Source organism: Ruegeria arenilitoris (assembly GCF_013030985.1).
Lineage (GTDB): Bacteria > Pseudomonadota > Alphaproteobacteria > Rhodobacterales > Rhodobacteraceae > Ruegeria > Ruegeria arenilitoris_B.
Genome location: NZ_WPYP01000002.1, coordinates 340,259 through 395,183, shown reverse-complemented (window position 1 = coordinate 395,183; position 54,925 = coordinate 340,259). Strand labels below are relative to the sequence as shown.

61 protein-coding genes (2 of these 61 cut by a window edge) are annotated in these 54,925 nt (G+C 59.8%); 32 read left to right on the top strand and 29 right to left on the bottom strand.

Going from position 1 to position 54,925, the window contains the following annotated elements; genetic code table 11:
- Positions 1–34, top strand: partial view of an SDR family oxidoreductase gene (locus GOX88_RS07825; protein WP_170400611.1) — the 3' portion only. 791 nt of this gene lie to the left of the window's left edge; 34 of the gene's 825 nt are visible here — the last part of the coding sequence; the start codon falls outside the window, past its left edge; it ends in the stop codon at positions 32–34.
- A 3-nt stretch (positions 35–37) separates the two neighbouring features.
- On the opposite strand, the gene GOX88_RS07820 is transcribed toward GOX88_RS07825, so the two are convergent.
- Positions 38–499 carry an Lrp/AsnC family transcriptional regulator gene (locus tag GOX88_RS07820; protein WP_170400610.1) on the bottom strand — a complete coding sequence of 154 codons (462 nt, stop codon included), beginning with the start codon at positions 497–499 and terminating at the stop codon, positions 38–40.
- 102 nt (positions 500–601) lie between these two features.
- On the opposite strand from GOX88_RS07820, the gene GOX88_RS07815 reads away from it, so the two are divergent.
- From GOX88_RS07815 to GOX88_RS07800, 4 genes are all read left to right on the top strand, one after another.
- The gene (locus tag GOX88_RS07815) at positions 602–2,017 is read left to right on the top strand and encodes an aminotransferase class V-fold PLP-dependent enzyme (protein WP_170400609.1); all 1,416 of its coding nucleotides are present in this window, start codon (positions 602–604) and stop codon (positions 2,015–2,017) included.
- 65 nt (positions 2,018–2,082) lie between these two features.
- On the top strand, positions 2,083–3,168 hold the full coding sequence (hisC, locus tag GOX88_RS07810; RefSeq protein ID WP_170400608.1) for a histidinol-phosphate transaminase: 1,086 nt from the start codon (positions 2,083–2,085) through the stop codon (positions 3,166–3,168).
- Entirely contained in the window at positions 3,165–4,085 is a 921-nt protein-coding gene (locus GOX88_RS07805) for a prephenate/arogenate dehydrogenase family protein (RefSeq protein ID WP_170400607.1), read from the top strand. Before hisC ends, GOX88_RS07805 begins: the two co-directional genes overlap by 4 nt.
- Positions 4,086–4,105: 20 nt before the next feature.
- Entirely contained in the window at positions 4,106–4,909 is an 804-nt protein-coding gene (locus GOX88_RS07800; protein ID WP_254436170.1) for an extensin-like domain-containing protein, read from the top strand.
- Here the strand turns inward: GOX88_RS07800 and GOX88_RS07795 are convergent.
- Positions 4,906–5,907 carry a DUF2125 domain-containing protein gene (locus tag GOX88_RS07795; protein WP_170400605.1) on the bottom strand — a complete coding sequence of 334 codons (1,002 nt, stop codon included), beginning with the start codon at positions 5,905–5,907 and terminating at the stop codon, positions 4,906–4,908. The genes GOX88_RS07800 and GOX88_RS07795 overlap by 4 nt on opposite strands.
- A gap of 67 nt (positions 5,908–5,974) precedes the next feature.
- On the opposite strand from GOX88_RS07795, the gene GOX88_RS07790 reads away from it, so the two are divergent.
- The 3 genes from GOX88_RS07790 to GOX88_RS07780 all read left to right on the top strand — a co-directional run bounded on the left by GOX88_RS07790 (position 5,975) and on the right by GOX88_RS07780 (position 9,395).
- A complete protein-coding gene (locus GOX88_RS07790; protein ID WP_170400604.1) occupies positions 5,975–6,505 on the top strand; it encodes a gamma-glutamylcyclotransferase in 531 nt (176 codons plus the stop codon).
- Between the two features lie 70 nt (positions 6,506–6,575).
- Entirely contained in the window at positions 6,576–7,754 is a 1,179-nt protein-coding gene (locus GOX88_RS07785) for a biopolymer transporter ExbB (protein ID WP_170400603.1), read from the top strand.
- Positions 7,755–7,757: 3 nt separating this feature from the next.
- Positions 7,758–9,395: a peptidoglycan -binding protein gene (locus GOX88_RS07780; RefSeq protein ID WP_170400602.1), complete on the top strand. Its 1,638-nt coding sequence runs from the start codon at positions 7,758–7,760 to the stop codon at positions 9,393–9,395.
- Positions 9,396–9,406: 11 nt separating this feature from the next.
- Here GOX88_RS07780 and GOX88_RS07775 read toward each other — a convergent pair whose 3' ends face one another.
- The 3 genes from GOX88_RS07775 to gloB all read right to left on the bottom strand — a co-directional run bounded on the left by GOX88_RS07775 (position 9,407) and on the right by gloB (position 13,364).
- Entirely contained in the window at positions 9,407–10,015 is a 609-nt protein-coding gene (locus GOX88_RS07775) for a DJ-1/PfpI family protein (protein ID WP_170400601.1), read from the bottom strand.
- 90 nt (positions 10,016–10,105) lie between these two features.
- Positions 10,106–12,430, bottom strand: a complete 2,325-nt coding sequence (gene clpA, locus GOX88_RS07770) for an ATP-dependent Clp protease ATP-binding subunit ClpA (RefSeq protein WP_170400600.1) — start codon at positions 12,428–12,430, stop codon at positions 10,106–10,108.
- A 166-nt stretch (positions 12,431–12,596) separates the two neighbouring features.
- Positions 12,597–13,364, bottom strand: a complete 768-nt coding sequence (gene gloB, locus GOX88_RS07765) for a hydroxyacylglutathione hydrolase (protein WP_170400599.1) — start codon at positions 13,362–13,364, stop codon at positions 12,597–12,599.
- 61 nt (positions 13,365–13,425) lie between these two features.
- Between gloB and GOX88_RS07760 the strand changes: the two genes are divergently transcribed.
- The 7 genes from GOX88_RS07760 to GOX88_RS07730 all read left to right on the top strand — a co-directional run bounded on the left by GOX88_RS07760 (position 13,426) and on the right by GOX88_RS07730 (position 19,790).
- A complete protein-coding gene (locus GOX88_RS07760) occupies positions 13,426–14,160 on the top strand; it encodes a class I SAM-dependent methyltransferase (RefSeq protein ID WP_170400598.1) in 735 nt (244 codons plus the stop codon).
- A 303-nt stretch (positions 14,161–14,463) separates the two neighbouring features.
- Complete coding sequence (locus tag GOX88_RS07755) at positions 14,464–15,024, top strand: F0F1 ATP synthase subunit delta (protein ID WP_170400597.1); 561 nt, start codon at positions 14,464–14,466, stop codon at positions 15,022–15,024.
- Positions 15,025–16,563: a F0F1 ATP synthase subunit alpha gene (gene atpA / locus GOX88_RS07750; RefSeq protein WP_152459013.1), complete on the top strand. Its 1,539-nt coding sequence runs from the start codon at positions 15,025–15,027 to the stop codon at positions 16,561–16,563.
- Between the two features lie 15 nt (positions 16,564–16,578).
- Positions 16,579–17,457, top strand: coding sequence for a F0F1 ATP synthase subunit gamma (locus GOX88_RS07745; protein WP_170400596.1), 879 nt, complete (start codon positions 16,579–16,581; stop codon positions 17,455–17,457).
- 18 nt (positions 17,458–17,475) lie between these two features.
- Positions 17,476–18,900, top strand: a complete 1,425-nt coding sequence (gene atpD, locus GOX88_RS07740) for a F0F1 ATP synthase subunit beta (protein ID WP_170400595.1) — start codon at positions 17,476–17,478, stop codon at positions 18,898–18,900.
- 12 nt (positions 18,901–18,912) lie between these two features.
- Positions 18,913–19,323 carry a F0F1 ATP synthase subunit epsilon gene (locus GOX88_RS07735; protein WP_170325954.1) on the top strand — a complete coding sequence of 137 codons (411 nt, stop codon included), beginning with the start codon at positions 18,913–18,915 and terminating at the stop codon, positions 19,321–19,323.
- A gap of 116 nt (positions 19,324–19,439) precedes the next feature.
- Complete coding sequence (locus GOX88_RS07730; RefSeq protein WP_170400594.1) at positions 19,440–19,790, top strand: H-type lectin domain-containing protein; 351 nt, start codon at positions 19,440–19,442, stop codon at positions 19,788–19,790.
- A gap of 708 nt (positions 19,791–20,498) precedes the next feature.
- Here GOX88_RS07730 and rpiB read toward each other — a convergent pair.
- Positions 20,499–20,948, bottom strand: coding sequence for a ribose 5-phosphate isomerase B (gene rpiB, locus GOX88_RS07725; protein WP_170400593.1), 450 nt, complete (start codon positions 20,946–20,948; stop codon positions 20,499–20,501).
- 60 nt (positions 20,949–21,008) lie between these two features.
- The gene (locus GOX88_RS07720) at positions 21,009–22,028 is read right to left on the bottom strand and encodes a ribose-phosphate pyrophosphokinase (protein WP_170400592.1); all 1,020 of its coding nucleotides are present in this window, start codon (positions 22,026–22,028) and stop codon (positions 21,009–21,011) included.
- Positions 22,029–22,136: 108 nt separating this feature from the next.
- Between GOX88_RS07720 and GOX88_RS07715 the strand changes: the two genes are divergently transcribed.
- Together GOX88_RS07715 and GOX88_RS07710 are read left to right on the top strand one after the other, a co-directional pair.
- Complete coding sequence (locus GOX88_RS07715) at positions 22,137–22,739, top strand: 2-hydroxychromene-2-carboxylate isomerase (protein WP_170400591.1); 603 nt, start codon at positions 22,137–22,139, stop codon at positions 22,737–22,739.
- Entirely contained in the window at positions 22,736–23,545 is an 810-nt protein-coding gene (locus tag GOX88_RS07710) for an alpha/beta fold hydrolase (protein WP_170400590.1), read from the top strand. Before GOX88_RS07715 ends, GOX88_RS07710 begins: the two co-directional genes overlap by 4 nt.
- Here GOX88_RS07710 and GOX88_RS07705 read toward each other — a convergent pair.
- The 6 genes from GOX88_RS07705 to GOX88_RS07680 form a co-directional block, all read right to left on the bottom strand.
- Positions 23,542–24,576 (bottom strand): threonine aldolase family protein, encoded by a 1,035-nt coding sequence (locus GOX88_RS07705; RefSeq protein WP_170400589.1) that lies wholly within the window; start codon positions 24,574–24,576, stop codon positions 23,542–23,544. The two genes, GOX88_RS07710 and GOX88_RS07705, sit on opposite strands and share 4 nt — an antisense overlap.
- Positions 24,576–25,049, bottom strand: coding sequence for a YcgN family cysteine cluster protein (locus tag GOX88_RS07700; RefSeq protein WP_170400588.1), 474 nt, complete (start codon positions 25,047–25,049; stop codon positions 24,576–24,578). Before GOX88_RS07700 ends, GOX88_RS07705 begins: the two co-directional genes overlap by 1 nt.
- Positions 25,046–25,978 (bottom strand): bifunctional riboflavin kinase/FAD synthetase, encoded by a 933-nt coding sequence (locus tag GOX88_RS07695; protein ID WP_170400587.1) that lies wholly within the window; start codon positions 25,976–25,978, stop codon positions 25,046–25,048. Before GOX88_RS07695 ends, GOX88_RS07700 begins: the two co-directional genes overlap by 4 nt.
- Before the next feature lie 94 nt (positions 25,979–26,072).
- Positions 26,073–26,564: a ClbS/DfsB family four-helix bundle protein gene (locus GOX88_RS07690; protein ID WP_170400586.1), complete on the bottom strand. Its 492-nt coding sequence runs from the start codon at positions 26,562–26,564 to the stop codon at positions 26,073–26,075.
- Between the two features lie 96 nt (positions 26,565–26,660).
- Entirely contained in the window at positions 26,661–27,104 is a 444-nt protein-coding gene (locus GOX88_RS07685; protein ID WP_170325944.1) for a MaoC family dehydratase, read from the bottom strand.
- A 100-nt stretch (positions 27,105–27,204) separates the two neighbouring features.
- The gene (locus GOX88_RS07680) at positions 27,205–28,080 is read right to left on the bottom strand and encodes an HAD family hydrolase (protein WP_170400585.1); all 876 of its coding nucleotides are present in this window, start codon (positions 28,078–28,080) and stop codon (positions 27,205–27,207) included.
- Between the two features lie 55 nt (positions 28,081–28,135).
- Between GOX88_RS07680 and GOX88_RS07675 the strand changes: the two genes are divergently transcribed.
- Complete coding sequence (locus tag GOX88_RS07675; protein WP_170400584.1) at positions 28,136–29,038, top strand: hypothetical protein; 903 nt, start codon at positions 28,136–28,138, stop codon at positions 29,036–29,038.
- A gap of 51 nt (positions 29,039–29,089) precedes the next feature.
- On the opposite strand, the gene GOX88_RS07670 is transcribed toward GOX88_RS07675, so the two are convergent.
- Both GOX88_RS07670 and GOX88_RS07665 read right to left on the bottom strand, forming a co-directional pair.
- Positions 29,090–30,010: a manganese-dependent inorganic pyrophosphatase gene (locus GOX88_RS07670; protein ID WP_170400583.1), complete on the bottom strand. Its 921-nt coding sequence runs from the start codon at positions 30,008–30,010 to the stop codon at positions 29,090–29,092.
- 111 nt (positions 30,011–30,121) lie between these two features.
- Entirely contained in the window at positions 30,122–31,102 is a 981-nt protein-coding gene (locus GOX88_RS07665) for a TraB/GumN family protein (RefSeq protein WP_170400582.1), read from the bottom strand.
- Between the two features lie 122 nt (positions 31,103–31,224).
- Here GOX88_RS07665 and GOX88_RS07660 point away from each other — a divergent pair, with 122 nt between their 5' ends.
- The 6 genes from GOX88_RS07660 to GOX88_RS07635 all read left to right on the top strand — a co-directional run bounded on the left by GOX88_RS07660 (position 31,225) and on the right by GOX88_RS07635 (position 36,957).
- On the top strand, positions 31,225–31,899 hold the full coding sequence (locus GOX88_RS07660; RefSeq protein WP_170400581.1) for a DUF2161 domain-containing phosphodiesterase: 675 nt from the start codon (positions 31,225–31,227) through the stop codon (positions 31,897–31,899).
- 152 nt (positions 31,900–32,051) lie between these two features.
- Positions 32,052–32,339: a co-chaperone GroES gene (groES, locus tag GOX88_RS07655; RefSeq protein WP_039523824.1), complete on the top strand. Its 288-nt coding sequence runs from the start codon at positions 32,052–32,054 to the stop codon at positions 32,337–32,339.
- A 54-nt stretch (positions 32,340–32,393) separates the two neighbouring features.
- On the top strand, positions 32,394–34,034 hold the full coding sequence (groL, locus tag GOX88_RS07650) for a chaperonin GroEL (RefSeq protein ID WP_170400580.1): 1,641 nt from the start codon (positions 32,394–32,396) through the stop codon (positions 34,032–34,034).
- A gap of 120 nt (positions 34,035–34,154) precedes the next feature.
- Entirely contained in the window at positions 34,155–34,997 is an 843-nt protein-coding gene (locus GOX88_RS07645; RefSeq protein ID WP_170400579.1) for a DMT family transporter, read from the top strand.
- Positions 34,998–35,035: 38 nt separating this feature from the next.
- The gene (locus GOX88_RS07640) at positions 35,036–35,809 is read left to right on the top strand and encodes an alpha/beta fold hydrolase (protein WP_170400578.1); all 774 of its coding nucleotides are present in this window, start codon (positions 35,036–35,038) and stop codon (positions 35,807–35,809) included.
- Positions 35,806–36,957: an alpha-D-ribose 1-methylphosphonate 5-triphosphate diphosphatase gene (locus tag GOX88_RS07635; RefSeq protein WP_170400577.1), complete on the top strand. Its 1,152-nt coding sequence runs from the start codon at positions 35,806–35,808 to the stop codon at positions 36,955–36,957. Before GOX88_RS07640 ends, GOX88_RS07635 begins: the two co-directional genes overlap by 4 nt.
- Before the next feature lie 54 nt (positions 36,958–37,011).
- Here GOX88_RS07635 and GOX88_RS07630 read toward each other — a convergent pair whose 3' ends face one another.
- From GOX88_RS07630 to GOX88_RS07615, 4 genes are all read right to left on the bottom strand, one after another.
- On the bottom strand, positions 37,012–38,079 hold the full coding sequence (locus GOX88_RS07630; protein ID WP_170400576.1) for a 5-(carboxyamino)imidazole ribonucleotide synthase: 1,068 nt from the start codon (positions 38,077–38,079) through the stop codon (positions 37,012–37,014).
- 3 nt (positions 38,080–38,082) lie between these two features.
- Positions 38,083–38,838: an NAD(P)-binding domain-containing protein gene (locus GOX88_RS07625; protein ID WP_170400575.1), complete on the bottom strand. Its 756-nt coding sequence runs from the start codon at positions 38,836–38,838 to the stop codon at positions 38,083–38,085.
- A complete protein-coding gene (purE, locus tag GOX88_RS07620; protein ID WP_170325932.1) occupies positions 38,835–39,320 on the bottom strand; it encodes a 5-(carboxyamino)imidazole ribonucleotide mutase in 486 nt (161 codons plus the stop codon). The genes GOX88_RS07625 and purE overlap by 4 nt, the downstream gene beginning before the upstream one ends.
- A gap of 65 nt (positions 39,321–39,385) precedes the next feature.
- Positions 39,386–39,610 carry a YdcH family protein gene (locus GOX88_RS07615; protein ID WP_170325931.1) on the bottom strand — a complete coding sequence of 75 codons (225 nt, stop codon included), beginning with the start codon at positions 39,608–39,610 and terminating at the stop codon, positions 39,386–39,388.
- A 164-nt stretch (positions 39,611–39,774) separates the two neighbouring features.
- Between GOX88_RS07615 and GOX88_RS07610 the strand changes: the two genes are divergently transcribed.
- From GOX88_RS07610 to GOX88_RS07595, 4 genes are all read left to right on the top strand, one after another.
- Positions 39,775–40,188, top strand: coding sequence for an Hsp20 family protein (locus GOX88_RS07610; protein WP_058275530.1), 414 nt, complete (start codon positions 39,775–39,777; stop codon positions 40,186–40,188).
- Positions 40,189–40,193: 5 nt separating this feature from the next.
- A complete protein-coding gene (locus GOX88_RS07605) occupies positions 40,194–40,418 on the top strand; it encodes a DUF1150 family protein (protein WP_170325930.1) in 225 nt (74 codons plus the stop codon).
- Between the two features lie 85 nt (positions 40,419–40,503).
- Entirely contained in the window at positions 40,504–41,391 is an 888-nt protein-coding gene (locus tag GOX88_RS07600; RefSeq protein ID WP_170400574.1) for a PhzF family phenazine biosynthesis protein, read from the top strand.
- Positions 41,388–42,263 (top strand): glycosyltransferase family 10, encoded by an 876-nt coding sequence (locus tag GOX88_RS07595; protein ID WP_170400573.1) that lies wholly within the window; start codon positions 41,388–41,390, stop codon positions 42,261–42,263. Before GOX88_RS07600 ends, GOX88_RS07595 begins: the two co-directional genes overlap by 4 nt.
- Here GOX88_RS07595 and GOX88_RS07590 read toward each other — a convergent pair.
- From GOX88_RS07590 to trxB, 5 genes are all read right to left on the bottom strand, one after another.
- Complete coding sequence (locus GOX88_RS07590; RefSeq protein WP_170400631.1) at positions 42,260–43,117, bottom strand: hypothetical protein; 858 nt, start codon at positions 43,115–43,117, stop codon at positions 42,260–42,262. The genes GOX88_RS07595 and GOX88_RS07590 overlap by 4 nt on opposite strands.
- A 115-nt stretch (positions 43,118–43,232) precedes the next feature.
- The gene (locus tag GOX88_RS07585; protein WP_170400572.1) at positions 43,233–44,951 is read right to left on the bottom strand and encodes a bifunctional sulfate adenylyltransferase/adenylylsulfate kinase; all 1,719 of its coding nucleotides are present in this window, start codon (positions 44,949–44,951) and stop codon (positions 43,233–43,235) included.
- Between the two features lie 216 nt (positions 44,952–45,167).
- The gene (locus tag GOX88_RS07580) at positions 45,168–46,835 is read right to left on the bottom strand and encodes an adenylate/guanylate cyclase domain-containing protein (protein ID WP_170400571.1); all 1,668 of its coding nucleotides are present in this window, start codon (positions 46,833–46,835) and stop codon (positions 45,168–45,170) included.
- A gap of 58 nt (positions 46,836–46,893) precedes the next feature.
- Entirely contained in the window at positions 46,894–47,142 is a 249-nt protein-coding gene (locus GOX88_RS23400) for an RES family NAD+ phosphorylase (protein WP_254443296.1), read from the bottom strand.
- Between the two features lie 212 nt (positions 47,143–47,354).
- The gene (gene trxB, locus GOX88_RS07570; protein WP_170400570.1) at positions 47,355–48,296 is read right to left on the bottom strand and encodes a thioredoxin-disulfide reductase; all 942 of its coding nucleotides are present in this window, start codon (positions 48,294–48,296) and stop codon (positions 47,355–47,357) included.
- A gap of 228 nt (positions 48,297–48,524) precedes the next feature.
- Between trxB and GOX88_RS07565 the strand changes: the two genes are divergently transcribed.
- Complete coding sequence (locus GOX88_RS07565) at positions 48,525–49,025, top strand: Lrp/AsnC family transcriptional regulator (protein ID WP_058280045.1); 501 nt, start codon at positions 48,525–48,527, stop codon at positions 49,023–49,025.
- A 113-nt stretch (positions 49,026–49,138) separates the two neighbouring features.
- On the opposite strand, the gene GOX88_RS07560 is transcribed toward GOX88_RS07565, so the two are convergent.
- From GOX88_RS07560 to lgt, 5 genes are all read right to left on the bottom strand, one after another.
- Positions 49,139–49,921, bottom strand: a complete 783-nt coding sequence (locus tag GOX88_RS07560; protein ID WP_170400569.1) for a Hint domain-containing protein — start codon at positions 49,919–49,921, stop codon at positions 49,139–49,141.
- Between the two features lie 336 nt (positions 49,922–50,257).
- Positions 50,258–50,386 (bottom strand): hypothetical protein, encoded by a 129-nt coding sequence (locus GOX88_RS23645; protein WP_302478180.1) that lies wholly within the window; start codon positions 50,384–50,386, stop codon positions 50,258–50,260.
- A gap of 270 nt (positions 50,387–50,656) precedes the next feature.
- Entirely contained in the window at positions 50,657–51,415 is a 759-nt protein-coding gene (gene pgeF, locus GOX88_RS07555; RefSeq protein ID WP_170400568.1) for a peptidoglycan editing factor PgeF, read from the bottom strand.
- Positions 51,412–52,479, bottom strand: coding sequence for a class I SAM-dependent methyltransferase (locus GOX88_RS07550; RefSeq protein WP_170400567.1), 1,068 nt, complete (start codon positions 52,477–52,479; stop codon positions 51,412–51,414). Before GOX88_RS07550 ends, pgeF begins: the two co-directional genes overlap by 4 nt.
- Positions 52,476–53,363 carry a prolipoprotein diacylglyceryl transferase gene (gene lgt / locus GOX88_RS07545; RefSeq protein WP_170400566.1) on the bottom strand — a complete coding sequence of 296 codons (888 nt, stop codon included), beginning with the start codon at positions 53,361–53,363 and terminating at the stop codon, positions 52,476–52,478. Before lgt ends, GOX88_RS07550 begins: the two co-directional genes overlap by 4 nt.
- Positions 53,364–53,460: 97 nt before the next feature.
- On the opposite strand from lgt, the gene GOX88_RS07540 reads away from it, so the two are divergent.
- From GOX88_RS07540 to proC, 3 genes are all read left to right on the top strand, one after another.
- The gene (locus GOX88_RS07540) at positions 53,461–53,709 is read left to right on the top strand and encodes an accessory factor UbiK family protein (RefSeq protein ID WP_050604795.1); all 249 of its coding nucleotides are present in this window, start codon (positions 53,461–53,463) and stop codon (positions 53,707–53,709) included.
- 310 nt (positions 53,710–54,019) lie between these two features.
- Positions 54,020–54,520 carry a YbjN domain-containing protein gene (locus GOX88_RS07535; protein WP_170400565.1) on the top strand — a complete coding sequence of 167 codons (501 nt, stop codon included), beginning with the start codon at positions 54,020–54,022 and terminating at the stop codon, positions 54,518–54,520.
- Between the two features lie 36 nt (positions 54,521–54,556).
- Positions 54,557–54,925, top strand: partial view of a pyrroline-5-carboxylate reductase gene (gene proC, locus GOX88_RS07530; protein WP_170400564.1) — the beginning only. 447 nt of this gene lie beyond the right edge of the window; the window shows 369 of its 816 coding nt (coding positions 1–369); it begins with the start codon at positions 54,557–54,559; its stop codon lies beyond the right edge, outside the window.

Below are 54,925 nucleotides of genomic sequence, written 5' to 3'. Positions count from 1 at the left end.
CGGTGGTATGAAAACGATGCTTGGGCTGGCCTGACACTCAGATCGGTAGCGGTCGCCCCTCGGCGATCGCTTCCATCGCGAAATACGAGGTCACGCTGTCCAGCTCGACCTTCTCGATCAGGCGCTGATAGACCTTGTCATACGAGGCCATATCTTCGGTCACGACTTTCAACTGATAGTCATAGTCGCCGCCGATGCGGTGGAAATCGACCACCTCGGGGATCGTCAGGACGTGGCTGCGAAAGGCCTGCAGCCATTCGGACGAATGGTGCCGTGTGCGCAGCATGACGAAGACCACAAGGCTCAGCCCCAGTTTCTCGCGCGCGATCCGGGCGGTCGAGCCGGTGATTACGCCTTCCTCGTTTAGTGCCTTCAGACGCCGCCAACAGGCGTTCTGTGACAACCCGACCCGATCCGCCAATTCGCGTTGGGACAGTGTGGCGTTGGTTTGCAATTCACGTAGGATGCGTTTGTCGATTTGATCTATTTTTTCCGCCATATCTGATCATATGACACAAAGAATGACAAATCTATCAAAAGAAAGGTGAAGTTTTCTCAGAAGGGATCAATCATATTGGAAAGGCAATACGGAGCCTTTGCCATGACCCTGTCCAAATTTCGCTCAGAAATCCAAACCGCCACTCACGATTCCTCTCTGCGCGACGGACTGATCGGAGAGAACGTTCTGATCCCGGGTCTGCATGGGGACGTACCGCTGGTTTATGCGGATTACGTCGCCTCGGGCCGTGCGCTGCGGCAGGTTGAGGATTTTGTCGCCCATGAGGTGCTGCCCTTCTATGCCAACAGCCATACTGAGGCCTCCTATTGCGGGTCTCATATGACCCGTCTGCGTCGTGAGGCACGCGCAGAGATTGCCCGCATCGTTGGTGCGAGGGGAGAGGACGCGGTGATCTTCACCGGGTCCGGCGCCACTGCGGGTCTCAACCGGTTGGTCAGTTTGTTGGGTGTGGATGCGGCTGACCGGCCGGTTGTTTTGATCGGGCCGTATGAACACCACTCGAACATCCTGCCCTGGCGGGAAAGCAAAGCGCGGGTGATTGAAATCCCCGAAGCCGCCGAGGGGGGCGTTGACCTGGCTGCGTTGGAACAGGCCCTGGTCGACAATGCCTGTTCCGATCTGATCATCGGGTCCTTTTCGGCCGCATCGAACGTCACCGGCATCATCACTGACCCGGACCCGATCACCCGGGTGCTCAAGGCGCACGGGGCCGTGTCGGTTTGGGATTACGCAGGCGGCGGACCTTACCTGCCGATGGATATGGGCCCTGAGGACGCGCGTAAAGATGCCATCGTCGTTTCACCGCACAAGTTCCCGGGCGGGCCGGGCGCCTCGGGCGTGCTGATCCTCAACCAGAACGCTGTGAAACGCACATGTCCCAGTTGGCCCGGTGGCGGCACGGTCAGTTTCGTCTCACCGTGGCGGCATGATTACAGCGAGGATCTGGCCACCCGCGAAGAGGCCGGAACACCCAACGTGATAGGTGACATCCGCGCGGCGCTGGCCTTCATGGTCAAAGACGTGGTTGGCACCGATGAGATTGCCCGCCGTGAGGCAAAGTACAATCGCATGGCGCTGGAAGGCTGGGGCGACAACCCGAACCTGACCCTGCTGGGCACGGAAAACCCGCATCGCCTGCCGATCTATTCATTCCTGGTGCGTGACAACGCTGGGCACCCTGTTCATCAGCAACTGTTCACCCGGATGCTCAGCGATATCTACGGCATTCAGGCCCGTGGCGGCTGTGCCTGTGCCGGGCCTTATGCGCACCGCCTGTTGGGGATCGACCGTGAGACGTCGGAAGAACTGCACGCGGCATTGTCTGCCGGGGAAGAGATGAAAAAACCCGGTTGGGTGCGCCTGAACTTCTCGTATCTGATGAGCGAAGAGACGGTTCAGTTCATCATCGACAGCGTCAACGACCTGTCCCACCGGACCGAAGAATTCGCGCCCTATTACAGTGCCGACCCGGCAACGGCCCGCTTCAAAGCGGCGTGACGGAATTGCCGCTTTTCTCAACGCGTTGAGACAGGTATGAGAGGCTCCAATAAACGGAGCCTCTTATGAACAAGATCACCCCTCAACCCGGCATTATGGACATCGCGCTCTATCAGGGCGGCCAGTCGCATGTGGCCGGGGTCGAGCATGTGATCAAGCTGAGTTCAAACGAAAACCCGTTTGGCCCCAGCCCCAAGGCGATTGAGGCGGTGCGCGACAGTGCCGCAACCCTGCATCGCTATCCCAGCACTGACCACGCCAGCCTGCGCGCGGCGATTGGTGCGCGGCACGGCTTGGACCCGGCGCGGATCATCTGCGGTGTGGGCAGTGACGAGGTGTTGCAATTCATCGCTCAGGCCTATGCGGGGCCGGGGGATGAAGTCATCTATACCGAGCACGGGTTTTCCATGTACCCGATCATCGCCCGCATGGCTGGTGCGACGCCGGTGATGGTGTCCGAGCGGGACCGCCATGTGGATGTGGACAACATCCTTGCCGCTGTCACCGAACAGACACGGATCGTGTTCGTGACCAATCCGGGCAACCCGACCTCGACCATGATCCCCGAGGCGGAGCTGGTGCGGCTGGCAGAGGCGCTGCCGCAGACCTGTCTCATGGTAATCGACGGGGCCTATGCCGAGTTCGTTGACGGTTTTGACGGTGGTGCATCGCTGGTGGATCGGTTCGAGAACGTGATCATGACCCGGACCTTCTCGAAGGTTTTTGGTCTGGGTGGCATGCGGGTCGGCTGGGGTTATGCCGCGCAGTCGATCATCGATGTGCTGAACCGGGTGCGCCAGCCGTTCAACCTGTCCTTGACGGCCTTGGCGGCGGCTGAGGCTGCGGTTAAGGATGTGGAGTTCCTGTCGTTCTGTCAGGCCGAAAATGCCCGTCTGCGGGTGTGGCTGTCGGCGGAGTTGGACAAGATCGGCGTGCCGTCGGACGCGTCCTGCACCAACTTCATCCTCGCCCGGTTTGCGGATCAGGCCGAGGCTGAGGCGTGCGACGATTACTTCAAGACCCAAGGCCTGATCGTGCGCCGCGTGGCGGGCTACAACCTGCCCAACGCCTTACGGATCACCGTAGGTGACGAAGACGCCTGCCGCCGCGTCGTTGCGGCCATCGCCGCGTTCAAAGGGGGTGCCGCATGAGCCAGGTTTACGACCGTATTGCGCTGATCGGGCTGGGTCTGATTGCATCGTCCATGTTCTGGGCCATCAAACGTTCAGGCCTTGCGGGTGAAGTCACCGGCTATGCCAGGTCCGAGGCAACCCGTGATACGGCACGCCGGATCGGTCTGTGTGACCGTGTGTGCGATACAGCGCGCGAAGCGGTTGAGGGCGCGGACCTCGTGGTTCTGTGCGTCCCCGTCGGCGCGATGGAGGCTGTGGCCGCAGATATCGCCCCGGTTCTGAAACCGGGTGCGACGGTGACGGATGTGGGCTCGGTCAAACGGCACGTGATTCAGGCCGTGTCTCCACATATCCCTGAAGGTGTTCATTTCGTCCCTGCGCACCCGCTTGCCGGGACCGAACATTCCGGCCCCGAGGCTGGTTTTGCCGAGCTTTATGACAATCGCTGGTGCCTGCTGGTGCCGGTCGAAGGCTCGGACCCGGACGCCATCGCCCGTCTGCGGGCACTGTGGGAAGGCATGGGCGCGAATGTCGATGAGATGGATGCAGACCACCACGATCTGGTTCTGGCGGTCACGTCTCATGCGCCACACCTGATTGCCTATACGATGGTGGGTGTCGCCGATGACCTGCGTCGGGTGACCGATAGCGAAGTTATCAAATACTCCGCCGCCGGTTTCCGGGACTTCACGCGGATCGCTGCCTCGGACCCGACAATGTGGCGCGATGTGTTCCTGACCAACAAGGACGCAACGCTGGAAATCCTCGGGCGCTTTACCGAGGAGCTTTTCGCCCTGCAACGCGCCATCCGCACCGGCGATGGGGAGCACCTGTTTGACTATTTCACCCGCACGCGCGCGATCCGGCGCGGGATCATCGACGCCGGGCAGGATACGGACGCGCCGGACTTTGGACGAGGCAAAGCAAGCTCATGAGACGCAGCTGGAGGTTTCTGATGATTGGATGCGTGGCGGTCAGCGCCACATGGTCCAACGCGGCGCCTCTGGAACAGTCACTGGTTCCTGTCACGCGCCCTTCTGAGGCATCGGTACTGGCCTTCGCCGACCCTGTCCCTGCTGAAATTCGCCCCAAATTGCGGCCCGAGACGCAAGTCATCCTGGCCGCCGCCACCGCCCCGACGGATGTGTCGGTGTTGGAGCAAAACGCGCCGATCCGACCGCTTTTGCGCCCGAAAGCACTGGAGCTGGAAGTGCTGTTCAAGAAACGCAAGCTGCGCAAAACCTCGGTATGCGGGGACATAGATATTCAAGGCAAACCAGTCGGCAGCGTGCCGGGCAAAATCAAGGCGTGCGGCATCAAGGACGCCGTTCAGGTCACTTCGGTCTCGGGCGTGGCACTTAGCCGTCCGTCCACCATGGATTGTGGCACGGCCATTGCGCTGAACAAATGGGTCGACAAGACGGTCAAGCCGACCTTCAAGCGGCGCGGGCCGGTGGTCGAGATTCAGGTCGCCGCGCATTATGCCTGCCGGACCCGTAACAATCGAAAAGGTGCGAAGATCTCCGAGCACGGCAAGGGCAGGGCTATCGATATCTCGGGTTTCAAGATGGCCGATGGCGAAGTGGTCACGGTCCTGAACGGCTGGCGCAAGAACCCGTCAAAGCGGCAGCTGACCAAAGTCTGGCGGGGGGCGTGTGGGCCGTTTGGCACCGTGTTGGGGCCAAACGCGGATCGCTATCATAAGGACCATTTCCATCTGGACACAGCGCGCTACCGCCGGGGGCCGTACTGCCGTTAACGCAGGATCAGTCGTGGGGCCGGTCCAAGAGGCAGGGGACCCAGTGCCACAAAACCATCGCGGAAATTCAGCTGCAAATCCAGCGCGTTGGGATTGCCGCCCAGCCCGGCCATGAAGTTCAGCGCGCGGGTCACCGGGTCAACCGCCTGATCGGGCAGGGCACCTGCCGCATTGGCCATGGCTATCATGTCGCGCCAGTTCTCGGCCTTTACGGCAATCTCGCCAATCGGAATGCCTTGTTGATCAACATCCAGCTCTCCGGTGGCGAACAGACGTAGCGCGCCCCACTTCATCTCTGCCAGACGCAGATCAATCTTCACCGGCTGCGGCCTGCTTTCTTCCAACGCCGAACGATCCCAGGCCTTGTCGAAGGTGGCGGTCAAATCCAGCTCCAGCGTCTCGAACGCCTGGGGCAGGGTTGTGGCCGAGCGCATCAACTCGCGCAGGTCGTCACCGGGGGTGAAGCCGTCAATCCGGGCTCCAATCACATAGGCCTCGGGGGTCGGCGTCTGCTCCATCACAAGCGCAAGTGTGTCGCCGCCGGCCAGCGTCCCGGTTTCGTCAGTAATCGACCAAGGCCCGGCGGTCAGTGCCATCTTTTCCAGCACAAGCGCGACACCGGGTTGCAATTGCAGTTCAGCCTGCAAATCATCGGCTTCAATGGTGGCTGTCTGGTCGTAGTAGGACAGCCGTTGCGGCGTGTCGGCAAACCGCAGAACCTGTCGGCCAGGCCAGATCGCGGGGCTTTGGAACTCGATCCAGTCGGCGCTCCAAGCGGTGCCATTGACCGGATCGGCCAGCGCGGGGCTGTTCAGACGGGTCATGTGGTGGAAGGGGTATCCGGCGGTCTCAACCTCTGCAAACTCGGCCTGCCAGCCCCGTTCCTGCTGTTTGTCGAACCAAGTGGTGAGTGCATTGCGCAGCCCGAAACCGGCGATGAACCAGTAGGCGCTCCACGCGACAAAGATGAAAATGATAAACCGCACCAGACCGCGCATGACAGATGGCCCTTTTTCCCGCCTCGGAATTGATGTTTATAGGCGCAAACGGGCAAGGACCAGTGCTATGACGATGTGGGTTTTCGGATATGGATCGCTGCTGTGGAACCCGGGCTTTCCGGTGGCCCGCAGCGAACGCGCAACGCTGCACGGCTATGCCCGGTCCTTCTGCATGAGCTCGATCCACCACCGCGGAACCGAGGATCACCCCGGCCTTGTTCTGGCACTGGACGAGCAGGACGATGCCCATTGCAAGGGGTTGGCCCTGGCGGTCGAGGCCGGTCACGAAGACCGAACGCTGCACGAATTGCGCGAACGCGAGCTGATCTCGTCGGCCTATGTCGAGAAAATGCTGGATGTGCATCTGGACAGTAGCGAGGTGGTGACTGCGGTGACCTACGTGATCGACGCTGACCATGTGCAGTATTGCGGGGGAATGCCGCTGGAAGAACAGGCGCAGATCATCGCCCATGCCGTGGGCGGGCGCGGGCCAAACACCGAATATCTGTACAACACCGCCGAACATCTGGCCGAGATCGACCTGCGCGATCCCGATCTTGAGTGGTTGGCGCAACGGGTGCGGACCATCACCGCATAAACCCTTGGCGTCACCGGTGTATTTTCGCTAGATTCAGCGTAGAGCAGGCAAAATACCGGGAACCACGCGCATGGCGCAGGCACATCAGGGCGCGAGACCGCATTTCTCGCAACCCATTCGTCAGATCGTTACGATGCTGGTCGCGATCGCCTTGGCGGGGCTAGGGGTCTTCATGGCGTTGCCCTACGTGCTGCCGGTCTTTTACGCCAACCCCTACCTGAACGGTTTCATCATACTGGTGTTCGTCATCGGTGTGTTTGCCTGTTTCTATCAGGTGACACAGCTGATCGGGTCGGTCCGCTGGATCGAGGCGTTTGTCGGCGGGGTCGTTCGCGAAGACGCGCGCACGCCGCAATTGCTGGCACCGCTGGCGTCCCTTCTGCGCGAACGGGGCGCGCGGTCACAGATCAGTTCGACCTCAACCCGGTCCATTCTGGATTCGGTGGCCGAGCGGATCGAGGAAGAGCGTGAGATTACCCGATATATCACCAACGTCCTGATTTATCTTGGCCTTTTGGGTACGTTTTTCGGGCTGGCCACAACAGTTCCGGCCATCGTCGACACCATCCGCAGCCTCAACCCCCAACAGGGCGAAGAGGGTCTGGCCGTGTTCAACCGCCTGATGGTGGGACTGGAATCGCAGTTGCAGGGCATGGGCGTGGCCTTTGGGTCCTCGCTACTGGGTCTGGCCGGATCGCTGATCGTTGGCCTCTTGGAACTGTTTGCGGGCCACGGGCAAAACCGGTTCTACCGCGAGCTTGAGGAATGGTTGTCCTCGATCACCCGTGTCGGGTTTGCCGCCGGGGATGAGGGCAACGCCGAACTGGCCGTGCTGACCCCTGTGCTTGACGCCATGTCCGAACAGATGAACGCGCTGCAGGATCTGTTTTCCGCGCAAGGGGCGGATAGCGCGGCGGTGTCGACCAAGTTGGGCCAGTTGGCGGACTCGATCGGCGAAATGAACGCACGGCAGTCTAATAACGATAACGTGACGGCGGCGCTGGAGCGGGTGGCCCTTGGGCAGGACGCGCTTCTGGACCATATGCGCGAACAGGGTGCCGGCGATGGGATCGATGCTGAAAGCCGTATGCGTCTGCGCTCGATGGATGTACAGTTGCTGCGTATTCTTGAAGAGATTTCGGCCGGGCGGCAGGAAAGCATGAGCGAGCTGCGCAAGGATATCGAACTGCTTGTCAAAGCCCTGACATTGCCCCGAGGCGCCGTGCGCACCGCTCCGGAAAGCGAGTAAACCATGGCACTGTCCCGCCGCACAGGTCAGCGTTTCCAGGGCTCAGTCTGGCCCGGATTCGTGGATGCGATTACCGGGCTTTTGATGGTGCTGACCTTTGTGCTGACCATCTTCATGGTGGTGCAATACGTGCTGCGCGAAACCATTTCCGGACAAGAGGATGAATTGACGGCCCTGTCGGACGAAGTTGCGGCTCTGGCTGGGGCGCTAGGTCTGGAAGAGCGGGAGAACAGCCGGTTGCAGGCGCGGTTGGGGGTATTGAGCTCGACTCTGACGCAGGTCGAGACCGAGCTGGTGCAGGCCCAGATCCAACTGACCGACTTTGAAGCTCAGGTTGCGGCTCTGTTGTTGGATCAGGCCCGGTCGCAGGATGAAATCGCCGAATTGCAGAGCGAGCAGGAGGCTTTGAACCTGGCTTTGGCGCAAAGTCGGGCCGAGATCGACGAACAGACCGAGGCCGCGCGCTTGGCCGCTGCCCAACGCGAGGCACTTGAGGCGCTGGTGGCTGATCTTGAGCAAAGCGACGCGGCGCAGGGCGCCCGGATTTCTGAGCTTGAGGAACAACTGACTGCAGAAGAGGCCGCCAGACTGGCCGAGGCCGCTGCTGCCGAAAATCTGCGGACCCGTCTGCAGAATGCGGATGCTGAATTGACGGCCATGACCCTTGCGCTGGAGGCGCAGCGCAAGGAAGCCGAGGAAACACTGACTCTGTTGGCCGCAGCGCAGGCTGCAAAGGCAGAATTGGAACGACAGTTTGGGGACCTGAACACCGAAGAGTTGCGGGCACGGCTTGACGCCGCCCTTGCCGCGCAGAGCGAAGCCCAGGCCGAGGCGCAGGAGCAACGGACCTTGGCCGAAGAACGCGCGGCCCTGCTCTCGGTGGCGCGTGACACGCTGTCGGCCGAGCAGGCGATTTCGGAAAAGGCGCAACGTGAAACCGCACTACTGAACCAGCAGTTGGCCGCGCTGCGCGAACAGTTGGGTGGGTTGCAGGCTTTGCTGGACGATTACCGGGAACGCAACGCCGCTGCTGATATCCGTATCCAGACACTGGGGCAGGACCTGAACGCGGCGTTGGCGCGCGCGGCCTCGGAAGAGCGTCGCCGCCGCCTGCTGGAAGAGGCCGAACGTAAGCGTCTTGAAATCGAGGCGCAGGACCTTGCCGCGCAGGCCGAGGACCTGCAGCGCTATCGATCGGAATTCTTCGGCCGGCTGCGTGATGTGCTGGGCGATGAAGAAGGTGTTCGGATCGAAGGGGACCGTTTCGTGTTCTCGTCCGAAGTTCTGTTCGATACGGGATCGGCTGTCCTGTCCCAGGTCGGTCAGCAAGAGGTCGCCAAGGTGGCTGCCATCCTGCGCAGCGTGGCTGCGGAAATTCCTGAGGGTCTGAACTGGGTGATCCGGGTAGATGGCCACACGGACAACGTGCCGCTGGCGGGGTCCGGACGATATCGCGACAACTGGGAACTGAGTCAGGGTAGGGCTCTGTCAGTGGTGCGCTATATGGTCGACGCACTAGGCATCCCGCCGAACCGGTTGGCGGCCAACGGCTTTGGCGAATTCCAGCCCGTCAATCCCGCCGATACCCCCGAAGCGCGGGCACAGAACCGTCGGATCGAACTGAAGCTGACCGAGCGGTAGCCGCTCAACAATCAGGCCAACCCGTGAATTCGGGCAAACGGGTCGTGGGCTTTGTCCTTGTGCCACGTGTATTCGCACCAGATGGAGACTTTTTCGGCCACGTCTTCTCCGTGCATCAGGGCGACAGCGCCAAGCGCCATGTCCATGCCGGCAGATACGCCGGACGAGGTCAGGAACGGCCCGTCTTCTACCCACCGTGCCTGCGGAACCCACTCAACACGTGGCCCCTGTTCGCAGACCCAGGAAAACGCGGCCTTGTTGGTTGTGGCACGCCGATTGTCCAAAACGCCTGCTTTGGCAAGCAGGGCGCTGCCAGTGCAGACGCTGAGGGTGAATTCTGCGGTTTCCGAACGACGCGCGATCCAATCCAGCAGGCGAGTGCTGCCAATCTCGTGACGTGTTCCGGCCCCGCCGGGTACAAACAGGATGTCGTAGTTGGTGCCGTCGTCGAGCGATTTCTCGGCAAAGGCTTTCAGCCCTTGATTGCTTGCGACCGGACCCGCGCTTTCGGCCAAAAGCTCCAATGTGAAGTCACCCTCAAGCAGGCCGAACATCTCCATCGGGCCAAACACGTCCAACAACTCGAACCCTGGAAAGATCAACGCCCCGATTTTGCGCATTCCGGCTCTCCTTCCGCAGGCGGCTATCCGTTACATGAAAACGCCCGCCAACACAGGTCGGCGGGCGTAGGGATTTGTTTTTGGCCAGGATTAATCCGCCGTCAGCAATGGCGGTTTGTCACCCGGAATACGCGGCTGATCGGGGCCGAAGATTTCCAGGTTCAACTCGCCCTTTTTGACCGAAACGCGGACTACACCACCCTTGGCCAGCTTGCCGAACAGCAGTTCCTCGGCCAAAGGTTTCTTGATGTGCTCCTGGATCACGCGGCCCAGCGGCCGCGCGCCCATCTTGTCATCATAGCCCTTGTCGGCCAACCATTCGGCGGCCTTGGGCGTCAGGTCGATGGTCACGTTGCGGTCCAGCAGTTGCGCTTCAAGCTGCAGCACGAATTTCTCGACTACCTGCAGGATGACCTCTTTCGGCAGCGGTGCGAACGAGATCACCGCATCCAGACGGTTGCGGAATTCCGGCGTGAACATACGCTCGATTGCGGCGGTGTCTTCACCCTCGCGGCGGTCACGACCAAAGCCGATGGCGGCCTTGGCCTGTTCCTGTGCACCCGCGTTCGAGGTCATGATCAGCACTACGTTGCGGAAATTCACCGTACGGCCGTTGTGATCGGTCAGCTCACCGTGGTCCATCACCTGCAACAGGATGTTGAACACGTCCGGGTGCGCTTTTTCGATCTCATCCAGCAGCAGCACGCAGTGCGGGTGCTGGTCGACACCGTCGGTCAGCAGACCGCCCTGATCGAACCCGACATAACCCGGCGGAGCGCCGATCAGACGGGATACCGCGTGTTTCTCCATGTATTCCGACATGTCGAAACGCAGCAATTCGACGCCCAGCGTATCCGCCAGCTGTTTGGCGACTTCGGTTTTACCCACACCGGTCGGACCGGCGAACAGGTAGTTGCCGATGGGCTTTTCGGGCTCACGCAGACCGGCACGCGCCAGCTTGATCGCACTGGACAGCGCCACGATGGCGTCATCCTGACCGAACACCACACGTTTCAGCGAAGCCTCAAGATCTTTCAGAACCTCGGCATCGTCCTTAGTGACGTTCTTCGGCGGGATGCGGGCGATCTTGGCAACAACGGCCTCGATCTCTTTCACACCGATGGTTTTGCGGCGTTTGCTTTCCGCGACCAGATGCTGCGCGGCACCGGCTTCATCGATCACGTCGATGGCCTTGTCGGGCAGCTTGCGGTCATTGATATAGCGCGCCGAGAGTTCCACGGCGGTCTTGATCGCGTCTGCTGTGTATTTGATTTCGTGATGTTCTTCGAAATAGGGCTTGAGGCCGCGCAGGATTTTCACGCTGTCCTCGACCGAAGGTTCATTCACGTCGATTTTCTGGAACCGGCGGCTGAGCGCGCGGTCTTTTTCGAAATGCTGACGGAACTCTTTATAAGTGGTCGAGCCCATGGTCCGCAGCTTGCCGCCCTGCAGGGCAGGCTTCAGCAGGTTGGACGCATCCATCGCGCCACCCGAAGTGGCACCAGCACCGATCACGGTATGAATCTCGTCAATGAACAGCACCGCGTCGGGATGATCTTCCAGTTCGGTGACCACCGCTTTCAGCCGTTCTTCGAAATCACCGCGATAACGTGTGCCCGCCAAAAGAGCGCCCATGTCCAGCGAATAGATGGTGGTGTTGGCCAGCACGTCAGGTGCTTCGCCCGATACGATCTTATGTGCCAGACCTTCTGCTATGGCGGTTTTGCCCACGCCCGGATCACCCACCAGCAGCGGGTTGTTCTTGCGGCGGCGGCAGAGAACCTGAATACACCGTTCAACCTCATCGGCGCGGCCGATCAGCGGGTCAACGTCGCCTGCACGGGACTTCGCATTCAGATCAATGCAGTATTTCCCAAGTGCGCTTTCCTTCTGGTCGCCTTCACTCGCGGTGGACTGGACCTCTTCCTCGACCTGATCTGCGCCCGAAACCGAGCGGTTTTCTCCATAGGCCGGATCCTTGGCCACACCATGCGCGATAAAGTTCACTGCGTCATAGCGGGTCATGTCCTGTTCCTGCAGGAAATAGGCCGCGTTGCTTTCGCGTTCGGCGAAGATCGCGACCAGGACGTTCGCGCCAGTCACCTCGGTCCGACCCGAGCTTTGGACATGGATCGCGGCACGCTGGATAACGCGCTGGAACGCGGCGGTCGGCACCGCCTCGGAGCCATCGATATCGGTGACCAGATTGGACAGGTCTTCGTCAATGAATTCGACCAGAGTGCTGCGCAACTCGTCCAGATCGACGCTGCAGGCCTTCATGACGCGGATGGCGTCAGGTTCCTCCAGCAGCGCCAGCAGCAAATGCTCCAGCGTTGCGAATTCATGTCGCCGCTCATTCGCAGCCGCCAGGGCCGCGTGAATGGCTTGTTCTAATGTGCTCGAGAATGAAGGCACGCGGGTGCTCCTCTGTCTTGGGTCGAAGGGGGGCGGCTATGGCCCCAATCCAACCATGTCCTCATACTATTAGAGTTTGGTTGATCGTGGCCCGGCTTCAAGGGTTTTCTTTCTCTTGACAGTCACATTTCATGTGACCGTGGCCGTGAAGAGAGCGAAATAGGCACTAGAAGCGGTCTTTTCTAGCCCGGATTTCGGCGAAAACTGCCGCCGGGTCAGCATTTTCCATCCCCAGTTGCGCCTGAATCGCCGGATCGGCGGCGCGCAGAAATGGATTTGTGGCCTTTTCCAGTGCCAGTGTCGACGGCACCGTGGGCTGCCCGTCGGCACGGGCGCGGTCGATATCGACCATGCGTTGCTGCAGCGCGGCGTTGTCGGGATCGACTGTTATGGCAAATTTGGCGTTGGATTGTGTGTATTCGTGCCCGGAACAGACGATTGTTTCGTCCGGAAGGGCGGCCAGTTTGCTGAGCGACGCCCACATTTGTGGCGCGGTCCCTTCGAACAGGCGGCCACAGCCAAGCGCCATCAGGCTGTCGGCGGTGAAGACAACAGAGCATTGGGGCAAATAAAAAGCAACATGTCCGACCGTATGGCCGGACACGTCCAGCACCTGAACCGGTTCGCCTCCGATCTCGAACGTATCACCGTCCGAAACCTGCTGGTCCAGCGGGGGCAGGCGATGGGCGTCGGCAGCGGCCCCAATGACCTTGGCGGGATGCTTTTCAAGAATGCCGGGCAGACCGTCGACGTGGTCCCAATGGTGATGGGTCAGCAGTACATGGCTGAGCCTCCAGCCTCGCGCCTCCAGTACGGCCAGAATCGGGCCGGATTCGGGCGCGTCAACAAGGGCGGTCTGGCCACTGGCGGCGTCATGCGCCAGAAAAGCGTAGTTATCGCTGAGACATGGGATGGTGACGATCTCAAGAGGCATGGCCTTTTGCCCTTTCGTTGCTAGACTGCGCTCAGCTAAGCCGATTGACCGGGTGTCCGCAATGCATCTTGATGTGCAGGATCTGAGGAACTTTTACTACCGCAGCACATTGGGCCGTGCTGCGCAGGCGGCGATCCGTGGGCGGATGATCGAGATATGGCCCGAAGCCAAGGGGCAGACGGTGGTGGGTTTCGGGTTTGCGGTACCTCTGCTGCGTCCCTACCTGGCCGACGCGCGGCGTGTGATCGGCCTGATGCCGGGGCCGCAAGGGGTGATGCCGTGGCCTGCGGGGATGTCCAACGTGTCGGTCCTGACCGAGGAAACAATGTGGCCCATCGAGACCGGCCACGTGGACAAGCTGGTGGTGATGCACGGGCTTGAAACCTCGAGCCGCCCCAGCGAATTGCTGAACGAATGCTGGCGTGTTCTGGGGCCGGGCGGGCGTGCCCTGTTCGTTGTGCCGAACCGGGCCGGGTTGTGGTCGCGGACGGATCGGACGCCGTTCGGGTTCGGGCGACCGTACTCGGCATCGCAATTGGAAAGCCAGCTGAAAGCGCATCACTTCATCCCCGAAAGCCACTGTTCCGCCCTCTACATGCCGCCGTCATTTCGACGGTTCTGGCTGAAATCTGGAAATCTGATCGAGAAAACAGGTCAACGCGTGCCAACGATTATGGCGGGCGGCGTTCTGATGGTCGAAGTGACCAAACATATCCGCCCCCCCAGCGGTACCGTCTCGAAGGATACCGAGCGGCGCCCCATCAAAGCACTGGATGGGTTGTTGAAGCCCGCTTGACCATTCACCCGCCAAAAGGGCGGAAAACATGCGGGAAAAAAGTCACAGGAATCGCAAAAACCTGCATATCCGTAACATTTTTCAACTGACCTTAGGGGTTCAAACCGTCGCACTTGCTGTAAGTAATTGAAAAGCAAAGCTTTGTGGATAATTCCGTTACCGCTATAGTATATTGCTTGGTTGGTTCTGCTCTGCTACATCCCCGGTGATTTTGATCCCCGCCCTAAAAGGACGGGGTTTCCTCACGCCCCAAGGTAGCGGCCGCTACTCAAAATCGGGGCCTCAAATATCGGAAGGGTGGACGTGTCCGAACCAGCTTCGATTTCCACAGGCATCGCCGAGCGCTATGCCACCGCAATCTTTGAGATTGCCAAAGAGAACAATGACCTTGCAGGTCTGGAATCCGGCATCAACGATCTGTCTGCAGCTTTGGGCGAAAGCGCCGAGCTGCGCGACCTGATCGCATCTCCGCTGGTTTCGCGTGCCGAACAGGAAGGCGCAATTACCGCGGTTGCTGACAAGATGGGCCTGCACGCCATCCTGCGCAACACACTGGGTTTGATGGCGCAGAAACGCCGCCTGTTTGTCGTGCCGCAGCTGGTACAAGTTCTGCGCGACATGCTGGCTGACGAGCGTGGTGAAGTGACCGCCGATGTCGCCTCGGCCAAGGCGCTAACCAAGACACAACTGGAAAAACTGTCCAAGACGCTGTCCGAGCGTGTGGGCAAGACCGTGACTATCAATGCGACCGTTGATGAAAGCCTCATCGGCGGTCTAGTCGTTAAAGTGGGCTCGAAAATGATCGATAGCTCGATCCGTTCGAAGCTCAACTCCCTACAGAATGCAATGAAAGAGGTCGGATAAATGGGAATCCAAGCTGCAGAGATTTCTGCAATCCTGAAGGACCAGATCAAGAATTTTGGTCAGGAAGCCGAAGTAGCCGAGATCGGCCGCGTGCTGAGCGTCGGTGACGGGATTGCCCGTGTATACGGCCTGGACAACGTGCAAGCCGGTGAGATGGTCGAATTCCCCGGTGGCATCATGGGCATGGCGCTGAACCTGGAAAGCGACAACGTCGGTGTCGTTATCTTCGGCTCCGACCGTGACATCAAAGAAGGTGACACCGTCAAGCGCACCAACTCGATCGTGGACGTTCCGATCGGTGACGAACTGCTGGGCCGCGTTGTTGACGGTCTGGGCAACCCGCTGGACGGCAAAGGTCCGATCAACGCAACCAAGCGTGGCGTTGCAGACGTTAAAGCCCCCGGCATCATCCCGCGTAAATCGGTGCACGAGCCGATGGCAACCGGCCTGAAATCGGTTGACGCGATGATCCCGATTGGCCGTGGCCAGCGGGAACTGATCATTGGTGACCGTCAGACCGGTAAGACTGCCGTTGCTCTGGACGCGATCCTGAACCAGAAAACCTACAACGACGCAGCAGGCGACGACGAGTCGAAGAAACTGTACTGCGTTTACGTTGCGATCGGTCAGAAGCGTTCGACCGTTGCGCAGCTGGTGAAGAAACTGGAAGAGTCCGGCGCGATCGAATACTCGATCGTTGTGGCCGCAACCGCGTCCGACCCGGCGCCGATGCAGTTCCTGGCACCCTACGCCGCGACCGCGATGGCCGAATATTTCCGTGACAACGGTCGCCACGCGCTGATCATTTACGATGACCTGTCGAAACAGGCTGTGTCCTATCGTCAGATGTCCCTGCTGCTGCGCCGTCCGCCCGGACGTGAAGCCTATCCTGGCGACGTTTTCTACCTCCACTCCCGTCTGCTGGAGCGTTCGGCGAAGCTGAACGAAGATTTCGGTGCAGGCTCGCTGACCGCTCTGCCGGTTATCGAAACTCAGGGTGGTGACGTTTCGGCGTTTATTCCGACCAACGTGATCTCGATCACCGACGGTCAGATCTTCCTTGAAACCGAGCTGTTCTATCAGGGCATCCGTCCTGCCGTGAACACCGGTCTGTCGGTTTCGCGTGTGGGCTCTTCGGCTCAGACCAACTCGATGAAGTCGGTTGCCGGTCCGGTTAAGCTGGAACTGGCTCAGTACCGCGAAATGGCTGCGTTCGCGCAGTTCGGTTCTGACCTGGACGCCGCAACTCAGCAGCTGCTGAACCGTGGTGCCCGTCTGACCGAGCTGATGAAACAGCCGCAGTACTCGCCGCTGACCAACGCTGAAATCGTCTGCGTGATCTTCGCCGGCACCAACGGTTACCTCGACAAGATCGATGTGTCCGATGTTGGCCGTTACGAAGCTGGCCTGCTGGCGCACCTGCGTGGCAAGCACGCGGATCTGCTTCAGTGGATCACGGACGAAGATCCCAAGATCAAGGGTGATGCTTCCGACAAGATCAAGGCTGCGCTGGACGAATACGCCGCAACCTTCGCTTAAGGGAGAGGCGGGCATATGCCAAATCTTAAGGACCTTAAAAACAGGATCGAGTCGGTCAAATCGACCCGCAAGATCACCAAGGCCATGCAGATGGTCGCGGCTGCAAAACTGCGCCGCGCCCAGGAATCTGCCGAAGCCTCGCGTCCCTATGCCGAGCAGTTCAATGCTGTGATGGCCGGGCTTGCGGCTTCGGTCGGGGGTAGCGACAGCGCCCCCAAGCTGCTCCGTGGTACGGGCAGTGATGATGTCCATCTGCTGGTTGTGATGACAGCTGAACGCGGCCTGTGTGGCGGCTTCAACTCGAACATCGCCAAGCTGGCGCGTGTCAAAGCCTACGAGCTGACGGCCAAAGGCAAGACGGTCAAAATATTGACCGTCGGCAAAAAGGGTCGCGACGCACTGAAGCGCGACTATGGCGAACTGTTCGTTGGACATATCGACCTGAGCGAGGTCAAGCGTCTGGGTTACACCAACGCGCAAGACATCGCGAAGGACATCCTGTCCCGCTTTGACGGGGGTGAGTTCGATGTTGCCACGATCTTCTACTCGAAGTTCGTCAACGTTGTGACCCAGATCCCGTCGGCACAGCAAATCATCCCCGCCTCGTTTGAGGACGAAGCGGCAGGTGACGACAGCGGTGCGGTATTCGACTACGAGCCAAGCGAAGAGGCCATCCTGGCCGACCTGCTGCCCAAGGGGGTTGCGACCGCGATCTTCTCGGCTCTGCTCGAAAACGGAGCGTCTGAACAGGGTGCACGGATGTCCGCGATGGACAACGCAACACGCAACGCGGGTGAGATGATCGACAAGCTGACGATCCAGTTCAACCGCTCGCGTCAGGCCGTGATCACCAACGAGCTGATTGAAATTATTTCCGGCGCCGAAGCGCTGTAAGAAAACCGGAGACGAAACATGGCGAATGCAAAAGGCAAAGTCACACAGATCATCGGGGCCGTCGTCGACGTGCACTTCGAAGATCAGCTGCCTGAAATTCTGAACGCGCTGGAAACCACCAACAACGGCAAGCGCCTGGTGTTGGAAGTTGCTCAGCACCTGGGTGAAAACACTGTCCGCACCATCGCGATGGACGCGACCGAAGGTCTGGTCCGTGGCGAAGCGGTAAGCGACACCGGCGCACCGATCTCGGTTCCGGTTGGTAACGCCACCCTGGGCCGCATCCTGAACGTTGTCGGCGAGCCGATCGACGAAAAGGGCGCCGTTGAAGCAACTGAAACCCGCGCGATCCACCAGCCCGCACCCGAGTTCGACGAACAGTCGACCGAGTCGGAAATTCTGGTGACCGGCATCAAGGTTGTTGACCTGCTGGCTCCCTACGCAAAGGGCGGTAAGATCGGCCTGTTCGGCGGCGCCGGCGTGGGCAAAACCGTTCTGATCATGGAACTGATCAACAACATCGCAAAAGTGCATTCGGGCTTCTCGGTGTTTGCGGGTGTTGGTGAACGGACCCGTGAAGGGAACGACCTGTACCACGAGATGATCGAATCGAACGTTATCAAGCCGGACAACCTGTCGGAATCGCAGGTGGCCCTGGTTTACGGTCAGATGAACGAACCTCCGGGAGCACGTGCGCGTGTTGCTCTGACCGGCCTGACCCTGGCCGAGCAGTTCCGCGACCAGTCCGGTACCGACGTTCTGTTCTTCGTTGACAACATCTTCCGCTTCACGCAGGCGGGCTCCGAGGTTTCGGCTCTGCTGGGTCGTATTCCGTCAGCCGTGGGCTACCAGCCGACCCTGGCCACCGACATGGGCGCCCTGCAGGAACGCATCACCTCGACCAAGTCGGGCTCGATCACCTCGGTTCAGGCGATCTACGTGCCTGCGGACGACCTTACCGACCCCGCGCCGGCAACCTCGTTCGCTCACTTGGACGCGACCACCGTTCTTAACCGTGCGATCTCGGAAAAGGGTATCTACCCGGCGGTTGACCCGCTCGACTCGACCTCGCGTCTGCTCGACCCGGCCATCGTTGGTGAAGAGCACTACAAGGTTGCGACCGACGTTCAGCAGATCCTCCAGCGCTACAAGTCGCTGCAGGACATCATCGCCATCCTCGGCATGGACGAACTGTCGGAAGAGGACAAACTGACCGTGGCCCGCGCCCGTAAGATCGAACGCTTCCTGTCGCAGCCGTTCGACGTGGCCGAAGTCTTCACCGGTTCGCCCGGCGTTCAGGTTCCGCTGGATGAAACCATCTCGTCGTTCAAGGCCGTTGTGGCCGGCGAATACGATCACCTGCCCGAAGCGGCCTTCCTGATGGTTGGCGGCATCAACGAAGTGATCGCCAAAGCGGAAAAGATGGCCGCAGAAGCCGCCTAAGGAGTATCCCTGATGGCAAACACGATGCAATTCGACCTCGTCAGCCCCGAGCGGAGCCTAGCTTCGCTTGCGGCGACGGCGGTCCAGATTCCCGGCGCGGACGGGGACATGACGGCGATGCCCGATCATGCCCCCACCATCACCACCCTGCGCCCGGGCATCCTGAAGGTCGACTCACCCGAAGGGTCCAGCGAATACCTGGTCACCGGCGGGTTTGCTCAGATCAACGGCGACGGTCTGTCGGTTCTGGCCGAAAAGGCCATTCCAGTGACCGAGGTGACCCGGTCGCAACTGGATGACCTGATCGCCGAAGCTCGCGCCTCGCACGAAGTGGCGAAGAACGGCGATGATCAGACCATCGTCGACGACGCCGCCAAGCTGTTGGCCGACATGGAAGCCCTTGGAACGCATATGAGCCTGTAAGGTTCACTGCATTCAGAATGTCGAAAACGGCCTCGCTGGCGCGGGGCCGTTTTTTTGTGGTGATTTTGTCAAAGCGCCGGGATAAGGTGTCGGAATTCAAAGATAAAGACGATGTAATGAAGACATTTCGAACCCACCCGATTGGTATCGACCAAGGCGAGGCCGTGCTGTTTTCGGAATTTGCCGATGGTGGTGGCATGTGGACGGGCGAGGGCCCGCGCGAGCGGCGGAAATCCATCACCTTCAGTCAGCCCTTCCGATCCGTGCCGGTGGTCCAGATCGGCGTGTCGCTATGGGATGTGGACACGTCCTCGGCTCTGCGCGCGGAAGTTACGGCCGAGGATGTTTCCCCAGAGGGGTTCACCGCTGTGTTCCGAACGTGGTCCGACACCCGTATTGCCCGGATACGGGCCGCGTGGACCGCCATCGGCGAGGTTGCGCATGAGGACGACTGGGATATTTCCTAAAGGCCTGCGTAAAACGCATGGCGGCGGCTCTGTCTTCTTGTGCTGAAAACTCATGGCAACGCGGAAAGGATGTACGCTATTTCACGGGTTCCCATCCCCTTTTTTTGAGAATGCGCGGAACAGAACAAAGCAGCCGGTTAGAAAAAAGGTCACACCGAATAGTGCCGATGCGACTATGTATCCGACACCGGTGCTGTCACGGATTACTTCGTAATTTTCGTTTAGGTCTTTGATGATGAAAAAACCCAGACTCATCAAAATAGCACCGATACAAACAACGATGAGGTTTGGCTTTTTTGCGCCTGTGTCGGGGTGGTTTGCGGTCCGCCATACAAAACTGGCTGGGAATTCCCGGAACTGCCGTTAATGCGTTGAATGCGTTCTTGAAAGTTTGCGTTGGACATTTGGTGAATTCTTCGAGCTTCGTAGTCTATTTCACCGTGCCGCATGAGTATGGCGACAATTGGTTGAGATGTAGCGGCTATCAAAAACTGATAACCCGCCCGACGCACCCTTAGCTCACCGTTGAAAGTGGGTATGGGAATTGAAAAAGCGATCGGTTTTCACTGCTGCTCAATCTTTCGCCAAAGCCGGGTGTAGTGGATCGGTGTCTTGGGTTTAGATCAAGCAGGGATGGATGTCTGAGGAACGCTATTGAGCAGAAAAGTTGACGTCTGCTCAGCTTTGAAGGGGCTTTGGGCGGAAAACCTAGCCGTTTTCCGCCTCAATCATGTCCACCCGCGTTGCGTGACGGCCGCCTTCAAACTCGGCGGTCAGGAAGGCGTCGACGATGTCCAGCGCCTGACCTTCCCCGACGACGCGCGCGCCAATTGACAGCATGTTGGCGTTGTTGTGCTGGCGGATCATCCGGGCCGAAAATGCGTCCGAGCAGACGCCACAACGGATGCCGGGCACTTTGTTGGCCGCCATCATGATGCCCTGTCCGGTGCCGCACAGAATGATACCCAGCTGGCAGTCGCCCGAGGCCACGGCCTGCGCTGCGGCTTTGCCATGTTTGGGGTAATGCGTGCTTTCGGGTGTGGTCGGTCCGATATCGACTACGTCCCAGCCTTGGGCTGCAACATGGTCGGCGACGGCTTGGCGCAATTCGATGGCTGCGTGGTCGCTGGAAAGAACAATGCGTTTTGAGGCTGTCACGGAAACGTCCTGCTTTGGGTTTTCAACGAAAAAGGGCGGCTGTTGGGCCGCCCGTCTCAGTCAGTCCATGTGGTACATGGATTCATAGATCGGCGTCAGGGTCTTGTCCTCGAACAGCGACGACACGCTGGTGCCGTTCCAGATGTTCAGGATCGCCTGGGTAAAGATCGGCGCGGTCGGAACGATGCGGATATTCTTGGCCTTGGTGATCTCTTTGGTGGGCTGAATCGTGTCGGTCAGCACCAGCGACTTCATCACCGAGTTCGTCACACGTTCGACCGCAGGGCCGCTCATGACGCCATGAGTGATGTACGAGTGCACTTCTTTCGCGCCATTATCCAGCAGGACCTGCGCCGCTTTGCACAGCGTGCCGGCAGTGTCGCACATGTCGTCCACGATCAGGCAAATCTTGTCCTTCACGTCACCGATCACGGTCATCTCGGCCACTTCACCGGCTTTTTCGCGGCGTTTGTCCACGATCGACAGGGGGGCGTTGATGCGCTTTGCCAGTTCGCGCGCGCGGGCCACGCCGCCTACGTCAGGTGAGACCACCATGAGCTCATCTAGGCTGTCCTTGAACTGGTGCTTCACATCCAGCGCAAAAATCGGAGAAGCATAGAGGTTGTCGACCGGCATGTCGAAGAATCCCTGAATCTGGGCGGCATGCAGGTCCATGGTTAGAATCCGCTCGATCCCGGCACCGGTCAGCATGTTTGCGACCAGCTTGGCACTGATGGGCGTGCGGGCCTTGGTGCGGCGGTCCTGACGGGCATAACCGAAATAGGGGATCACGGCGGTGATCCGCTGGGCCGAAGACCGGCGCAGTGCGTCGGCGATGATCAGCAGTTCCATCAGATTGTCATTGGCCGGGTTCGAGGTCGGCTGGACGATGAACATATCCTCGCCCCGGACGTTTTCGAACACTTCGACAAAGATCTCGCCGTCGTTGAACCGTTCGACCCGCGCATCGACCAGACCTTGATCGACGCCGCGATACAGGCTCATGCGGCGAGCAATGGATTTGGCAAGCGGAAGATTTGCGTTCCCAGCGATAAGCTTGGGTTCGTTGAGTGTCGGCATCGGCTGAGGTCCCCGGGCAGCAATGGCAAATGTGACAGATTCGTGATGTTGACACCGCTTAGCATGGCCTTACCGTCCAGCAAAGATAACGCTGCGGAGAAAGTGAACATGGCCACCATTGACTACTATTTTGCGACAATTTCGCCATTCACCTATCTGGCGGGCGCGCGGCTGGAGGAGATCGCCGCCAAGCACGGTGCGACGATCAACTACAAGCCGCTGGACATCATGGCCCTGTTCGCGCGCACCGGGGGGACGCCGCCCAAGGGTCGGCATATCTCGCGCGTCGAATACCGGGCACAGGAATTGCAGCGGCAGTCCAGAAATTTGGGCGTGGAGTTCAATTTGCAGCCCGCGCATTGGCCGACCAATATGGCGCCGTCCTCTTATGCCGTGATTGCGGCGGCCAAGGATGGGTCTGGCGATGTGGGCAAGCTGGTCCAGTCTTTCCTGCGCGCCTGCTGGGCAGAGGAGAAGGACATCGCGCAGGATGACGTGGTCCGCGATTGCCTGTCTCAGGCCGGATTCGATCCGAACCTTGCGGATAGTGGCCTGCTGGTTGGTGCCGAAACCTATGCCGCCAATCTGGAAGAGGCAGTGGATCGCGGCGTCTTTGGTGCGCCCTTTTATATTACCGAGGATGATCAGAGGTTCTGGGGGCAGGATCGGTTGGACGATCTGGATCGGCACCTGACCGAGACGAAAGGGTGAAGGACCCGTCGTCGGTTCATGTCAGAACCTTGGGGCATGGCGCGCGCAAGGTGCTGACCCTGCACTGCACCATTGCGCATTCCGGGGCCTGGTCCGGTCTGGCAGCGGCGCTGGAGGGCGAGGCGACCCTGATCGCTCCCGACATGCTGTCGCATGGCCGCAGCCCGGATTGGGACGGGCAGGGGGATTATTTCGACCTCACAACGGAAATGGCGGCTGCGCAGTTGACCGAGCCGATGGACGTGATCGGTCATTCCTTCGGCGGCATGATCGCACTGCGTCTTGCGACCGAATATCCTGACCTGATCCGCAGCGCTGTGTTGATCGAGCCTGTGTTCTTTGCTATCGCGAAACAGGATGCGCCCGAGTTGGTGGAGAAACATGACCACGAGGCGCAGCCCTACACGGATGCTTTGGTCGCCGGAGACATGGCGCTGGCCGCGCGCCTGTTCAACCGGATGTGGAGCACCGATGACAGCCCCCGCTGGCCAGACCTGCCCGAGCGCACGCGCGCGGCGATGGTGCGGGGCGTGCACGTTGTTCCTGCGGTGGAAGATGTTCTGTTTCAGGATCAAAAGGGGCTGCTAAACCCCGGTGTTCTGGACCGCGCAACCATGCCGATACTGATCCTCAGCGGATCAAAGACGCACTCGGTGATGCCTGCAATTGGTCAGGGGCTGCAACGGCGGCTGACAAACGCATCCTGCGCCGTGGTCGAGCGCGCAGGGCACATGGTACCGATTTCGCATCCGCAAGACACAGCGCGATTGGTGCAGCAGTTCTGGCAGGACGCCCGTGACCGTTAAAGCAGGGCGAGGAACCGGTTGATATCCTCGGCGCTGACCGACCAGTCGCAAACCAGGCGACAGGCGAGGATTTCCGCGTCATCGGCCCCGTCCAGTTCCGCCCCCCACAGGTGATAGACGGCACCCGCGTCGTGCAGCTGTTTGTGTCGCGCCCGTGAGAATTGCGCGAAAATCATGTTCGCCTGCGGTTCGTGCAGGAACGAGGCACCCTTGGCGCGCAACCCCTCGGCCAGACGGGCGCAGTTTTCATTGGCCAGACGGGCCGTTTTCAGCCACAGATCATCCTGCAGATAAGCCGCCATTTGCGCCGACAGGTAGCGGTGTTTGGAAAACAGATGCGCGCCGCGCTTGCGCCGCAGTTCGAATTCCCAGGCTTTGGATTCGTCGAAGAAAACAACCGCCTCGACCCCCATCAACCCGTTCTTGGTGCCGCCAAAGCTGACCGCGTCCACACCCGCTTTCCAGGTCATCTCGGCCGGAGAGCAGTTCAGCCTGACCAGCGCGTTGGTGAACCGCGCGCCGTCCAGATGCACCGGCAGGCCGTATTCCTTGGCCACACCGCACAGCGCCTGCAATTCAGCCAGCGAATAGACTGATCCACGTTCCGTGACCTGGGTGATCGATACCGGTCCACGTTGAGGGCCGTGCACGCCGCGCGTCTCTTCGGCCAGAATAGAACGGCGCAGAGCCTCGGGGTCCATTTTGTCACCGCCCGGCACCAGCGTCAGCTTGGCACCGCTGTAGAACTCCGGAGCGTTGCACTCATCCTCGTGGATATGGGCAACAGGCGAGCAGAAGACTGTATCCCAAGGGTTGGCCAACGTCGCCAGCGCCAAGGAATTCGCGGCTGTCCCGGTTGCAACCAGATAGACCGCCGCGCCCGGAGCCTCAAAGATGCCGCGAATGCGATCCCGTACCTCGTTCATCAGCGTGTCGGCGCCATAGGCCATCTGATAGCCCTCATTGGCCGCGTTCAAAGCGGCCATGACCTGCGGGTGAACCGGCCCGGAATTGTCAGAGGCGAAATACATCAGCTGGGCTCCTCGATGATATGGTCTTCCCACTCTTCAAGCGGTGTTTCGAATTCGGATACCGTGCGCCCCCGAACCGACATTCCGGCCGCGTGCACGCTGTTTGGCGTACCAGATATCAACGGGTGCCAATCGTAAAGAGGTTTGCCTTCCCACAGCAGACGATAGGCGCAGGTCTGCGGCAGCCAATAGGCATGGTCGTCAATGTTATCGGGCTTCATCACGATACATTCCGGCACGAACTGGTGGCGGATGTCGTATTGGGTGCAGCGGCAGGTCTCATCATCCAGCAGGCGGCAGGCGACGCAGGTCAAGGCAACCTCACCGGTATCCTCGTCCTCCAACTTGTTCAGGCAGCATTTGCCGCAGCCGTCGCACAGCGCCTCCCACTCGCGCTGGTTCATCTTGGTCAGCGGCTTGCGTTCCCAGAAACGGGGGCTGAGGCCGTCGCGATCAATCGGATCGGCGGTCATAACGTCGCCAGAATGCTGCGGGCCTTGTCGCAATCGGCATCCATCTGCGCGACAAGCTCTTCCAGCCCGTCAAAGGTCATCTCGGGGCGCAGATAGTCGATCAAGCCGACCGACAAGGTCGCCCCATAGAGGTCGCCCGAGAAATCGAACAGGAAGGTTTCGATATTGGGCACTTCGCCATTGAACATCGGGCGCGTCCCGACCGACGCTGCACCGTGATAGCTGCCCTGATGGGGGCCGTCCAACACATCGACCAGCACCGCGTAGACGCCGAATTTCGGCGGGTGCAGGCCTTCGATGGACATGTTTGCCGTGGGGAAACCCAGCTCGCGGCCACGCTGTTCGCCACCTATCACTTCGCCCTCGATCCGGTGCCAATGACCCAGCATGGCGGCGGCATCGCGCGGGCGGCCTTCGGACAGGGCGGTGCGGATTGCGGTCGAGGACACCACGTTCTCAGACCGCTCCATCAGCGGAGCAATGGTGACACCGAACCCCATCTCCTGCCCAAAGCGGACCATGTCATCAGCCGTACCGCTGCGGCCTTTGCCGAAACAGAAATCGGCCCCCACGACGACGTGCGACAGGCCGAGCCCGTCGCAGATCACGTTGCGGGCGAACTCCTTGGGTGTCAGCCCGGCCAAGGCTGCGTTGAAGGGCAATTCGTACAGTTTCCGCACGCCCAGCTTTTCCAGCCGGTGCGCGCGGGCGTTGCCGCGCATCAGGCGAAAAGGGGGCGCATCAGGCGCAAAGTACTCGCGCGGGTGGGGTTCGAATGTCATCACGCCCAAAGGGGCATCCGGGGCGGCATTGCGCGCCAGTTCGATCACTGACTGGTGGCCGATATGAACGCCGTCAAAATTCCCGATCGCCACGCTGGCGCCGCGGTCCTGAGGCTCGATATATTGATAGTCCCGGATGATATGCATGCGCAGTGGGTACTGGTCCTTAGACCTATGTTCAAGCACATGATGTCAGGGGCGGGCCAAAATCCCCGATGAAGAATTGCGAAGCCGCCGACCGTCACAACGATCGCAGCCGACCGCGGATGTATTTTGCCGCTGACCTGAAGTGGCTGGCACCGGCGGCCTCGGCCCATCGGCCCGGTGTCCAGTTGTTTTTGGCGCCCTGCATGGGGCCCTCGTACAGCTCGGCGTTTGATCGTGTTTCAAGGAATTCAGCCAGATTGCGATAGCCCGCGTCCAGTTCCTGCACAGCTTCGTCCCAAGACAGGTTCGCCTGTTTTTGGCGCAGTTCTAAGTTATAGCGGCGTAGTTCATTCCACTTGTATCCCCGAGCCGGAAAGTACACTTCCTTTCCCGCCTGCCCGTCAGCATACCAGCCCAGGAACAGATCAATCCAGTGCGCCCTATGTCCGATAACATCCTTGATCGACGTCTCGTCGTCATCTTTCAAAAGGGCCTGCTGGGGTTCCAAAGGCGTAATCAGCGTCCTGAGTTTGGAGAACTCTTTTTCGGTGATTGCCAGCAGATCCGCTTTGCTTGATGCAGCCATGTTTCAAACCCAATGCAAATTAATTCGCATGGGAGCTTAGCGTGCCGACCCGCCACAGGAATGACGCAGATCAAAGGCTGTGGCGGCGAGGGCCGATCAGTCAAACTTGCGCGACGGGGCCAGCACCATGGCTTCGCCGATCAGCACTTTCTTACCGTCGACCGAGCAATGGCAGTCCAGCTTGACCCGACGCTTGGAAAAGTCGATGTCGATCACCTTGACTTCGGCATAGACCATGTCACCGGGGCGGACAGGAGCCAGGAACTTCAGCGACTGGCCCATGTATACCGTGCCGTGGCCGGGCAGCTGTTCCCCAATTACGGCCGAGATCAGGCCGGCAGTCAGCATCCCGTGCGCGATGCGGCCCTCAAAGATCGTGTCGCGGGCATAATCGTCATCCAGATGTACCGGATTCCGGTCAGTAGATACCTGCGCGAACATCTCGATGTCTTCGTCTGTCACCACTTTGCGCAGGTGACGGGTCATGCCCATTTCGATGTCTTCGATACAGATCGTGCCGCGCGGAAGATTGTCCAACATGTCGCCCTCACTTAAATCCGTAGGGCAACAAAACAACCGAAGTCACCCCTGTTCGGCAACTTTATTACTTCGCAGTCGCAGAAAATCAAGTCTTTTCTGACTATCTCAGGCGGCCGATTGTAAAGGTGGGGTTGATATTTTCCCTTGCGATATAATCGGTTAGGGATTCATGGTGCGGATGGTGCTCAGTTTTTGTTTCGGCCGCAGCCAATCCGCCTGAAATGAACAGAGAATCAATCCCCTCTCCCATGCCACCCAGAATGTCGGTATGGGGGCCATCACCGATCACCAGAATGTCGCCGTCAGGGATGTCATGACCCAGTTCCTGCAACCGGCGGCGGGCCAGATCATAGATCGGCGGATGCGGTTTGCCGAAGTAAAGGCTCTCTCCGCCCATCTCGGTGTAAAGCTTGGCCAGCGCGCCTGCGCACCATTCCCGGACCTCGCCCCGGTCAACTACGATATCGGGGTTGGCGCACAGCAGCTTCATGCCCTTTTGCTTGGCATAGAGGAAATCGGGACGGTTGACCGACGGGTCCGCCATCGGATCGAACGGACCGCAACAGACGATGCCTTCGGCCTCATCCAGCGGCACACGTTCGATGTGGATGGGGTGGTGCAGCAGTTTCAGCGGTTCAAAGAACCCGACATCACGCTCCCATTCCCCCATGAAATAGACCTTTTCACCAACCGCGCCCCGGAACATCGCCGAACGCGCCGAGTCACCGCTGGTGGCAATGGTGTCATAGGCATCGGCGGGCACGTTGAAGTGCTCGAGCTGCACAGCCACGCCTGCGCGGGGTTTCGGAGAGTTCGTGACCAACACCACAATCCCGCCTTTTGCCCGATAGGCCTGAAGGGCAGCGACAGCCTCGGGGAAGGCCGTGATGCCGTTGTGAACGCAACCCCAAAGGTCAACGAACAGCGCCTTATAGCGGTCGGATACTTCGGACAGGGCGTGGATGATCTCGGTCATAATGGCCTCGGAAAAGAAAGCAGGTTTGCGCTAGCTATGCCAAAGCCAGCGGGGAATGACCATCCCGATGGGCACGCGGCCAGATGATGCAAATCGTCAGATGACCGGATTCATGGTACATTATGGCCAGTCATTCTTTTATTTTTTTGGAGAAGCCATGCGCGAAGGAGGCAAAGGAAGCGGCTTTGCAGAGGCTTTTTTCCGATGGTTCCAAATCATTGCAATCACTCTGGCGGGGCTATGGGCTGTATTGCAGTTCGGTTTACTGGAGGCAGGAAAGAACTACGTGCTCGAGGTGGATGTCTCGGCAACTGTCGGCGCAGAATTCGAAAGCGGTGGCATGTTGCCGGTCAAGGTCACATCGGTGGTGAAAAACACCGGCCATCGCGGTCTGAACCTGATTTTTGCGAAAGCAATCTTTGGAGAGGAGGACTTCATGTACCATGATGGTGAATTCAACCCACCCATACGCGACTGGGCTTCTGCAAAACACGAACCGATTCGATACATGGAAATGATGGGCGAACGCAGGTTTATGGGCGCAACGGCGTTCGAGTTATTCTCGCCTTTGTATTGGCTGGACCGGAACGAGAAACAGAGAAATGAAATTCTGTTCTTTGCCAATACCGAACGGGCTTTCGTTTTCACTTACCAGATTTACTATTACGCGGCGCAGAGATGTCGTGGGTATCTGATGTTTGAAACCTGCTTCGAGTTCAAAGCCGAAACCAGTGAGAGACCGGAAGGCGGCAAATGTCCCGGCGATACATTGTGGGTCGGGGTGACCCGGCTATGCGTCCAGTATTTCAGCCGTGAAATCACAGAAGCAAACAGCAAATGGCAGCACATCAGCCAACAGGAATTGGCTGATGATCACAAATTGATCATCTACCGCAGGGACGGGACCATATTTCATATGCCAGCCGATACATCCGAGACCGAGACCTACGTTGAATAAAAAAGGGCGCCGAATGGGCGCCCTAAATGAGTTACCTCTGGTGCGGGTGTCTCAGACCTTGAGGTTCGGAATGATCTGCTTTTTGCGGCTCATGATGCCAGGCAGAACAACGGCGTCGCCATCGACCGATGCGCCAAAGCTCTTTTCGGCAACGCCTTTGACCAGATCGTTCGGCACCAGCAGGGTGGCTTCTTCGTTCAGGATGTCGACCACGAACAGCAGAACCTGATCGACACCATCTTCCTGGGCGACATTTACCATCGAATCCGCCAGGCTGGCTTTGCGGTCCAGCACGACGCCGGGTGCGGTGGTTTCCAGAACCGAGACGCGGAACTTGGTGCCGTCGACTTCGTATTCCTTGCTGTCCATGCGGATCAGTTCAGCGTCCGAGAAGGACGACACGTCCGATTTCGCCGCGAACATGTCGGCGGCATAGGCCGAGACGTCCAGACCAAGATCGGCGGCCAGTTTCTCGGCCACTTCGCGGTCATGCGCGGTGGTGGTGGGCGAGCGGAATTCCAGCGTGTCCGAAAGAATGCAGGTCAGCGCCGCGCCTTTGATGGCTTCGGGCATCTTGGCGGCGTCGTCGCCCATCAGGTCGACCATGATGGTCGCGGTGCAGGCCAGCGGGCGCACGGTGATGTCGATCGGGCCTTTGGTTTCCAGACCGCCAACCAGCTTGTGGTGGTCGATGATGGCGCGGATGTCGGCGCTGTTGACGCTGGCGGGCAGCTCGGCCGGGTTGTTGGTGTCGACGATGACAACCGGCGCATCGGCTTCGACGTCGTCGATGATGCGCGGCTTGGGCAGGTCCCAGCGCTGCAGCATGAACGCGGCTTCAGTGTTGGGTTCACCCAGCAGAACGGGCTCGGCCTGTTCGCCTTTGACTTCGTTCAGGTACCACGACCACAGGATCGGAGAGCCGGTGGAATCGGTGTCGGGGGATTTATGGCCAAATACAAGAGTTGTCATGTCAGCGTCCTGAGGATGATAAATTTGCGCGCCTTATAGGGCGGTCCGCCGGGGTTGTCACCCGGCAGAGTTTACGCTGCGACGGTTGGTCTGGATTTCGCTGGTTTCAGGTCAGAAAGGCGCGCGGGTCAGGGTGTATCCGGCCTGTTGCAACTGGTTCAGCAGGCCGTAAGTGTCACTTAGATGTCCCGCCCCCACGGCGATCACGGCGGTCTGATCCTGAATGCTGAGAATATGCGGCATCCAGTTGTTGTTCCGCTCGATCAGCAGGTGTTGTTCGAACGCTCCCCATTCCTCGTCGAAAACTTCGGGCGACATGCCGGAATACTTGCGCGCCATGATGCGGCCCAGTTCGATGGAGTGTGCGTGATTTTCGTCGAAATAGGCATTTGCCATGGTGACCATCTGGTCGTCGCTGTTTCCATATGCATTGGCCATCCGCGCCAGCGATTCCGCCTGTTCTTCGATGGTGTGGATTTCGAACATCGCCATCAGTTCCTCGATGCTCTCCAACGAGAATTGCGGGATGCCGTGTTCTTCGGCCAGTTCGGTCAGGCGTGCGTCCAGCCCGCGACTGGCCTCCGGGTTCCCAAGTAAACACGCAGGCATGGCCAGCGTCATGCCCAGAAACCAAGGGCGCATTTTTGCCCCCATCCAACTGGGTATACCGCGCTCGGCCATCGCAGACGACAGGGCCGTCCACGCCTCATCGGGCAGCAGGTCGATCAGGGTGGGGCCGGACGTGATCAGGATCGGGCTTGGGTCAAGGGCCAGTTCCTGTTCCCAGGCGTCCATCTCGTCCCGGGTCACTTCGAAATAGAAAGCATCGGCCTGGCTGAGTGTCGGTGTCAGGCGTTCGACAATTGCGTCCATTCGCGGATCGCTCAGGTGGAGCGTGCCGATCAGATGCAGCACCGTGTCGCCCTTGGTTGCGATCCAGTGGTTGCCTTCTGGGTAGGGGACGCCTTCAAGGGCCTGCTCCAGTTCCGCCCGCGCCGCGGGCGTCAGGTCGGCCTTCAGATCACGCCCTTCGCACGCGGCCTGAACGGTGGCGGGCAGCAGCAGGCAGATCAGAAACAGGAACAGGCGCATGTGTATCATCCCGGTGGTGTCATCTTGCCGGACCTTGCCTCGGTGCAGGGCGGTATGCAAGGCAGATCAGAGGCTTGCATGTGGCCTCTGGCAATCTTTGGCAATTCGCCTAGCATGTGGTTATGGACCGCGAGCAGGATCTCTATCCCCCCATCAAGGCGCTGCTGGAGCGTCAGGGCTATACCGTCAAAGGCGAGGTCGGCGCGGCCGATATCGTTGCCGTGCGGGATGGCGATGAGCCGGTGATCGTAGAGCTCAAGCTACGGTTTTCGCTGGCGTTGTTTCATCAGGCGATCACGCGGCTGAAAGTGACCGATCAGGTCTATATCGGTGTGTGCAAACCCAAAGGACGCACGGCCCGGCGGGCGTTGAAGGACAACCTCGCGCTGTGCCGTCGTCTGGGCCTGGGGCTGATCACCGTTCGGGCCGATGGCACGGTCGAGGTGCAATGCGATCCCGGCCCTTATGCGCCGCGCAAGAACAAGGCAAAGGCCACGTGGTTGCTGCGTGAGTTCGACCGGTTGGAAGGTGACCCCAATGCCGGAGGAGCGACCCGGCACGGCATTGTCACGGCCTACCGTCAAGACGCGTTGAAGTGTGCAGCTCATCTGGCTGAATGCGGCGCCTCCAAGGGGGCCGAGGTGGCGAAAGCGACCGGAGTACCCGCGGCCACCCGCCTGATGCGGGAAAACCATTATGGTTGGTTTGAGAAGGTTGAAAAGGGCGTTTACGCGCTTACCTCTCAGGGGACGGAAGGATTGAAGCATTGGGCTTATAGCTGGGAGCAGGCCAACTGATCCAAGCCGCAAAAAAATCCATCACAGCTTGTTGACTCGGGGTTTTGAACTCCCTAGCTATGCGTCGTTATCACTCTCCACCCTTGAGTGCTAACGCCTCGCCGTCCGGTGAGGGGAGGATAGATAAACTTTGAGCCCAAGGAGCTGCAAAGATGGCATTGAAACCGCTTCATGACCGCGTGCTGGTTCGCCGTACCGAAAGCGAAGAGAAAACCGCAGGCGGCCTGATCATTCCTGACAGCGCAAAAGAAAAGCCCAGCGAAGGCGAAGTCGTCGCAACCGGCGAAGGCGCACGCAAGGACAGCGGCGAACTGATCGCAATGGCTGTGAAAGCTGGCGACAAGATCCTGTTCGGCAAATGGTCGGGCACCGAGGTTCAGGTCAACGGCGAAGAGCTGCTGATGATGAAAGAAAGCGACATCATGGGGATCATCGAGTAAGCCCGCGCGCTTCTCTGATCTTCATTCCCAACTTATTTCTCAAGGAGAAACGACATGGCTGCAAAGGACGTCAAGTTCGACACCGATGCCCGTAACCGTATGCTGGCAGGTGTGAACATCCTGGCCGATGCTGTTAAAGTGACCCTGGGCCCCAAAGGCCGCAACGTGGTTCTGGACAAATCCTTCGGCGCACCGCGCATCACCAAAGACGGTGTTTCGGTTGCCAAGGAAATCGAACTGGAAGACAAGTTCGAAAACATGGGCGCGCAGATGGTGAAAGAAGTCGCCAGCCGCACCAATGACGAAGCCGGTGACGGTACCACCACCGCAACCGTTCTGGCCCAGGCGATCGTTCGCGAAGGTCTGAAGCAGGTTGCAGCTGGCCTGAACCCGATGGACCTGAAGCGTGGCATCGACCTGGCAACTGCCAAGGTTGTTGAAGGCATCAAAGACGCCTCGCGCGAAGTCAAAGACTCGTCTGAAGTCGCTCAGGTTGGCACCATCTCGGCCAACGGCGAAGCCGAAATCGGCCAGCAGATCGCAGACGCGATGCAGAAGGTTGGCAACGAAGGCGTCATCACCGTCGAAGAAAACAAAGGTCTGGAAACCGAGACTGATGTTGTCGAAGGTATGCAGTTCGACCGTGGCTACCTGTCGCCTTACTTCGTCACCAACGCAGACAAGATGATCGCAGAACTCGACGACTGCATGATCCTGCTGCACGAAAAGAAACTGTCCTCGCTGCAGCCGATGGTTCCGCTGCTCGAGCAGGTGATCCAGTCGCAAAAGCCGCTGCTGATCATTGCTGAAGACGTTGAAGGCGAAGCGCTGGCAACTCTGGTTGTCAACAAACTGCGCGGCGGCCTGAAAATTGCTGCTGTCAAAGCACCGGGCTTCGGCGATCGCCGCAAAGCCATGCTGCAGGACATCGCAATCCTGACCGGCGGTCAGGTCATCAGCGAAGATCTGGGCATGAAGCTCGAGTCCGTCACCATGGACATGCTGGGCACTGCCAAGAAGATCGAAATCACCAAAGACGAGACCACCATCGTCGACGGTGCTGGCGAGAAAGCCGAGATCGAAGCACGTGTTGCTCAGATCCGCACTCAGATCGAAGAAACCTCGTCGGACTACGACCGTGAGAAGCTGCAAGAGCGCGTTGCCAAACTGGCAGGTGGTGTTGCCGTTATCCGCGTCGGCGGCATGACCGAAGTCGAAGTGAAAGAGCGCAAGGACCGTGTGGACGATGCTCTGAACGCGACCCGCGCTGCCGTTCAGGAAGGCGTTGTTGTCGGCGGTGGTGTTGCTCTGGTTCAAGCCGGCAAAGCACTGGAAACTCTGGAAGGCGCAAACGCTGACCAGAATGCAGGCATCAACATTGTTCGCAAGGCAATCGAAGCGCCGCTGCGCCAGATCGCCGAGAACGCAGGTGTTGACGGTGCGGTTGTTGCGGGCAAAGTCCGTGAATCCGCTGACGCAGCATTCGGCTTCAACGCGCAGACCGAAGAATATGGCGACATGTTCTCGTTCGGCGTCATCGACCCGGCCAAAGTTGTCCGTACCGCTCTGGAAGATGCGGCATCGGTTGCTGGCCTGCTGGTCACCACCGAAGCAATGGTTGCCGACAAGCCGCAGAAAGATGCACCTGCTGCAGGCGGCATGCCCGACATGGGCGGCATGGGCGGCATGATGTAAGCTGCCTTAGCCTTAGTGCTTACGGACGGGGTCGCCTTCGGGCGGCCCCGTTTCGTTTTACGGACCGTTCCCGCAGGAAAGTGAGTGTGCAAATCGCCGAGGAACCGCTATGCGGTTGAGATGCGTCTGTTTCTGCTCACTGCCCTGACCATGTGCGCTTTTGCGGCGAACTCGATCCTGAACCGTCTGGCAATCGACAGCGGTGCCAGTGACCCTGCCGGGTTCGCCGTTGTTCGGGTTCTGGCCGGGGCCGTGGTGCTGGCTGGTCTGGTGTGGCTCAGAGCCGGACATTTGCCGCTGCGTAACCGGCGCAGGATCGCGGGGGCAGGGGCGTTGTCGCTTTATATGATCGGGTTCTCGCTGGCTTATCTGACGCTGGATGCCGGACTGGGGGCATTGATCCTGTTTGGTGTGGTGCAGGTCACCATGTTTGCCGTGACATCTGTGACAGCAAGCGCCCCGACCTTCCGCCAGATTGCCGGTGCCGCGATTGCGCTGGTTGGCCTGGCCTATGTGCTCTGGCCGTCGGGTGCAGTGCAGGTCGACCTTAATGGCGCAGTGCTGATGACGGCTGCGGGGGTCGGCTGGGCGATCTATTCTCTGGTCGGGCGATCTGAACCGGATGCCTTGGCAGGGACAGCGGCCAATTTCATCGTTGCGCTGCCGGTGACCGGGTTGGCCCTTTTGGTCAACGGAGCAGACTGGCAGATGACCGGTTCGGGCTACTTGCTGGCCGCCATCTCCGGTGGTGTCACGTCGGGGATGGGGTACGCGCTTTGGTATCGCGTCCTGCCGCAACTGGCCCCCACCACGGCGGCAGTGGTGCAGCTGAGCGTGCCTATCATCGCAATTCTCGGCGGCGTTCTCCTGCTGGGTGAGGTTGCCAGCCTGCGCCTGATCCTGGGGGCATCGCTGGTTCTGGGCGGCATCGCGCTGGCCGTCCTGCGTCTGACGCCGCGCTAGGGGTTTCATCACCTGCGCTTAAGGCTTATCTGGCGGCTATGAAATATCTGCTTGCCCTTTTTCTGTTTCTTGTTCCGGCCGTGGCCCAGGCAAAATGCGTGGTACTGCTGCATGGGCTTGCGCGGACCGAGGCATCGTTCACCGTCATGGAACAGCTTTTTCAGGCGCATGGCTACACCGTGGTACGCCCCGGCTATCCCTCGACGGACTTGCCGATCCCGGAGCTGGCCAATCAGACCTTGCCGGATGCCTTCGCGGCCTGTGGAGACGACACGGCAAATGTCGTAGCGCATTCGATGGGTGGGATTCTGCTGCGTTACTGGCTGCAGGACCACCACCCGGAAAATCTGGGACGTGTGGTCATGCTCGGCCCGCCCAATCAGGGCAGCCAGCTGGTCGATGAGCTGGGCGCCTGGGAGGTGTTCGGCATGTTGCACGGCCCCGCCGGTCTGGCGCTGGGCACTGGCCCCGAGGGCATTCCGCGCCAGTTGCCGCCGGTGGAATTCGAACTGGGCGTGATCGCGGGTGAGAACTCGCTGAACCCGGTGTTCTCGTCGATGATCGATGGCCGGGATGACGGCAAGGTGTCGATCGAGACGACGAAAGTCGAAGGCATGAAGGACCATATCGTTCTGCCGGTGACCCACACTTTCATGATGAACAACCCGCGCGTGATGGCGCAAGCGCTGCATTTCATCGAGTACGGTCAGTTTGATCCCCAGATCACCTGGCTGGACGGGGTGCTGGACATCATCGACGAAATCTGCATCGGGCGGGATTGCTCGGAACCTGCTTCGGAGCCCTCGCAATGACCGCATTGAACCTGACCCTGACCGGCGCAGAGGTGCTGTTGCCGGAGCAGGGCCTTGTGCATTCCGAGTTGACCATAGGGGATGGGGTCATTCAGTCGGACCGTACCGGGCGGGAAATCGACCTGGCCGGCTATCTGGTGTTGCCCGGGATCATCGATCTGCACGGGGACGGGTTCGAACGCCATATCGCGCCGCGTCGCGGGGCGATGAAACAGATGGACGAAGGCATCCTCTCGGTCGAGGCCGAACTGGCGGCCAACGGCATCACCACCGCCGTTCTGGCCCAGTTCCACAGCTGGGAGGGCGGCGTGCGCGGTCCCGAATTTGCTGGGCAGGTATTTGACGCCATTGCTGCGGTCAAAGATCGTGTGGTCACCGACCTGATGCCGCAATTGCGGTTCGAGACGCATATGCTCGACGATTACGCAGGTCTGCCCGAGCGTATTGCCGAATGGCAGGTGCCCTATGTGGTGTTCAACGACCATCTGCCACATGACCGGCTGGCTGAGCGCCGCAAACCGCCGCGCCTGACCGGACAGGCGCTCAAGGCCGGGCGCCACCCGGAGAAGCACTTCGAGTTGTTGCTGTCCATGCATGACCGCCGGACCGAGGTGCCTGCGGCGCTGGACACGCTGTGTGCGGACCTCGCAAAACAGGGCGTGCGCATGGGCAGCCATGACGACGCCACTGCACAAACCCGCGCTGACTGGCGCGCGCGGGGGGCACAGATCGCCGAGTTCCCCGAAACGCTCGAGGCCGCCGAGGCGGCGCGCGCCTCGGGCGACTACATCATTCTGGGTTCGCCCAATGTGGTGCGCGGGGGCTCGCATAAGGGCAACGTCAGCGCGTTGGACCTGATCACAATGGGGTATTGCGACGCGCTGGCCTCGGATTATCACTACCCGAGCCCGCGCCGAGCCGCGCTGATGCTGGCCAAGTCCGGGTTGGTGGACATGGCTGGGGCGTGGGCGCTGGTGTCGTCCGGGCCTGCGCGCGTGTTGGGGCTGCATGACCGGGGCACGCTGGCTTCGGGTCAACGCGCCGATCTGGTCATTCTGGATGCCGAAACCCACCGCGTTGCGGCGACGTTGGCAGGTGGTCGGGTCAGCTACATGGCCGGAGACATCGCGGCACGATTCGTCCGCTAACCCGCTTCATCTTTGCCAAATACTGCCGGAAGCATCGCGCGTTAGCGCGATACCCTAGCGCGAGATGCGGTTGAAGTGCCCCATCTTGCGACCGGCTTTGACCTCGGCCTTGCCATAAAGATGAAGGGCCACATCGCGTTCCTGCGCCAGTTCCGGCACACGGTCCATGTCGTCACCGATCAGGTTCTCCATGACCACGTCCGAATGCCGTTGCCCGTCGCCCAGAGGCCACCCGGCTACGGCGCGGATGTGCTGTTCGAACTGATCCACGGCGCAGCCGTTCTGAGTCCAGTGACCCGAGTTATGCACCCGCGGCGCAATCTCGTTCACGATCAGACCGGCGGGGGTGACAAACAGCTCAACGCCCATGACGCCAACATAGTCCAGCGCGTTCAGGATGTTGGCGGCCAGCAAGACCGCATCCGTGCGCTGCGCAGGGCGCAGGCGAGCAGGGACCGTCGTGGTGTGCAGGATGCCATCACGGTGCACGTTTTCGCCGGGGTCGAAACAGGCGACCTGTCCGTCCAACCCGCGCGCGGCGATGATCGAAACCTCGTGGCTGAACTCAACAAACCCCTCAAGAATCGCAGGCGCGCCCGCCATATCGGCCAGAGCGGTCTCAGCGTCTTCGGGCGTACGCAACCGTGCTTGCCCCTTGCCGTCATAGCCAAACCGGCGGGTTTTCAGGATCGCGGGCGTGCCGATCTGTTCGATCGCTGCATTCAGGCTGCCCAGATCGGTGATGTCGGCAAACGGTGCGGTTTGCAGACCCAGCCCCTGTAGAAAATTCTTCTCGGTCAGACGGTCCTGGCTGACCCGCAGCGCCTCGCGCCCCGGGCGGATCGGGCGATGGGCTTCCAGCAGGTCCAGCGCCTCGGTCGGGATGTTCTCGAACTCATAGGTGATGACATCGACCGACTCGGCAAACGCGCGCAAGGCGTCCGCATCGTCATAGGCCGCGGTTGTCACCCGGTCGGCTACCTGCCCTGCGGGCGGGTTGGCACCGGGTTCATAGATGTGGGTGACAAAGCCCAAACGCGCCGCCGCGATGGACAACATCCGGCCCAGTTGGCCACCGCCAAGGATGCCAATCGTGGCACCGGGTGCAAGCATGTCGGTCATTATTCAGGTCTCCAGCCGTTTGCCGATTGCAGTCAGGGCGTCGCGCAAGGCCTGATGCGCCTTGTCCGATTGCAGGGCCTGCGTCATTTGCAGGCTCAGCGTTCCGTCAGTTGCCAGAGCGTCGCGTTCGGCGGCAAGACGTCCGGCCTGACCTTTGTTCATGGTTGCAAGAAAGCCTGCCATCAACTGAGTTGTGTAGAACTCTGCGCCGTCGGCATCGCCCGTCTGATCGGCCAGCCATTCCGAACCGGTCGCCAACAGATCCAGAATGCCGGGAACCATTGCACAGATCGCAAAATGTGCATTCAGCGACGCTTCGCTTGCCACTTTGACGACAGGGTTTTCAGGGGCCAACAAGTCAGCCAGCAACTGATCGTTTCCATAAGCCGCCATCGGGCAGCCGCCTTGCTCCAGAAAGCCCAAAGGGATCGTTTGCACGAAATCCTCGGCAGGGGCACAAAGCGATTTGAGTTCAGGTTCGGAAACCGCGGCCATGACGGAAACGATCCGATGTTCGGATCCAAAGGTCAGCGGGCCAAGTACTTCGACTGCGATTTGCGGGCGCAGGCACAGAAACACGATTTCGGATTGGTCGATCACCGACTGCGGATCGCTGACCGTCGCGTTGATTTCGGCTTTCAGCGCAGCCGAGACCGAAGCGTTGCGCTCGGTCACATAGATCTCGTGCCCTTTGCGGGCGAGCAGGCGTGCGATCGGTGCCGCGATATGTCCTGTGCCGATGAACCCGATCCGGCTCATCCCTGTGGTTCCTCGGGGATTGAGGCCGACAAAGCCTCACGCCACGCGTCCAAACGCTGCGCCAGTGCGTCGTCCTGCAAGGCCAGAATACCAGCGGCCATAAGACCTGCATTCGCACCACCTGCCGACCCAATCGCCATGGTCGCCACGGGAAACCCTTTGGGCATCTGGACGATGGAGTAGAGGGAGTCGACGCCAGACAGCGCCCGCGTCTGCACCGGAACGCCAATCACCGGCACCCGCGTTTTCGAGGCCATCATGCCCGGCAGATGCGCGGCCCCACCGGCCCCTGCAATGATCACGTTCAGCCCGCGTGACACGGCGGTCTTGCCGTAGTCCCACAAACGGTCGGGGGTGCGGTGCGCCGAGACAATGCGTTTTTCATACGCAATGCCCAGCTCATCCAGAATGTCAGCTGCTTCCTTCATCGTGGGCCAGTCCGACTGGCTGCCCATGATGATCCCCACTTTTACGTCGCTCATCCGCTTGCTTCCCCGCCTTCTGAGAGAGCGCGCACTATAGCCAAATCCGACTTCGTGGCAATGCGTCAGGCGATGATGTCAGGGGTCAAACGGTCCTCGATCAGGCGAATGATGTCCTTCAGCCGCAGTTTTTGCTTTTTCAACCTTTTGATCGTCAGTTGATCGGCGGTGCCAGTGGCTTGCAGCGCCTCGATCGCCTCGTCCAGATCACGGTGCTGACGGCGGAAAACCTCCAGTTCAACCCGCAAAACCTCGTCTGTTTTCATCGAAAGATCGGTGGGCGCGTTCATGAGCGACTCAGTGCCTTTTGTGGTGCTTAACACACAAGATAGTGTGTCAGGCTTTATCCGGCCAGACCTTGTGGACATCCCCGCATATTCCCATATTCTATTCTACGCGGTTGCCAGAATGGGGCCGCGCCACACGTCGCTTTGACAATAAAGGACGAAAATACGTGTCGAAACTTACTCTTGGCTCATACCCGCATCTTTTGGGGTTCGAGCAGCTGGAACGCCTTCTGGAACGGTCTGCAAAGGCTGGCAACGAAGGATACCCGCCCTATAACATCGAGCAGACCTCGGACTTTTCGTATCGCATTACGCTGGCTGTTGCCGGTTTCGCGGAAGAGGATCTGTCGATCACCATCGAGGATCGCCAATTGGTGATCCGGGGCCGTCAACGCGACGACAGCGAGGGGCGTATTTTCCTGCACCGTGGCATCGCGGCGCGTCAGTTTCAGCGCATGTTTGTGCTGGCAGACGGTGTCGAGGTGGGCGAGGCGATCATGGAAAACGGTCTGCTGCATGTGGATCTGACCCGCGCCGTGCCCGAAACAGTGGTGCAGACAATCAACATAAGAAAGGGGTAAGAGCAATGAATACACCGATTGAACTGAACGCCGAAGGCGACCGGATCGTCTATGTGAAAGCTGTTGACGTCGCTGATCTGCCTCGTGAAGTGCGCGAGCAGGCGGGCGATCTGGATCAGCTTTACGCCGTTCACGATTCCGACGGTCAGCAACTGGCGCTGGTCGCCGACCGCAAGCTGGCCTTTGTTCTGGCGCGAGAGCATGACTTCTCGCCGGTAGCCGTCCACTGAGCCACACGATTCCCCGTGACATCTGCCGCCCCGCGGGCGAGATATGCGGACCTGTAACGGTTCGCATATCGAAAGGGCGCAACACATGAGCTGGTTTGACTTTGACTGGGTAGACGCCTTCAGCGACCGTGCGTTTGGCGGCAATGGCTGTGCCGTGGTTCATGGCGGCGCTGTGCTGTCGCAAGACGTCTGCATGGCTTATGTGCGCGAAACCTCTCTGGTTGAATGCACGTTTACCGGATCGTCCGATGTGGCTGATATCCGGGTGCGGTATTTCCTGGCCAGCCGCGAGATCCCCTTTGCCGGGCACCCCACCATCGCCACCGTGGCGGCGATGCGGTCTCGCGGCCTGTTTCAGGGTGATACTCTGACGCTTGAAACGGGCGCCGGGATTGTCTCGATCCGTCTGAACGGGGATGAGATTGAGATGACGCAGGTCGCGCCGCAATTCGGCAATTCGGTCCCGGCCAAGCTTGTCGCCGAAGCCATCAGCCTGCCGCAGGACGCCATCATTTCCCCACCTCAATTCGTATCCACCGGGCTACCATTCTGCATCACGGTTCTGCGTGATCATGAGGCCTTGCGCGCCGCAAAGCTGGACGAGGGCGCGCTGGGCAAAACTACTGAAATGGCAGGGTTTTCCGGGTCTGACATGGCCGAGCCTTTCCTCGTGACGCTTAAAGGTGCGACCCAAGCGGGCGACACGTTCTCGCGCCTGTTGATGGCGCCGCCCAGCCCGCCCGAGGACCCGTTCACCGGATCGGCCACCGGCGCGATGGCTGCCTACCTGTGGAAATATGGGCTGATGCCGAAAGACACATTCGTTGCCGAGCAGGGGCACGATATGGGGCGCCCAGGACAGGCGACCGTCAGCCGTGTTGGCCCAGCGGATGCAATGACCGGCATCAAGGTTGCCGGACGTGGCCATGTTCTTATGCGCGGTCAGGTCGATCTGCCCGAGGTCGAGCAATGACCCAGCCCGCCATTGCGATTCTGCCCTATGGGCACCGGTTAGGGCCGAAACTGGCCTCGGTCCCGTTGTCGGAAATTATCTGGCCCGAGGGCTGCCCTGATCGACTGACCGGCAAGACGGTTGGTGATCTGGAGCCCACCGATCATCTGATCATGTACCCGAACTCGACCGTGCATCTGCGCCTGCGTCGGGGTACCCGCGCGCGGATCTCTCTGATGATGGGCGAGCCCTCCGCGATCCATGGAAAACACGACCGGATGCTGCGCCATACGTGGCGGCGGTTCTTCCGGGTGCTGACCTTCCACGACGTGCTGCTGCAGAGTATTCCGAACGCGGTGTTCCTGCCCTATGGCGTCACCATGGTGCCCGACTGGCAGGATCTTGACGTCACTAAAACCAAATCCTGTTCGCTGATCGCCTCGGCCAAACGTGACTTTGAAGGGCACCAGCTGCGTCATTCGGTGATCGACTGGGTGCGGGAAACCGGCGCGGATGTGGACATCATGGGGCGGGGCTATACGCCGTTTGACCAGAAATCCGATGGGCTGGCCCCGTATCGCTATTCCGTGGTGATCGAGAATGTGCGCGAGAGGAACTATTTTTCGGAAAAGCTGACCGATGCGATCCTGTGCTCGACAGTGCCGATCTATTGGGGCTGTCCGAATATCGCTGACTTCTTCGACACCTCGGGCATGGTTTTGTGCGAGTCCGAGGATGATATTCATCGCGCCATTCAGGTCGCGTCAGTCGCGGATTATGACAGACGCTTGCCGTCGTTGAAGGCCATCCAACACAAGGCGGATGACTATGGTGATTTCCATGCCCGTGCCGTGCGGACCTTGCGTGCGCAATTGACCAGCGGGCCGCGCTAACTGGACGACCCCGCCGGGGCCAGCCAACCCACAGGCTGGATTGGGCGGTCGACCGGGTCAATGCCATGACGCTCACACAGCCTGCCTAAATATGACCCGGGTACGGGCAAGCCGTTGGTTTTCTGAGCCATAAATCGTTTTTGATGCCCGTAAATATGGACCGAATGAACAGAGTCATGCTCGATATCTAAGGTCACGACACGCGGATCATGCAGTTTCCACAATTCATGCACGGGCAGCGGATAGAATGTATCGGCCGGCATGGCGTGGTGATCTTCGTCGGTCTTGCGCAGAAAATGCCCAAAGGCTTTGGGGCCTGAACTACCCCAGGGGAGGGCTTCAACCCCCCAGGTTTCACCGTTTTTGACACGCTGTCGGTTGCGCCGGTGCAAAGGGCGGCCGCGCCAGGGCTGTGTTGGATTGGCCGATGTCAGAAACTCAAGCATCAGCGCAAGGGTTTCCGAGTCCGGTGGCAACCGCAAGACGCCTGTGGGAAAGATCCCGGTGTGCTCGGTTGCGAAAATGAACGGTGTGGTGAAATCGAACGACCGAACACAATAAGCATCCAGATCAACCCAGATAAAGTCGGTTTTCTGCGACAGGTGCAGGCGGAAGAGGTCGGAAAACACCGCGACCCTCAGCCGGTCATCCGAGGACATTTCGAATGGCGCGGGCCAGAGGATTTCATGGGCAGAGCGCTGCTCGGCCCCGGCGGGGATGCCGTCGACCTTATGCGCGGTATACAGGACGAACCTGTGACCCCGATCCAGATAGGATTGGATGCACAACACCTCGAGCCAGCTGAGGTCTGAACCGAACCAGAAACTGGCGATGGTGGGCAGGGTGGAGGTCATGAGCTCCATGCGCTTGCGTCGGGTCACTGCACCAATTGCGCCAAGACTTGTCAATTGCGGGCAACAAAAAACGGCCCCCAGAAACCGGAGGCCGTTTTGCAATTCTCAGCGGCGCTTAGGATGCAGCGATCAGACCCATGCTTTCCAGTTTCAGCAGAACCTGGTGGGCGCAGTTGTCGACATCCACATTCTCGGTCTCGACGCTCAGTTCGGGGTTCTGAGGCACGTCATAGGGGTCAGAGATACCGGTGAATTCCTTGATCTTGCCTTCACGCGCCAGCTTGTACAGGCCCTTGCGGTCGCGGCGTTCACATTCCTCGATCGAGGTCGCAACGTGCACTTCGCAGAACGCGCCGAACTGTTCGACGTCTTCCCGAACGGCGCGGCGAGTAGTGGCGTAAGGCGCGATCGGAGCGCAGATGGCGATACCGCCATTCTTGGTGATTTCCGAGGCGACATAGCCGATGCGGCGGATGTTCAGGTCGCGGTGCTCTTTCGAGAAGCCCAGTTCGGACGACAGGTTCTTACGAACGATGTCACCATCCAGCAGCGTCACCGGACGGCCACCCATCTCCATCAGCTTGACCATAAGGGCGTTGGCGATGGTGGATTTGCCCGAGCCCGAGAAACCGGTGAAGAACACGGTAAAGCCCTGCTGGCTGCGCGGCGGTTTGGTCTTGCGCAGTTCGGCCACAACTTCGGGGAAGCTGAACCATTCGGGGATTTCCAGACCTTCGGACAGACGGCGACGCAGTTCGGTGCCCGAGATGTTCAGGATCGTGACGTTTTCCTTGTCTTCGATCTCGTCGTTGGGCTCGTACTGGGCGCGTTCCTGCACATAGACCATGTGTTTGAAATCGACCATTTCGACGCCGACTTCATCCTGGAACTGGCGGAACAGATCCTGCGCGTCGTAGGGGCCATAGAAATCTTCGCCCTGGCTGTTCTTGCCGGGGCCGGCGTGGTCGCGACCGACGATAAAGTGGGTGCAGCCGTGGTTTGCGCGGATCAGGCCGTGCCAGACCGCCTCGCGCGGGCCAGCCATGCGCATCGCCAGGTTCAGCAGCGACATCGATGTGGTCGAGGCCGGGTACTTGTCCAGAACCGCCTCATAGCAGCGCACGCGGGTGAAGTGATCGACGTCGCCGGGCTTGGTCATGCCCACGACCGGGTGGATCAGCAGGTTGGCCTGCGCTTCTTTGGCAGCGCGGAAGGTCAGTTCCTGGTGCGCGCGGTGCAGCGGGTTACGGGTCTGGAATGCAACGATGCGGCGCCAGCCCAGCTTGCGGAAATAGGCACGCAGTTCGTTCGGGGTGTCGCGGCGGCCACGGAAATCATAGTGAACCGGCTGTTGAATGCCGACCACGGGCCCACCCAAATAGACCTTGCCAGCCACGTTGTGCAGGTAGTTCACGGCCGGGTGCGCATCGTCATCGGCGCCAAAGACCTTTTCGGCCTCGCGTGCCTTATCCGGGGTCCAGCGGTCGGTGACCGTCATGGTACCGAGGATGACGCCTTCCTGATCGCGCAGGGCGATGTCCTGACCCAGTTCAATGGTTTCGGCAAACTCTTCGCTGACGTCCAGCGTGATCGGCATAGGCCACAGGGTGCCATCAGCCAGTCGCATGTTTTCAACGACGTTGTCGTAGTCGGCCTCGGACAGGAAGCCTTTGAGCGGGTTGAACCCGCCATTCATCAGAAGCTCCAGATCGCAGATCTGACGCGGGCTCAAGTCCCAGCTGGTCAGGTCGGCGGCTTCCACTTTCAGCTTTTGGGCCGATTCATAAGATACATAAAGCTCGGGAATCGGAGCCAGATTGCTTAACATCGTCATGGGAATACTCTTGTCGAAGTGCGGTTTAACCGGTGATTCAGGGGTGCTTGCGGGGCATTTGCCCCGACTACTGGTCGAAGTCCATATACATTCACGAAATTAAGGACGATATGCGCCGTTTTTACCCGGATTGGAAGGAAATTTCGGCAGGGTCAACTTTTCACGACTTTATTCCCGCCGACGCGCGGTTGTTGCGCGGATTCAGCACGTCTGTTCCTAACCTGCGGTGACCGGCGACAAATCTGCTGCTCTTGCTACCGGCAGGGCTGGAATCGGGCGGGTTACGCCGCGCAATTCGAATGACTTCATACCGCTCTGGTCGCCTTCATAGCCTGCCATCTGCAGCAATTCAGTCGAAACCAGAAGCTCGACCCCCAGTGCCTTGGTTTCACCCTCAAGCCGACTGGCCACGTTGACCGCGTCGCCAATGATGGTGCGTGCGGCATGACCGGCGGCACCGATTTCCCCAAGTACCAGATCACCCAGATGCAACCCCATCCCTATGCGTATGCGGGGGCTGCCCTCGGCCTCAAGCCGTTGGTTGAACTGCGCGAGGGCGCGGCTGACATCGGCCGCAGCCCTCAATCCTGCCCGGGCCGAGCTTTCGGCGTCGGACGTTTCGAAAACGGCCAGCAGGCCATCGCCCATATATTTGTCGACCACGCCATCCTCGGTGATCGCCGGAACAATGGCGTCAAAGAACCGGTTCAGCAGGAACACGATGTCATAGGGCAGCTGGCCGGTGGTGCGTGACGTGAACCCGCGCATGTCCAGAAACAGAACGGCCAGTTTGCGCTCTTGCCCCTGGCTTGCATGGGCACGGTGCCGCCCTCCCTCCGGGCGGAACATGCGATACGCGGTAAGAGGTTCGGTTGGACGGATCTGACAGGCCAGCCGAGCGCCTTTCGGGGCGCCAACGGCGTTGAGACTGCGGGCCTCAACCTCTTCGGGGGCGGGGAGTGAGTCGGCACCGTCTTCGACGATCACTCGGCAGGTGGTGCACCGCCCCTTACCGCCGCACAGGGCGGTATGAGGGATGCCATTGGACTGCGAAATCTCAAGCAAGGTCATGCCTTTTTCGGCCACGACCTCGGGGCCTTCGACATATTTCACCCGCACGGAATGCCTGCGACGCCAGAGCTTGCGGATCGCAAACACCGCCAGTGCCGCCCCCAACGCGACCCAAAAGGCGATAAGCGCATTGTCCTTGACGCTGAACATGGCCTCGAATGCCTCGGGCGAGGGCCAGTTGTAATGCTCGATATATTGTTCGCGCAGGAACGGGTCGGCAAAATCCGCCCAGATGCGCCGCCCCTCGGTCAGCAGCCCGGCGAGCGCGAACGAGGGGATGAATACCGCTACACCGATCAGATAGGGCACAGTTTTCGACCACCAGTGGGTTAGCCGCAGCCACATATGCAGCCCGATGCAGCCATGAACCCACACCACCAACAACAGCAGGCTTTGCATCCAGATCACGGTGCCGGGCCACATCAGGACGATGATATAGCCCATCTCGTCATTTACGTCATAGATTTCATGTGCATAGCGCGTGTGCACGATATGAGAGATCAGCTGCAGCGGGATCAGCAAACCAAGCACAACCTGCAACCCCGTCGACAGCGGCATCCGCAGCGTTCTGCGCTGGCTGATCGAAAACAGCGCCAGCCCCGCATGTAGCAACAGCGCAGCATACAAAACCAAGCTCATGACATCGTGGCGGGTGACCGCTTTGCGACCATCCTGCATTCCGTGCAGATAATCGGTGTGAAACAGCCCCAGCCCGATATTGATGAAATGAAAGAAGGCAAAGGTAAACAGGATCAGGCCGCTGCCGATCCTCAGCCGGGTTGTCCACCCGCCTCGCCATAGAACGCTGTTCAATCAAGTCACCTGTATTCGCTTTGCGTGCACCCGAGTCTGATACGGGCGGGCGAGTGGGTCAAGAATAAGACGGGACCCATTCTGTTGCCGCGGCGTCCGTGCGGATCAGGGCAGGGGAGGGGTCAAACAGCACGACATGGCTGAGTTCGGGACGCGAGCGTGAGCTGTACAGCACCCCGTCGGCCCCCTCGGCGCGGGCTTCGTCTGAAAATTGCCATGTGGGTGAGCGTCCCTGAACGTCGCGGATGCCCTGCCAGACAATCGAAACGTCGGGTCGTCCGCGCAGGTCCACCAGTCGAGAGCCCATGATGCGCGCGCTGCATTACCCGTGGAGGGTCGCCGTCCGACACATACCGCCGGATCGCGACCCCGGCACCCTCTGCTGTGAGAGAGGCATACAGCGCCCTCTGACCCGCGTAATGAAAACGCCCCTCGGGCGCCTGTGCGGAGGCCAGAGGGGCGTCGATCTGTGACAGAAACAGAATTCTCCAGACGGGGCCGGAGAATTCCAGCACTGGGTTAGTCATGCTCCGCCAGGAAGCGTTCTGCGTCCAGCGCGGCCATGCAGCCCATGCCGGCGCTGGTGACGGCCTGACGATAAATGTGGTCGGTCAGGTCGCCAGCGGCGAAGACACCGGGGACCGAGGTCTCGGTCGAGCCCGGCTTGGTCACGACATAGCCGCCCATGTGGGTTTCCAACGTATCCTTGACCAGTTCGTTGGCCGGAGCGTGGCCGATGGCAACAAAGACGCCCTTACAGGGGATCTCGGTGATCTCGCCAGTTTTGACATTCTTGACGCGCACGCCTTCGACGCCCAGCGGGGCATCGGTGCCAACCACTTCTTCCAGTTCATGGAACCACAGCGGTTCGATTTTTTCGTGCTTCAGCAGCCGATCCTGCAGGATCTTCTCGGCGCGCAGCTCGTCGCGGCGGTGGACCAGGGTCACCTTGCTGGCGAAGTTGGTCAGGAACAGTGCCTCTTCCACGGCGGTGTTGCCGCCGCCGATCACCACGATCTCCTGCCCGCGATAGAAGAAGCCGTCACAGGTGGCACAAGCCGAAACGCCAAAGCCCTTGAATTTCTCTTCCGACGGCAGACCCAGCCATTTGGCACGCGCACCGGTGGCCAGAATGACAGCATCCGCGGTGTAGGTGGTGCCGCTGTCGCCCTTGGCGGTGAAGGGGCGTTTCGAAACATCCAGATCGCTGATGATGTCGCCGATCACCTCACAGCCCATAGCCTGAGCGTGTTCCTGCATCTTGACCATCAGATCAGGGCCCTGAACTTCGGTAAAGCCGGGGTAGTTTTCAACATCTGTGGTGGTGGTCAGCTGACCGCCGGGTTCGATGCCCTGAACCAGGATCGGCTCGAGCATCGCGCGGCTTGCATAGACGCCTGCAGTATAACCGGCCGGTCCCGACCCGATGATCAGAACCTTTGTGTGACGTGTTTCGGCCATGGTACCCCCAACTCGATCTGCCTGATTTGGGCGCATGGCCCCTGGCGGATGGATATAGCGACCCCTGTGCCGCGTATAAAGCCCCTTCCTGTTTCACACCCGCTATGAGCCCAACGAATGGCGCATAAAAAAAAGAACATTGAAAACAAACAATATTGCGCGACCGCGAAAGATTATTGCGCATCCCTTGGGGGCTGATATAACAACCGCAAAAATCAGGAGCATTTGATGGTCGCGATACGGCTGGATGAGATTGACCGCAAGATTCTGGCGGAATTGCAGGCAGACGGTCGCATGACCAATGTCGAGCTGGCAAAGCGCGTGGGTATTTCAGCGCCTCCGTGTCTGCGGCGCGTGCGGACATTGGAAGAATCGGGCCTGATCCGCGGCTACCACGCCGAAGTGAACTCGCGTGAGTTGGGGTTCGAGGTTCAAGTCTTTGCCATGGTCGGTCTGGAGAGCCAGGCAGAATCCGAGCTGAGCGCGTTCGAGGAACGCTGCCGCGAATGGCCGCTGGTCCGGGAATGCCACATGCTGAACGGCGAGGTGGATTTTATCCTGAAATGCGTCGCACCGGACCTGAGCAGTTTTCAGCAGTTCCTGACAGGCGAATTGCTGACCACGCCGAACGTGGCCAGCGTCAAGACCTCGCTGGTCATCCGCGGCGCAAAAGACGAGCCCGGCGTACCTTTTGATGTTCTGGAAGAACGAATGAGCCGGACGGCGTAAGCGCCGCCTTTGGATGTGGCTTCATCGATGGCAGAAAGGCTGCCACCGTCATATAAAACACCCAACTTAACAATAACTGCATAATGCCCCCACATTGCAGAATGAGCCCGGATTCAGGCGGTTATCGCATCCACCTCTCCGTCTCCGGCGCGTGGCAGGACCAGCGGTCCGAAGTCGTTCAGCGTATCGATATGCGCAAAAAGGTTGAGATAGATAGATTTCAGTGACCGGCTTACCTTGCGAATGGTGTTGGCGCCGGGATGATAGGATTCGAATTGCAGCCCGTCGACCCTGATCACCGCATGGCGTTTGAGGCAGATGTGAAACAGCTCGACCGGTGCTGGCGGCATCGTTTCGATGATGCTTGTCCCGTCCTGAAACTCGTGGACCGGAGTCAGAACCTGATCGTCGCCATGCAGATGCCGCAGGTGCGCAGGTGTTCCCAGCAGCCGCGCGGCAGGGCCGGCGATGACACCCGACATCGGCTTTTGCATCCCGAACGTGTCGGCCATGATCCGTGTCAGCGGTCGTGCCCGGCCACGAGAGTCCTCACGCCCAGGAACCAGCGTAACTGACCCTTTCCACAGCACCGTTTCCGAGGCGCCGCTTTGTGTCAGGACCGTATCGCCGGGCAGCAGGTCTTCGATCGCCATTGGCCCGAATTCGGTTTCGACCAGAGAACCGCGGGTAAAGGCACAGAACGCGTCTTCGAACATCGGCAGGGCAGGCGCGATGTGGCGGGTCTGTACGACATCCCCGTTTCTCATCAATGTGCTGACTTCATAGCGCCGCAGCTGCGCCTTTTTCTGTGTTGTCGGCCTTGGCGTGTCACGCAGCAGTGCCGAGGTTTCTACGGCGTTTCTGGCCGCGCGCGATAACGAACGTGGAATACCCATTTTCAATTTCGTCCCCTCTAACCTCCGCTCAGGCAAACCGAACCCCCGTACAGGCTCACCCAATCGGATATACTTTTGCCTGGAAAGAAGCTTGTGACCGCAGGACGGCAGGCGCGGTTGGCGCTAGTTGCAACGAAAATCCCTACGCTTTTAGTCACCACTGGTCCCCCCAGACAAACTCATACAAACGCGGGCGAAATTGCCTGCGCACACACGCCCCGAACCTCAACCGCACACAATATTGGCGGCAGGTCACACACCGGATCGGAGCCTTCCTCCGCTGTGCGTCTTCAATTCCCCAAAAACCGGCAGCTTGGCTGGTGGGGCCTTTTTTGATCAGCGACGTGCCGCCAGGCGACGTGCGACCCTGACCGAGTGGCTGGAAACCCGTTTCCACGGCATCTCCAACTGTTGCTCTCTGGTGGCCGCAACCACGGCGCTGAGAAAGCGTGATTTCGTCTTCATGTCATGTCCTGCCCGTTTGGGAACTTTTGCCCCGTTTTTCCTCTGGGCCCTCAATGTGCAGTGCCATTGCGGCGGCGATAAGGCTGATCCGGGATGAATTCAGGACAATGGAAGGTTTGCGTTTCCTCTTTTCCGGATATGTCGCGCTTGGTTGACTTTAGGACCGATAACCATCTGAGAGCGGACAATAAAAATCGAATTGCTACGACTCAGGTAGACAAAACAATTGTGGCAAAAAAGCGGCGATACCGCCGTAATCCGGGCGCGCTCTTAGAGTTTGATGGCAGAAATCAGGCGGCCATAGTCAGCCTCTTTCGCGTGGGTCGACCGGCGGTAGGAATAGAATCTGTCAGGATCAGAGTAGGTGCAGTGGCGCGTCCATTCGGCCTGACCGACCCCCGCCTGGCGTAGCCGATGCAGGCCAAAGGCAGGCAGGTCGAATTGCAGCCTGTCCCCGTTCCCGTTCGCAAAGAACTGCAGGTTTTCCGGAGAATCGGCAACGAACTCGTCCAGAAACTCGGGGCCTACTTCATAAGCGCGTTGCGAGATTGAGGGCCCGATCACGGCCACGGTGTTTTCCCGTTTCGCGCCCAGGGCTTCCATCGCGTCCAGTGTCGCTTCAAGCACCCCATCCAGCGCGCCGCGCCAACCAGCATGGGCAGCCCCGATCACATTCGCGTCAGAATCGGCGAACAGGACCGGCTGGCAATCAGCGGTGAGAATCGTCAGAACCAAACCGGGCGTTGCAGTGACCACGGCGTCGGCCTTGGGTTTTTCGCCATTTAGCGGCGCGTCGACGGTCAGCACGGTTGGCGAATGAACCTGATGAACGCCGATCAGCGCCTCGGGCGAGACATCCATTGCCTGCGCTACCCGCTTGCGATTCACCGTGACGGCCTCGGTCTGGTCGGACGACCCATAGCCGCAGTTGAGGCCGGCGAAGACACCCGATGAGGCGCCGCCGCGGCGGCTGAAGAACCCGTGGCGCATGGGCGACAGCAAATCTGAGGTCAGAATTTCCAGGGTCATGGCTCTAGTCCGGGTGGTGGCGAGGAAGGGGTGGGGTAGAGGCCCAGCACCTTGAACAGGTTTCCCATTTCCTCGGGGTGGGTCAACCGGCGATGTGCAGCAACCAGGGCTTCGAGCTCAGACCCGCCGAGCGGTGCCGCCAGCGCCTGCGCGCGAGTGGCGATTCCCAGCCGTTCAAGGAACACGCCTTGCGGTGTCAGACGGGAATGGGCGCATCCCGCCGCGCGGGTCGCCAGGGCCAGCGGTTCGAAATCCACATGCGCCGTCAGATCGGCCTGACCGGGCAGGGCCAATGGATCAGTGCGCTCATGCGTCTGCAGCGCCTGAAACGTATCGCCCAGCGAATGCCAGTCGCCGTAATCCACGATCAGACCTGCCCCGCCATGGGTGCCGATTCGCCCTGCGACCACGGTGATGATGGGTATGGCCGCTGCGCACAGCTCGACCAGTTCACCATCTCTGGTGTCATCCAGTCGATCCTTCAGCGCGACTTGCTCACCCTGCGGCCCCAGCCCCCAGGCCAGCGCATCACCCTCCAGACCGATGAGCCGTTCGCGCCAGCCATTGCCGTCACGCAGGAATTGGCGGATGGGCAGGGCGTCGAAAAACTCATTCGCGACCAGAAACAGCGGTGCTTCGGGCAGGTCGGCAGCCGAATCGATCCAGCGCGGCTTAAACTCCTTCAAGGTCTGCGCCTGAATATCCCGCAGGGCGGGTGAGGCCTCGACCAGCACCACCTCAGCGGCATCAAGAAACCCCGGCACGCGCGCCGTGGCACGCAGCATATCCGCCATCAGCGTGCCGCGCCCTGGCCCAAGCTCGGCCAGCACGAAATGGTCCGGATGCCCCTGATCCAGCCAGCTCTGCGCCAGAGATAGGCCGATCAGTTCCCCGAACATCTGGCTGATTTCCGGGGCAGTGATGAAATCCCCCTGCGCGCCCAGCGGGTCACGGGTGGTGTAATAGCCATGCGTCGGGTGCAGTAGACATTCGGCCATGTAGTCGGCCACGCTCATCGGGCCGTCCTGCGCGATCCGCGCCAGCAGATGATCTTTCAGGCTCATGATTCCGATCTTGCACGCAAGGCGAACCATAAGCCAAGCGCGATCATCGGCAGCGACAGCAATTGTCCCATCGTCAGGCCGTACCCACCGATTTGCAGGGCCAACCCCAGCGGGTTACCGGCCGAGATGAACTGTGCGTCGGGCTGCCGGAAGAATTCGACAATGAACCGCGAGGCGCCATAGCCCGCCATGAACAGGCCCATGATTAGGCCGGGCTTGTGGAAGGCTCCGCGCCGATAGGCCAGCCATAGCAACACGGCGCCCAGCAGCAGCCCCTCCAACGCGGCTTCATACAGTTGTGACGGATGTCGCGCGCACATGCCCGCGACCACTCCGGGGCAGTCCTGCGCGGCTGCACCCGGAAAGATAACCGCCCATGGCAACTCGCTGGGTCGGCCCCAGAGTTCGGCATTTATGAAATTCGCCAGCCGCCCCAGCAACAGCCCCGGCGGCACGGTATGGGCGATGAGGTCCGCCATGGACAGAACCGGAATCTGGTGACGCCGGGCATAGAGGTAAGATGCAATCACAACCCCCAGCAGCCCGCCATGGAAGGCCATGCCACCTTGCCAGACTTTCACGATCTCCAGCGGGTTCGAAAGGTAATAGGAGGGCTGATAGAACAGCACGAACCCCAGACGCCCGCCCAGAATCACGCCGAGGATGATCCAGGTGATCAGATCCTCAAGCTGTTCGGGTTTCATCGGCGGTGTCTTGTCGGGCCAAAGGGCCGGGCGCTTCAGCGCCATCACCCCCATCCGCCATGCAATCAGGATACCGGCGATATAGGCCAGCGCGTACCACCGCAGCGCGAACTCCATCCCGAACAGCGAGATCGAGAACAATTCGGGCGACAGATCGGGGAAATTCAAAACAGCCTGCATGTGCGTCTCATTGCCCGGGGTTTGCAGGGCAAGTCAACCTTGAGCCCGCGTCAATCATTCCCCATATAGAGACCAACCGCGATTTCGGAGTAACGCCATGCAAACCCGCAACAAGATCCTCGACGACGTATCCCAGCTGATGACCAACGCCATGGGCGTGGCACAGGGCGCGCGGGAAGAAGCCGAGAACGCGATGAAGTCGATGATCGACCGCTGGTTGGCCGACCGCGACTTTGTCACGCGTGAAGAATTTGATGCCGTCCGCGCGATGGCTCAGAAAGCACGTGAAGAGAACGCAGCGCTTGAAGCGCGCATTGCCGCGCTTGAGGCGAAACTGGACAAGTAACGTCCAACTCGGAATTTCCGGAAAAAAACTACCGCCGCGCAATCCGGGTCTGGGTTGCGCGGTGTTGTGCATCTTGCCGTCTTGCGGAATTTAATCAAGACAAAGCTGCGTGAAGTGCCAATATTTTGACCCTAGTTGCCTTCTGTCCACAACTTATTGCTGTTATCCCCAATAAATAGGGTTGCCAGAACCCATCTTGCGTCGCACCATATTTAGTACAGGCCTACGGGGGAAGCCCGGCTTGTAGAGCAGGCAACTAGCGCTGGGGCGCTGCCAGCCCCGAAATGCTAGAGATTAGTGAGGTGGCATTATGGCCCTTTCCGAGCAGTTTCTCGAAGAAGACCTTCATCCGATCGATATTGTTGAACATTTGGCTGAACACCACGACTGGGACTTTGACCGGATCGGGGATGATCAGATCGCCATGGCTGTCGAAGGGCAGTGGCGCACATACTCGATCACTCTGGCCTGGTCGCACTATGACGAAACCCTGCGGATGGTCTGTTCCTTTGAAATGGAGCCACCGTCCGCGCGTGAGAGCGAGCTGTACGAGCTGCTGAACAAGATGAACGATCAGTGCTGGGCGGGGGCGTTTACGTACTGGGCCAATCAGAAACTGATGGTCTATCGCTACGGTCTGGTTCTGGCCGGTGGTCAGATGGCGAGCCCGGAACAGATCGACACCCTGATCAACGCAGCGGTGCTGAGCGCCGAGCGTTACTACCCGGCGATCCAGTTGGTCACATGGGGCAACCGGACCCCTGAAGAGGCGATGCAAGTCGCCATTGCAGAGGCCTACGGCCGCGCGTAAAGCTTTGCCCCAAGCCGACTAAGGGGAGGGGCAATCATGGACATGTCACGCGTCGCCGAGCAGGGGCTGGTGCTTCTGGGCTGCGGCAAGATGGGATCGGCCATGCTCGCCGGATGGTTGGAGCATGGCCTTCCTGCGTCAGCCGTCTGGGTGATCGACCCGAACCCCTCGGACTGGTTGAAGGCGCAGGGCGTTAGCATCAACACTCCGTTGCCCGAAGCGCCCGCTGTGGTGCTGGTGGCCGTCAAGCCGCAGATGATGGGTGAGGCTCTGCCCGCGATCAAGGCGCTGGGCGGTGGTGGTAGCCTGTTCGTGTCTGTTGCTGCAGGCACCTCGATTGCCACCTTCGAATCCGTTTTGGGTGAGGGCACTCCGATCGTCCGTGCCATGCCGAACACACCTGCT

Bases quoted from the DNA above. Each gene is read 5' to 3' on its own strand.
- GOX88_RS07640 (WP_170400578.1), top strand. From the start codon at position 35,036: ATGAAATATCTGCTTGCCCTTTTTCTGTTTCTTGTTCCGGCCGTGGCC.
- GOX88_RS07745 (WP_170400596.1), top strand. From the start codon at position 16,579: ATGCCAAATCTTAAGGACCTTAAAAACAGGATCGAGTCGGTCAAATCG.
- GOX88_RS07565 (WP_058280045.1), top strand. From the start codon at position 48,525: ATGGTCGCGATACGGCTGGATGAGATTGACCGCAAGATTCTGGCGGAA.
- GOX88_RS07715 (WP_170400591.1), top strand. From the start codon at position 22,137: ATGGCCACCATTGACTACTATTTTGCGACAATTTCGCCATTCACCTAT.
- GOX88_RS07595 (WP_170400573.1), top strand. From the start codon at position 41,388: ATGACCCAGCCCGCCATTGCGATTCTGCCCTATGGGCACCGGTTAGGG.
- GOX88_RS07605 (WP_170325930.1), top strand. From the start codon at position 40,194: ATGAATACACCGATTGAACTGAACGCCGAAGGCGACCGGATCGTCTAT.
- GOX88_RS07820 (WP_170400610.1), bottom strand. From the start codon at position 499: ATGGCGGAAAAAATAGATCAAATCGACAAACGCATCCTACGTGAATTG.
- GOX88_RS07625 (WP_170400575.1), bottom strand. From the start codon at position 38,838: ATGAGCCGGATCGGGTTCATCGGCACAGGACATATCGCGGCACCGATC.
- GOX88_RS07705 (WP_170400589.1), bottom strand. From the start codon at position 24,576: ATGTATTTCGCCTCTGACAATTCCGGGCCGGTTCACCCGCAGGTCATG.
- pgeF (WP_170400568.1), bottom strand. From the start codon at position 51,415: ATGACCCTGGAAATTCTGACCTCAGATTTGCTGTCGCCCATGCGCCAC.
- atpD (WP_170400595.1), top strand. From the start codon at position 17,476: ATGGCGAATGCAAAAGGCAAAGTCACACAGATCATCGGGGCCGTCGTC.
- GOX88_RS23645 (WP_302478180.1), bottom strand. From the start codon at position 50,386: ATGAAGACGAAATCACGCTTTCTCAGCGCCGTGGTTGCGGCCACCAGA.
- GOX88_RS07775 (WP_170400601.1), bottom strand. From the start codon at position 10,015: ATGCGCAAAATCGGGGCGTTGATCTTTCCAGGGTTCGAGTTGTTGGAC.
- GOX88_RS07685 (WP_170325944.1), bottom strand. From the start codon at position 27,104: ATGTTGGACAATCTTCCGCGCGGCACGATCTGTATCGAAGACATCGAA.
- GOX88_RS07660 (WP_170400581.1), top strand. From the start codon at position 31,225: ATGGACCGCGAGCAGGATCTCTATCCCCCCATCAAGGCGCTGCTGGAG.
- groES (WP_039523824.1), top strand. From the start codon at position 32,052: ATGGCATTGAAACCGCTTCATGACCGCGTGCTGGTTCGCCGTACCGAA.
- GOX88_RS07805 (WP_170400607.1), top strand. From the start codon at position 3,165: ATGAGCCAGGTTTACGACCGTATTGCGCTGATCGGGCTGGGTCTGATT.
- atpA (WP_152459013.1), top strand. From the start codon at position 15,025: ATGGGAATCCAAGCTGCAGAGATTTCTGCAATCCTGAAGGACCAGATC.
- GOX88_RS07700 (WP_170400588.1), bottom strand. From the start codon at position 25,049: ATGACCGCCGATCCGATTGATCGCGACGGCCTCAGCCCCCGTTTCTGG.
- GOX88_RS07695 (WP_170400587.1), bottom strand. From the start codon at position 25,978: ATGCATATCATCCGGGACTATCAATATATCGAGCCTCAGGACCGCGGC.
- GOX88_RS07535 (WP_170400565.1), top strand. From the start codon at position 54,020: ATGGCCCTTTCCGAGCAGTTTCTCGAAGAAGACCTTCATCCGATCGAT.
- GOX88_RS07730 (WP_170400594.1), top strand. From the start codon at position 19,440: ATGAAGACATTTCGAACCCACCCGATTGGTATCGACCAAGGCGAGGCC.
- GOX88_RS07670 (WP_170400583.1), bottom strand. From the start codon at position 30,010: ATGACAACTCTTGTATTTGGCCATAAATCCCCCGACACCGATTCCACC.
- groL (WP_170400580.1), top strand. From the start codon at position 32,394: ATGGCTGCAAAGGACGTCAAGTTCGACACCGATGCCCGTAACCGTATG.
- GOX88_RS07790 (WP_170400604.1), top strand. From the start codon at position 5,975: ATGACGATGTGGGTTTTCGGATATGGATCGCTGCTGTGGAACCCGGGC.
- GOX88_RS07780 (WP_170400602.1), top strand. From the start codon at position 7,758: ATGGCACTGTCCCGCCGCACAGGTCAGCGTTTCCAGGGCTCAGTCTGG.
- trxB (WP_170400570.1), bottom strand. From the start codon at position 48,296: ATGGCCGAAACACGTCACACAAAGGTTCTGATCATCGGGTCGGGACCG.
- GOX88_RS07540 (WP_050604795.1), top strand. From the start codon at position 53,461: ATGCAAACCCGCAACAAGATCCTCGACGACGTATCCCAGCTGATGACC.
- GOX88_RS07585 (WP_170400572.1), bottom strand. From the start codon at position 44,951: ATGACGATGTTAAGCAATCTGGCTCCGATTCCCGAGCTTTATGTATCT.
- GOX88_RS07675 (WP_170400584.1), top strand. From the start codon at position 28,136: ATGACCATCCCGATGGGCACGCGGCCAGATGATGCAAATCGTCAGATG.
- gloB (WP_170400599.1), bottom strand. From the start codon at position 13,364: ATGCCTCTTGAGATCGTCACCATCCCATGTCTCAGCGATAACTACGCT.
- GOX88_RS07680 (WP_170400585.1), bottom strand. From the start codon at position 28,080: ATGACCGAGATCATCCACGCCCTGTCCGAAGTATCCGACCGCTATAAG.
- purE (WP_170325932.1), bottom strand. From the start codon at position 39,320: ATGAGCGACGTAAAAGTGGGGATCATCATGGGCAGCCAGTCGGACTGG.
- GOX88_RS07690 (WP_170400586.1), bottom strand. From the start codon at position 26,564: ATGGCTGCATCAAGCAAAGCGGATCTGCTGGCAATCACCGAAAAAGAG.
- GOX88_RS07800 (WP_254436170.1), top strand. From the start codon at position 4,106: ATGATTGGATGCGTGGCGGTCAGCGCCACATGGTCCAACGCGGCGCCT.
- GOX88_RS07665 (WP_170400582.1), bottom strand. From the start codon at position 31,102: ATGCGCCTGTTCCTGTTTCTGATCTGCCTGCTGCTGCCCGCCACCGTT.
- GOX88_RS23400 (WP_254443296.1), bottom strand. From the start codon at position 47,142: ATGGGCTCTCGACTGGTGGACCTGCGCGGACGACCCGACGTTTCGATT.
- GOX88_RS07735 (WP_170325954.1), top strand. From the start codon at position 18,913: ATGGCAAACACGATGCAATTCGACCTCGTCAGCCCCGAGCGGAGCCTA.
- GOX88_RS07785 (WP_170400603.1), top strand. From the start codon at position 6,576: ATGGCGCAGGCACATCAGGGCGCGAGACCGCATTTCTCGCAACCCATT.
- GOX88_RS07600 (WP_170400574.1), top strand. From the start codon at position 40,504: ATGAGCTGGTTTGACTTTGACTGGGTAGACGCCTTCAGCGACCGTGCG.
- GOX88_RS07630 (WP_170400576.1), bottom strand. From the start codon at position 38,079: ATGACCGACATGCTTGCACCCGGTGCCACGATTGGCATCCTTGGCGGT.
- GOX88_RS07560 (WP_170400569.1), bottom strand. From the start codon at position 49,921: ATGGGTATTCCACGTTCGTTATCGCGCGCGGCCAGAAACGCCGTAGAA.
- GOX88_RS07635 (WP_170400577.1), top strand. From the start codon at position 35,806: ATGACCGCATTGAACCTGACCCTGACCGGCGCAGAGGTGCTGTTGCCG.
- hisC (WP_170400608.1), top strand. From the start codon at position 2,083: ATGAACAAGATCACCCCTCAACCCGGCATTATGGACATCGCGCTCTAT.
- GOX88_RS07720 (WP_170400592.1), bottom strand. From the start codon at position 22,028: ATGCCGACACTCAACGAACCCAAGCTTATCGCTGGGAACGCAAATCTT.
- GOX88_RS07590 (WP_170400631.1), bottom strand. From the start codon at position 43,117: ATGACCTCCACCCTGCCCACCATCGCCAGTTTCTGGTTCGGTTCAGAC.
- GOX88_RS07550 (WP_170400567.1), bottom strand. From the start codon at position 52,479: ATGAGCCTGAAAGATCATCTGCTGGCGCGGATCGCGCAGGACGGCCCG.
- lgt (WP_170400566.1), bottom strand. From the start codon at position 53,363: ATGCAGGCTGTTTTGAATTTCCCCGATCTGTCGCCCGAATTGTTCTCG.
- GOX88_RS07815 (WP_170400609.1), top strand. From the start codon at position 602: ATGACCCTGTCCAAATTTCGCTCAGAAATCCAAACCGCCACTCACGAT.
- GOX88_RS07615 (WP_170325931.1), bottom strand. From the start codon at position 39,610: ATGAACGCGCCCACCGATCTTTCGATGAAAACAGACGAGGTTTTGCGG.
- GOX88_RS07760 (WP_170400598.1), top strand. From the start codon at position 13,426: ATGCATCTTGATGTGCAGGATCTGAGGAACTTTTACTACCGCAGCACA.
- GOX88_RS07795 (WP_170400605.1), bottom strand. From the start codon at position 5,907: ATGCGCGGTCTGGTGCGGTTTATCATTTTCATCTTTGTCGCGTGGAGC.
- GOX88_RS07645 (WP_170400579.1), top strand. From the start codon at position 34,155: ATGCGTCTGTTTCTGCTCACTGCCCTGACCATGTGCGCTTTTGCGGCG.